Raw genomic sequence first — 53,467 nt, forward strand, 5'->3', positions numbered from 1 at the left:
CCCCCCCCCCCCCCCCCCGCCCCCCCCCCCCCCCCCCCCCCCCCCCCCCCCGACCTCCAGATCGGCCAGTTGCGGGAGCGTTGGCGCCTGCTCCGCATCGATTGGCCGACCGCCTGCATTGCTGTCCGGGCGCGAGACGGCATCGAATGGGGCTTCAAGTTCCTGCTCGACGGCTATCCTGCCCGCCTGCCCAACGGTCGCCCCTGTGACATCGCGAGCGGACAACCGTTGGCGCCCGACAAATGGCCCAAGGGCGTCGGTCGCTTCGCGGCGGTGTTCAATCCCGCCTGGAACCCCGGCGCACTGTACTTGCCCTGCGACCGCCTGGCGCTGCCTGGCCATGACCAGTGGCGCACCGAACTGCCGCACCTGATCTGGCCGCCCGTCCGCGGCATCATCCACTATCTGGAGATCCTCCATGAACTTCTCGGTTCTCACGCTTATCACTCACCTGTTCGGGCGACCGCCTGATCTGGCCATCCCCCGCCCGCTCTGGCGTCACCTGCTCGAGGGGCTTCAGACCCGTGGAGGCGGATATCGCGAAAGCGGCGCCTTTCTTCTCGGGCCGCCGGGCGAACCGCGCCGCGTTTCCACGATCGTCTTCTATGACGAGATCGACCCGGCCGCGTTTGATACCGGCATCATCCAGATCGACGGTGGCCGCATGGCCGATCTCTGGCGTATCTGCCGGGGAACCGGGCTGGTGGTCGTCGCCGACGTGCACACCCATCCGGGTTGTGCCGGGCAGAGCGAGTCCGACCGGATGCATCCCATCATTGCCGAACCCGGTCATGTGGCGATGATCCTGCCGAACTTTGCTGCGGAACCGATGAGGCTCGATGACATCGGCCTCTATCGTTACCTCGGCGCGTTTCGCTGGGATCGGCGGCGGCAAGGATTTCTTCGTCCCACGCTCGCGATTGGAGGATGATCGATGGCTGACGATGTGATCAGCAGCCTGAACCGCTCCGCGAAGCTCTTCATCGATCGCGCCTCGGCGGCGACGGTCGAAGATGCGATGGAGCGCCTGCAGGGCTTTCGGATGCACCTGTTCATCGGCGAAGCCGCGGCATGCAGCCCGACGCACCAGGCCGCGCTCCTCTCGGCGCTCAACTGCGGCCGCCGGACCTTCCTGGGCGGGGTGACCGTTTCCGGGGCGCTCGAGGTCCCGCTTTTGGCGAAGGTCGCTGCTGGAGAGACGCTCGCCGACGCGGTGTCGAGCCTTTGCGGGACGGTCATCGGCGACATCCCGGAAGGGGTGCCTTTGGTGTGCGTTGGAGCGCCCCCGGCAATTGGTGCGGTCGAGTTTGCCGTGCGGACCACCTTTGACGGCTGGCGCGGCGGCGTTATCCCGCTGGCATCCGCACCTTTGCCGGAACAGGTGGAGTTTACTCCCGCTGGCGTGCTTGGTGGCGCACTCGCGGTATCCGAACTGTTCGCCCATTTCGATGGAGACGCTATGGCCGGATATCGGAGCGCCGGAATGTCCTTGTGGGACCAGTCGGCTGCCGATTGGGCGTCTCCCGCTTCCGACGGACCTTCACCTCGGCAGCTTCCGTCCGACTTTTGGGTCATCGGCCTGGGGCATCTGGGGCAGGCGTTTATTTGGACGATCGGTCTGTTGCCATTCGCGTCTTCGAAAGAGGTGCGTCTGTTCCTCCAGGATGTGGATGAAGCAGGGCGTTCGACCGAAAGCACTTCCGTGCTTACGTTCGATCGGGACGAAGGCCGCCAGAAGACACGAATCTGCTCGGACTGGGCCGAGCGCCGGGGTTTCCGCACGCGCCTGATCGAGCGCTGCTTCGACGCAGATCTACGTGTTGCTCATGACGAGCCCGCGCTCGCGCTGTGCGGTGTAGATAATACCCAGACGCGTGCAATTCTCGAAGGCGCGGGTTTCGCCTCGGTTTTCGAAGCCGGGCTTGGTGCCGGCGTCGAAGACTTTCGGCTCATCCGAACCCACAGCTTTCCCGCGCCGGTGGGCGCCGAAGAGGTATGGGCAGACGAGGGTTCCGGCGCGGAACTGGGCGGCGAGGCGGACCGGCCAGTTCCGTTGCCGCCAGCCTATAACGATCTGAGGAATCAGGGTGCGATCGACGATTGCGGGCTGACACGCCTGGCCGAGGTGGCCGTCGGCGCGCCCTTTGTGGGAATGACCGCAGCAGCTGTCCTGATCTCTCAGGTGCTTCGAATGGTGGCTGGCGGACGCCGGCCAACGGTCTCCAACCTGGACCTGCGCGCTCTTCAGCATCGCACCCTGGTTGAGCGTGAAGGCACCGACATCGTGATCTTCGGCACAGCCATGTCGAGATAAGCCCAGCAACTGGGCCCCCAATGCTAGCGTCGATAAATTGATGCTAGCGGCGGATACCACCGCGATGGCGATCGGTCCTAAGACTCACGCGCTCGCATTGAGCTAATCGGGCTTGCCAACCAGCCTGTTGAGGTGGTTTGACGCACCCCTTACCGCCAGATGGATGTTTCCGCCCTTAGGCGACGGCAGCTTGTCGCATCATTCGTTTCGAAGCCGCCATTCAGCAACCGGCCCAAATCCAGCTATCGAGGCCATCGATCTTCAATGTTCGCAATTGGGGCGCAAGCGGTCTCATGGCGGCTGCGAGGCCGACTTAGTTCGGCGCGTTCACTCAGGCATCGGCCGCGAAATCATTGAGGATGAGCGGCGGGGCCTGCAGCATTGCGGTGCGCGACGGGTTCAGTCTTTTTCCGAGCCGCTCCCACAGAAACGATCCTTGGCGACGTGCATTTGGATATGCCGCACCAGTCGCCCCAGTGCGCCGGTTGCCCGTGCTGACATCCATGCCGCGCCAACCGTCCAACTTGCGGCTTCGCCATCAAGTGGAAGAAGTTTGAATTTGCCCGAAAGGAGAGATCCAGAACTCGCGGGCACGATAGCGGCTCCCAGTCCCGCCGATACCAACGCAAGGATGGTCTGAATGTCGTCTGCCTCTTGGACAACACGTGGCAGAAAGCCAGCTCGGCCGCACCAGCGGCGTATTTGGTCCGCAAGGCCAGGCCCTCTTTCTTCGCGTAACGCGATGAAATTGTGACTGGAGAAAGCAAGTGGATCGGGCTCCGAAGTCGCGGTGTCACCCGTGTACGCTATCGCAAGTCTGTCATCCGCGAGGGGCATAAACTCCAGCCCGCCAACCGGCGGCTTGCGCATGAATCCAAGATCGATCTCATCGCGGTAGAGGCGTAGCATCTGCTCCTGCGATGAGTAATCGTCCATGGCGATCGCAACGTCCGGATTGCTCGCACGAAACCCTGCGATCAGCATTGGCGCCACCGTCAGTGTCGACAATCCGAATCCAAGATTAAGAATGCCTGTTTCTCCAGAGACGCTGCGACGCGCATCCTGGAGAAACGTGTCTGCCTCCCGGACCAGACGTCGCGCATGAGGAAGGAGTGACCTGCCGACAGGGGTGAGTCGGGCTGGCTGCCAATCGCGATCAATCAATCTCGCGCCTATCTGATCTTCCAGCGCGCGCAGCCGTTTAGTGAGGCCTGGCTGGGTTATATGCAGCTTTTCGGCCGCTTGTCCGAAATGGCCGATGTCAGCGATTTGTAGGAATGCTCTGAGGCGCTCGACGTCCATTCCAGTTGGTTATCACAAAAGGCCGATAGTTTCATTGGAACAGTCGCGTTGCACGGTGGCAGTTGCTCGTCGCGAGGAGAACGACATGAGCAGAAGCTTTCACGTGGCGACCGTCCAGTTCCAGCATAAGGCATCGGACAAGGCCTATAATCTCTCTCGAGTGGAGTATTTCGCTCGGGCGGCGGCGGCGCGCGGCGCCCAGGTAGTCTGCATGCCCGAGATGTGCATAACCGGTTACTGGCACGTTCCTCGTCTGGAGGAGGCGGAGCTCTTTGCTCTCGCGGAGCCGGTCAGCGGTCCAAGCGTAACGCTCGTGGCTGCGTTGGCGACCGAGCTGAACCTAGGAATCGGCGTGGGTTGGTTGGAGCTCGGCACCGACGGTCGGCTCTACAATGCCTATCGTTTGTGCTTGCCTGACGGCACGGGGCACACCCATCGCAAGCTCCATGCCTTCGAGCACTCTTTGATAGCCTCAGGCGACAGGTATACTGTGTTCGACACCCCTTGGGGGGTTAGGCTGAGCATCCTGATTTGCTGGGACAACAACCTCCTCGAAAACGGGCGTGCTTGCGCGTTGCTCGGAGCAGACGTGCTGCTGGCGCCGCACCAAACCGGCGGCACGAACTCGCTTAGTCCGAGGGGAATGAAGCCGATCCCGCTAGAGCTGTGGGAGGCGCGCAATTCGAATCCGGTAGCTTGCCGGGAAGCTTTCGCTGGTCCCCATGGACGGGGTTGGCTGATGCGCTGGCTCCCGGCCAGGGCGCACGACAACGGGCTTTTCATTGTCTTCAGCAACGGTGTTGGTCGCGATGAAGAAGAGGTCAGGACGGGCCATGCGATGGTGTTGGACCCTTATGGGGATATCGTATCCGAGTCTGATGCGCTCTGTGACGACATCGTCTTCGCGCACCTGGATCTTGACCTGATTGAGACGAGCAGTGGTCGTCGCTGGATGCGGGGCAGGCGCCCAGAATTGTACGGCCCGCTAACGTTGCATACCGGCAGAGAGCTATCTGCGCGGGCGACGCGGTTCGGAAACTCTGTCGATTAGGCTCGACGAACGCGCGGCTGCTTCGGCATCGAGAGCCCTCGCTCGAAATCAGCGATAGTCCCACCTGCGAGCCTGTGGTGGTTTCGAGGCAGCCTGTGGGTCATTGTCGCAACGGGTGAATTGCGCCTCGTTGCGGTTCTCAATGGTCGTTGAACGGCCCCCCCGCAGGTCAGAGCGCAACTTGTCCGCGCCGATTGTAAACGCGGAGCAGAGGGGCCGCGGGACAGGGGCGCCAATACAGCCCGTATGGCGCATCAACGCTTCGGCGCCCTTGCGAGGTTTGTGCTCACCGGCGGCTGCAGACGCCGTAGCATCGGCCGGCATTCACGCGGGCGGCCATCGACGGACACCCAGCGGTCAGCGTCGTTCGATGGCGGCAAAGAGTTGTTCAAGTGGGGCTCTTGGTAGCACAGGCGCGTACGGCACCGAAGATTCACTTCTCAGCGCCTTCCTTAACCAGACTCAGATGCAGAAGCGGGTAGGGCCGGCCGTCCCCGTCGGTCGGCGATCGCCCCGATCGTTTAAATCCGAGGCGGGCGTAAAAGAGCACCGCCTGTTCATTCTGTTCGTTTACGTCGACTTTCAGGCTCGGGCTCATGCGGGTCGCATGCGACACGAGCTCCCGGCCAATTCCGCACCCGTGATGGGATGCGTGAACGAAAAGTGCTCGTATTTCGCCATCGCCGACGTCCATGAAGCCGACAGGCACGTCCCCAGCCGTTGCGGCGACGATCAGTCTGGCCGAGTGCAAATAGGTTCGAACCTGCTCAGCGATTTCGACACGATCTTCCTTGGAGATGAAGTGATGAGTCGCATCAACCGCCGTCGACCAAATCTCAAACAGCTCTTCGTGTTCTTCGGGCCGCGACGGGCGCAAGTCGATCGTCATCGTATTTTCCAGTCTCGAGAATGTTGAGGCTGCATCCGCGCAGTTCGTCCTTGGACTTGCGGGATCCATTCGGTTTGTAGAGAAAGTGCCGTATGACGAGACCGCGATGGGCTCCGCCTTTTGGAGAGTGTCGAGCGGGCGACTCCTGCTTACGTCGGCGCACCGAAGGCGCTGGCTGCGGCTCTGGCGCATGTTTAGCTGCGACCAGGGCAGGCCTGTTCAGTCAGCATGTTTTCTGTCCATGCGATATGTGCTTCGTAAAGGCGCGTGGATTGCTCTCCTGCGAGAAAGCCTTGGGACAAAATGTTGCGCACGGTGTCGCGGTAGGTGTCCGAAGCCTCGAGTGCGTCAATGTCCGATTGCTTGTGCCACAGAGTGAGCACCTCACACCTGACGCCGTCTCGATACATGAACACCCCCGCGCAACCGGTTTGCTGCCGGAACATCGGGAGAGAGATTTCCTCTGCGAACTTGGCATAGGCCTCAAATCGATCGATTGGGACGTCGGTGCTCCAGATGCGCGCGAGCATGACTTAGTTCCTCTGCCGGTGACGCTGCGATTAAGGCGTCGGAGCGAAAACCGACGCCATGCGCCCATCTTCGAGACGAGTGAGGGGATTGGGCGATAGAGCGTCAATGTGACGTGAATTCAGCTTCATCTCTGGGATTGGGGCGTTGCGCTTCCCCTCGATTCTCGGCCCGTGGCCACGGCGACGGCGATCGCGATAATTCGATCTTCGGCGCAAATCGAAGCGTGACCAAAGGGACGGAGAGGGTGCTTTGAACGCAAGACCCGGGAAGCCGGTGGGGGCGGCATCCGTCATCGCCCTGGCCAGTCAATGGAGTGTCTCTGATGTCCTTTCGCGTTCGCGGGCTTGATCCTCTGCAGTTCACCCACCTTTATGGGCTGCCCGACCCTGACTTGGCCCGTTTCGGCGCGCGCCGCCACACGGTGACGGCGAAACCGGGGTTTCCCGATCGTGTGGAGCTTCGAGATCTGGAGATTGGCGAGACAGCCATCTTGTTGAACTTTGAGCATCAACCAGCCGAAACCGCATATCGGTCGCGGCACGCAATTTTCGTGAAAGAGGGGGCCACCGAGCCGGCCGATCTCCTTAATGTCCTGCCAGAGGTAATACGGGTGCGTCCGATTTCACTTCGCGCGTTCAATGACGCCGGCGAGATGCTCGACGCTGACCTCGTCGACGGGGCCGATCTCGTCCCCCTGATCGAGCGCTTTTTCGAGCAGAGAGAAGTTGCTTACCTCCACGCTCATTATGCCAAGCGCGGTTGCTTTGCCGCGCTCATCACCCGCTCGGGATCGGACTAGCAGATTGGTTCGCCAAGAGCCCAGCGAGACCACATAGCGTTTCCGAGAGTCCGGGGGAGGAAGCCCAGATGGCAATTGGCGGACTGTAGGACGGCTGCCGAGGGTAGTTATTCCAGCCCATTCGAGGCATCCGTTGACACGCATTTTACGCTATTTTCACGCGTCCTCACGCCGGACCATCCTCGGAATCAATAGTCGCAACATTTTCGCACGGCGGTCGGACGAACAAAGATGGCCTTAAAACGATGATGCCGTTGTCGATACGTCTCCTTCACGCCGATCTATCGAGAACCGTACGGCAGGAAAGATGCGCCTGCATCAATCGAGAGAGTAGCGAAGAGCCCGCTATTCATCCCGCGGCATACCTTCGACTCACCGGCTATTTTCCCAGCCGGCTCTGCACCGTGGTTTACTCGATCGGCGCGATGTCGGCGTCGCCATCAGCTCGATTCTGAAGCGATGATCAGGCCGACACGCCCAGCTCCGACCGGTATTAACAACACGGCACTCGGCATCCTGTGTGGCATGGGTGCCGGAGCGCTGTGGGGGTTCGTCTTCGTCGCACCTGAGCTGGTGCGGGACTTCTCGCCCCTGCAGATCGCGGTCGGCCGTTACGTTGCCTATGGGCTCATCTCTGCAATACTTATCCGGCCTCGCTGGCTCGAATTGACCTGCACGCTCACCGGGCGTGATTGGCTAATGCTGATGTCGCTCGCGACGGCCGGGAACATCCTTTATTTTGTGTTGCTTTCGGCAGCCGTGCAAAAGGCCGGCATCGCACCCGCATCGCTGGTAATAGGCTTCTTGCCCGTGATTGTGACGATCGCCGGCAGCCGCGCCAAGGGTGCAGTATCGTTGCGGGCGCTAACCCCATCGCTGTTGTTGTGCGGAAGCGGCGCCTTGTGTGTCGGTTGGCGGGCGCTCGAGGATCCCGGCGTGGGATCCGGCGGTGATCACCTGCTCGGACTGCTATATGCGTTCGGAGCGCTAGGTTCCTGGTCTGCCTATGCCGTCTTCAACACCCGATCTCTGGCGCGCCTTCCGCGAATTTCCGCCAGGGACTGGACTCTTCTCACGGGCGTAGTCACCGGCGCACAAGCGCTACTGCTAGCGCCGGTGACACTTTTGAGCGGACCGGTTCAACACACGTTGCCATCCTGGGCGCTTCTCGCGATGGTCTCAATCGGGCTTGCGGTCGCAGCCTCAATCATTGCCAGCGCGCTGTGGAACAGAATGAGCCGCCTTCTCCCCCTTACAATGGTCGGCCAAATGATCCTGTTCGAAACGCTGTTCGCCTTGATTTACGGATTTCTTTGGGAGCGGCGCCTGCCGCTGCCGGTCGAGCTGGCAGCCGCCGCCTTCGTCGTGGCCGGCGTGCTTGCCTGCATACGCGCCCACCGGCCGTCCCGGGCTTCGTCTGCATTCGGCGCGGTGCCCATTGGGGAGTGAGGCGAAGCTGCGGTTGATCGTGGCCTCGCTTACGCCCCGTCTTGGTGCGGAACGCGACGCGCGAGCGACATGCGTTCAGCTTCGCTTTCGCAGCACGAATGGGCCGCGCATGGCACGTGCCACCGGGCTGATCCCGAAGAGTATTTCCAAAAGGCGGAACTGCTTTCGAGGGGGCTACGTCGCCCAAGTCTGACCCTGACGGGATCGCGCCGGTCCGAATGAGCGCAGGCAGCCTGCGAGATGCATGCATCAAGCTCAATCAAGAACTCCCCCAAGAGGCCCTCCAAATTAAAAGCAGCTCCGGTAGAAGGCTACGAGAGATCCGTGTCTGTTTTGGCAAATCTTTCAAGTACGACGATTGTCCCCTCGGCAATCGGGGGCGCGCCTGACGACACGTCGATTACCATCCAGCCGCGTCGAGTCCCCGGTCAGAAACCCTGATGCCGTCCTCTTTTTCAGAGGTTTCCGTCTCGGGCTCTCGCCACTACCGCGCTGCTGAAGCGGCGTCGCTAAACTGAAGTTCGGCATCTGCGCGAGTCTAGCGCTTCGCCTGCCCAGACAAGGGCGAGCATAACCAGAATCAGGAAACTCACAAGAATGCCCAGCGCTTGCCAACCTGAGCGTTCTACGACCAGTGCTCCCAGCGGTGGCCCAAGAAGCGCGCCGGCCGCCCCGAACTGTGTCAGCAACCCCTGAGACGCCGCCATGCGCGGATCTTCCGGTCCCGTCGCCCCGCTGATGGCCGGAAGTCGTGAGAATATGATTGTTCGGGCGACGCCGGCAAACACATGAACCGCGGCACCGACCGCCGCGCAAGTGATGAGACCGGAAACAGAATAAAGCGTTGGAGCGATCAGCGCGGCAATCAGCGAGACGGTGGCGACAATCCATCGGGTGCTGGATGCCGACGTTCCCACCATTCGCACGAGCGCCATCGCCAACGCGGTGCCCGGCAATGCGGATAGAGCGACAAGACCCACCAGCAATCCGGCCAGCGTAACCGTGGCGCCGTGACGTTCCAGCATGAAGGAGGGAAGGAGACCGGTCATCGCACACAGAAACAACGTGTAGAAGCCGAATCCCCCAGTCATCAGCCAGGCGGCTGCGGCTGGCATGCGCCTCCTTGCTTTGGACCTGGGAGGGATGGTGTCTGGTGCGACGGGCAGAATCAGGAGAGCCACACCGACGGCAATGCCAAAGACCGACCACGCCAGGATCGCGCCCTGTGCGCCGGCCAGTGTTTCCAGCAGACCCGTCAAGATGCTTCCCAGGCCAAGCCCGACCGGGATGAATGTGCTCCACAGGACCATCGCATTGTTCCTCGCTGACCCCGCGGAGGTGAGTTTGATCATCATCGTGGGCGCGCCGACGACGATGAGGAGGTATCCGACTGCCTCGGCAGCTCTCGCCGCGAAGATCGTCGCACCGTTCAGGGCTAGCGCCTCTGCGACGGTGAACGCGGTCGTCATGGCGACACCGATAAGCAACGAACGACGCGCACCAAGCGCGCCAAGGGCAATGCCCGAGAGTAGGCCGAGCGTCGCCCCCGCCAGTTCCAGCAGCGAGACGAGCGCTCCCAGCACAGGAAGGGAGAAGCCGAACCGTTCCCTCAGGGCAGGCCCAAGAACGGTGAATTTCGCCAGTTGGGCTGCTGCGAACACGCCGGCAAGCCAGAGAACCGTGATATGAGCGCGCATCCTGCCCCGCTAAAACCGCATGAGGGCCAGCGGCCACGAATGATCCATTCGTGCTCGCCAAAAAACCACGCAATCATCGAAGCCGAAGGTCATTCGCCCGATTGCGCTTGTTTGCATCTGAACGACGCTAAGGAATATGTCTCGGCGTCGCATGCGCTACGCGTAAAAATCATGTGAAAATGGACCGGCTGCCCGGACTCCAATATGGCGCTTCTGCAAAGGTCTGGCTTTGAAAGCGGGTGCGCTACGACATGCGAGCATCGCCACCGGGAGGGGCTTTCAGTTCGCGTTCCGCGGGGTCACGAGCGCGGCTTGGATGACATCGCGGCGACCCATGCACCCCGCCGGGTGGCGCTCGCGGACTGCAAATTGCTCCTGGCCGCTGAATTGAGATCAGGCGCCCGGAGAGTGTTGGCGACCTCGAGTCCAGGTTTCAGGGCGGTTTCACGTCCTACGCCGGTGGCGCTGCCGTTTCAGCGATTAACCGGGACTCGATGAGAGACGAGATTGATTGGTACGCCGCCGGCTGGCGAAGCGCGTCGGCTGGTGCGACCGGAGGGCGCCAGCTCGACGAGACCGTTCCTGGGTCAGCAACCGACTATCAATCTCGAACAGCAGGGCTGAGGCGAACGAGCTACGCTATACTCGCCATAGCAGCAGTAAACTTGGGCAGCGTAATGATCATAGACATTCGAGCAGCAGAATCTCGGGTCTGCGGAGACTGTCGGGCAGGCGCAACGAGGTGGTGTTCGGGCCAAAGTTCAAAGGCGCACCTCATGCCGGGCGGCATAGCGGCTCAATCTCGGCAGGTCCGCGGGATGTCGCAGGGCGGCGGGGGCCATCCTAGTCGCAGCGCCGATTTCAACGACGGTGGATCGGACGATGAGCCTCGAGATTGTCGCTAGGGCCGCCCCGTGTTGTCTAGGCGTGTGCAAAGGCCTTGGCGGCAATGCGTCAGGGCGACGTATGACCACGCTGCAGCCGCCTCACGACCTAGCATGGTTTCCACATTCGAAATTCTGGGGCTTTACGGTGGGAATGGAGCAGCCCGAGTCTTGGAAGCATTCCAGTGAGCCGGGCGCGTGAACCGTGGTGCGAACGTCGCAGCGGCGTAAATGCGACTTCTACGCGGCTTCGGCAAAGACGTTTCAAGCGACGCCGTCTCAGCCGAATGCTGCATTTCGTCGTGCGTTGGTCGCACCCGACGCAGCTCGCGTGCCTATGTCGCGGAAGCTCGGCATCGCAAAACTCCCTTCTGTCATCCGCGAGGCAAGCATGTTTCACGATTCTTCCGCTCACGAGCCAGAGGCCGCAGATCGCGCACGTGTGGCGGTGGTGGACGATGAGGTGGATCTCCGGGGGTCGATCGCGGACTATCTCAGCTCGCAGGGCGTAACGGTCCTCGAGGCTGGTGACGCAGCGGCCCTGGATCGGTTGCTTCAGGAACATGAGGTCGATCTGGTCCTGCTGGACGTCAACATGCCCGGAGAGGATGGCTTCAGCATCGCCCGACGTTTGCGGGCCTCCAGCGACGTCGGCCTGATCATGCTTACGGCACGTACTGATACCGTCGATCGCGTTCTCGGATTGGAAGTGGGGGCCGACGACTACCTCGCCAAGCCATTCGCATTGATGGAGCTGCACGCCCGGGTCCGCGCCGTCCTGCGGCGCAGACGGAGGGAACAGCCGGCAGCATTGCGCGTGGCTGAGAGCGCGCCAAACCACTCGGCCTCGTGGGATCTGCGGCTGCTTGGCCGTTTCCAGCTAATCGGAAGGGATGGAGAGGCTCCTTTACACGCCAGGAAGGCGATCGCGCTACTCACCTATCTGGCGCTTCAGCCCGGGCAATGGGCCAGGCGAGACGCTCTCGCCGGCCTGCTTTGGGAGGACTTTCCGGCTGCGCAGGCGCGTGCGAGCCTGCGGCAAGCGCTGGCAAGCATCCGTAAGCTCGAAAACGACAATGGACCTATTCTGGCCCTGGACGCGGACGTCGTTCGCCTTTCGACGGATGTCACGGTCGACGCGTTGATGCTGGATCGGGTAGAAGTCTCAGGCTGGCCGCAGCAGGACGAGTTGCTGCCGGGTCTCGATTTCCCGAACCTCCCGACGTTCGGTGCCTGGTTGAGTATCGAGCGAGCTCGGGTTCGTCAGAAGGTAACGAAAGCGCTGGCGCACAGGATCGAGCTTGCACTCCGTCCTGGCGGGGATCTGGAGTCGGTTTCGGAAGCGGCATTCCGGTTGCTTGCGCTCGATCCAATGAACGAAGTAGCGCATCGGGCACTGATGATCGTCCATTCCCGCCAAGGCCGAGGGGCATTGGCGCTACGACAGTTCCGCCACCTCTCGAAGCTTTTGGCAGACGAGCTCCAGGTTGCGCCGGAAGCGGAGACCCTCGACTTGTACGACCGGATCAAGGCGGGGCGTTACCGCCCTGTCACGCCAATCGTCGAGCCCAACTCGGCGCCGCAGCATTGCGATTTGAGCGCGTGAGTGACGAACTGGTTGCGGACGCCAGCCTTCACCAGCATCTATTGGCCATGCCAGCGCGGACCTGAACATGATTGATTTGCCCTCAAAACTGGTTCCGGAGCCCACCCGCCACGATGAGTTTCTGCTCGCGCTAAGGGACAGGCTTCGCAACGAGGCGGACACCGAGGTCATCCTCGCTGAGACCGCCGAGCGGCTCGGCAGGCATCTGGGTGTCAATCGAGCTGGCTACGGAGAATTCGACGAGGACTGCAAGCTCTTCATTCCACGTAGTCACTGGATCGATGGCGCCGTTGTGAGCATGGAGGCGCCCGTTCCATTCGCGCTGTTCGGAAGGGGCCTTACCGCGTCGCATATGCGCGGGGAGACTTGGATACACGAGAGCCTCGAAGACGCGCATGTCGATGACGAGGCGCGGGCGATCTTCCATGAACTCGGGATCGTGGCGGCGATCACCATCCCTCTCATAAAAGATGGTCGATTGGTGTCGCTGCTTTCCGTTCAGCAAAATAGCCCCCGGCGCTGGCCCGACGCCGACGTCGCATTGGTAGCTGAGTTGGCTGAACGCACCTGGGCGACGCTCGAACGCGCTCGCGCCGAGGAAGCGCGAAGGCAGACCGAGGAGTTGCTGTCCGCCATTCTGCGCCACGCGCCGATCGGAATTTACGTCAAGGACCGAGCGGGCCGGTATGAGCTTGTGAACGAGGAAATGGCCCGTCTGATGAAGCACCCCGTCGACCAGATTACGGGCCGCACAGCTCAAGACCTGGTCGATCCCGAAGCTGCAGCCAAGATTGCCGAGGCAGACGCCGCGGCTTTCGAAGCCCGAACCCCGACCGTGCTCGAGCAGAACAGGCCTGGCCAGGATCGCTTTGAGTACAGCCTGTCGATGCGCTTACCGCTTGAGGGCAAGACAGGCAGTGGTCCGCAGCTGGCTGGTTTCGAAGTGGATATTTCGGCGCTCAAGCGCACCGAGGCGGAACTCGAACGTTCTCGGGAGGCACTTTACCAATCGGAGAAGATCACCGCACTCGGGTCGTTGCTGGCCGGTGTGAGCCATGAACTCAACAACCCGCTCTCGATCATCGTTGCCCAGTCGGAGCTTCTTCAATTGGAGGCGATGGGTTCGCCTGCGGCCGAGCGGGCTGGCAAGATCCGCCGCGCCGCGGAAAGGTCGGCTCGTATCGTGCAGACTTTCCTCGCGATGGCGAGGCAGAAACGTCCGAACCGTTCGCGCGTTGACCTCAACCAGGTCGTATCGGCGGCCTTGGAGCTTAACAGTTACGGGCTGCGGGCCAACGGCATTACCGTCCGCCAGGACCTAGCCACGGATCTACCGCAGCTGGTGGCTGATCCGGATCAGCTCCATCAGGTCTTCACCAACCTCATCGTCAATGCCCAGCAGGCGATGCAGGAAGTCGCGGGAGGCCGGCAGCTGACGCTGGCGAGTCACAAGGGGGAACGCGGCGAAACGATCTGTGTCGACGTGACCGACACGGGACTGGGTGTGCCTGAGGACATCCGACGGCGCATTTTCGAACCGTTCTTCACGACCAAGGCTCAAGACATTGGAACAGGCGTAGGACTTTCGTTTTCCCAGGGGATTGTTGAAGCCCATCACGGGCGTCTCGAGTTGCTGGAGGGCGTTCCCGGCACGACGTTCCGAGTCACCCTGCCAATTGGGAACGCCGATTCTGTGGGTATTGCGGGCGAAGAAAGCGCCGCCACACTGGTACAGGCGGACCGCCAGAGATCGGCTCTGGTGGTCGACGACGAAGTTGGAATCGCTGAGGCCCTGGCGGACCTCCTTGCACACGACGGCTACGCATGTCGCACCGTCAACAGCGGCGACGCGGCCAAGATGGCTCTTCGAACGGGGCGGTTCGATCTCGTCGTCAGTGATCTGCGCATGCCAGATATCGATGGGCCGGCTTTGTTCAACTGGTTGCTCCGTGCCCGCCCCGAGCTGATCGGGACGGTCGCCTTTTCTACCGGGGACACTTTAAGTCCAACTGCGGCTAAGTTCCTCCGGGAGTCCGGGCGACCGTACATGGAGAAGCCCTTCACGTTGGCGGCCGTTCGCCGGTTGGTGGCTGCCGTCGAGGATCGGCAAGGAAAATCACGTTGAGCGACAACAAGGCGATCGCCGTCGTGGACGACGAGGAGGACCTGCGTGGCGCGGTCGCAGCCTACCTTGGTCTGCACGGTTTCGAAGCGATCGAATGCGCCAGCGGTGCCGCGCTATACAGCGTGTTGAGTGAACGGGCCGTCGATCTTGTTGTCCTTGACGTCAATATGCAGGGTGAGGATGGCTTCACGATCGCGCGGCGTTTGCGAGCGAATGGGGACATCGGCATTGTGATGCTGACCGCGCGCGCGGAGCTTGTCGACCGGGTCGTCGGACTTGAGATCGGCGCGGACGACTATTTGACGAAGCCCTTTGAGCTTCGCGAACTCGTGGCGCGGATCCGGTCAGTGCTGCGCAGGGCCGATCGGCGCTGCGGGGGAGGGGGCGATGCAGTCCCCGAGACCGTGGATGGAATATGGGTACGAGGCCGGGGGGGGAGCCTGCGGGTGTCGGTCGACGACATCGACTGGATCGAAGCCGCTCGCGACTACGTTCTCTTGCACGCAGGGTCACGGATCCATTCCGTGCGCATGACGATGGACGAGTTGGAGAGGCAACTCGACCCAAAGCGGATGCTGCGAGTGCACCGATCGGCGTTCGTCAGGCCATCACTGATCGCTCGATTGCATCCAACTGCTCGCGGAGGCAAACTTCAACTGCGGGACGGCCAGATGATCGCGGTGGGCGCACGGCATCTCGCGAAGGTTGCCGACCTGATTCGAATTACCGACGGCGCTTAGGACCGGTAGCGCGTTCCGACCGATGTAGCTGGGCCTACGCCGGTCGGAATAGAAGCAGAGTCTTGCTTAGGGGGGATCAGCTTGCCGGACACTGCCGATAAGCACTGATCTTTGCCAGCCGCTCGAGCCTGGCTTGTTGTTCGGGAGAGGCCTGCGGGCCCGTCGCTCCTGCGCTGCCGGTATTGCGGCCGGCATCGTAGATCGCGCCATCGATGCTCTGTGTCGCCGCGCGACCGACGGCTCCGCCGACGACTCCGCTCCCCGCGACCCCGCCGACCTTCGGTACGATTGTGGAAGAGGCGAAGTTCTTCGCGAAACCCAGCAGACCGCCGCCGATTTTCTTGCCGGACTGCTTCCGCTTGAACGCCTTATCGATGTCCTTGTTGATCTTGGCCTGCTCCTTGGCAACCGCCTCGCACGACATCTCCTTATCGCCTGGCTTCGCACCGGGAGCCGCTTGTCCGATTGCGGGGTGGAGTGGCGTGACGAGCAGAAGGCCAGCGATGCCCGCAATGATCCGTGAGTGCTTCATGTTGTTCTCCTTTCCGGCACCGGCGGATCCGGCGCGCTCCGGGGTCGGTAGTGTGCGCGGCGAGGGAGCGGGTTGAGACGGGCGTGAAATGAACGTGAATGTGTGGCGGGTGATCAAGAAGTCTGCTCGTCCTAAGTTGAGCCGCCACTCGAAGACCCAGTCAGATGTTTCACTCTCGTTTCACGCTCCGGCGTTGGCTGCGGTCGCTCCCATACGGCAGGGGAACGGCCCTCAAGTTCGACTCAAGGAGAAATCTGGTGAAGAAGTGCATCTTGGCGGCCGCCGCGGCCGCAGCTTTGTTCCCTGTCATCGCGTCCGCCCAAACCGAACAATTCAGTGGCCCGCGGGCGCAGCTCGATCTCGCCTATGATCAGCTTGACGCCAACGGCGACTATTTTGACCTGCCGCAGCATTTCGACACTGCGCAACTTGGAGCCACCTTCGGTTATGATCGTGTGCTTGCACGCGGCCTGATCTTGGGTGCGGAAATCGGATTTGGCGTGCCTCTCGGCGGTCGGGAAAATGCGAAACTTGGTCTCGACACCGTCTCCGTGAAGCCGGGGCGCGAATTAACCGCAAATGTTCGCGTTGGTGCGACCGTCACTAAATCCACCCTGGTATTCGCGACGATCGGCTATTCGAATGCGGGGCTGAAGGCCACGTACACGTCGCCTGCCGGCGCGACGGAGGATCGAACCGACTACGGCGCATCGAAAGGGGGGCTGCTGTGGGGGTTCGGCGTGGAGCAGGCGATCGGGCGACGGGTGTTCGCAACTCTCGCCTTCCGGGAAGCGCGATACGGCGATTTCCCGTATGAGAAGGGTGTGAAGCGCACCCAGATCCGCGCCGGCATCGGCACGCGGTTTTGATTTAACAGGCCACGCCTCGCCGGCGTGGCCCGGTTCGCGGGTTTCACGCCGGTTTGACGCTTCGCCGTCGGGCTCCTGGACACGCGATGCGGCAGAGGCCGCGCATTGCCTCTTCCTTCGAAGGTTCATAATGATCAACTACATCCGCGCAGTGCGCTCTGGCGCGCTTTGCGCCTCGGCAGTCGTCGCTCTTTTGGCAAGTACGGCAGCTGCCCAAACAGACGATGCCGACCTGCTGGCGCCGCTCGTCGATCCCGACGCGGACTTGATCGCGCCGCTGGTAGATCCGGATGCCGACCTGTTGGCGCCGTTGGCCGACCCCGATGCCGACCTGCTCGCGCCGCTGGTCCCCAAGAAGCCGCCCAAGCCGCGGCCGGGCAAGGTCACGCACAAGGATGAAATCGAAGTCGGGCAGGAGCAGAACGGCTTCATCCTCGTCAAGCGGAAGGTGGTTGATCCCTGCGGCGTGTTCGAAATCAGCTGGGGGGGACGCAAGACCTGCCACTCGACGGAGCGCGAGAAGTGGGAGTATGTCGCCGCAGGCGCGAAGCCTCCGCAAGACGAACCGGAGGAGCTCGAAGAGGACGAGGACGACGACCTGCGGGGGCCTCTCCGCGGAGGCTCGCCACGCGGACCGGGGGGCGGGGGGAAGGGCCCAGGGGGAAGTCCCCTCGGGAACGGACCCGGCGCCGGCCCGGGTAATGGTCCCGGGCGTGGGCCGGGTCCAGGCCCGGGCCCTGGCGGACAGCCTGGAAAGGCGCCGGGCGGCAGCAAAGCGCCGGGAAATGGCGGTATTGTCGCCCCGGTCCCGGTCCTAGAGGCGCGACTCCGGGACTTCTCTGTTCGTCCGACCTCATTACGGGCCGACGCGCAGGGTCGGTTCGATATCACGCTATCGGTTCGGAACGTCGCGAAGACGAGCAAGCTGATCGCCAATGGCGACTGGACAGTGACCCTGACGGATGCCGACGGCCTGGGCTTCAGCAGTCGCGACATTTGGATGGCAGGCAGCGGGCCGGCAAAGCCCTTCAACCTGATGCCGAACGTCGCTCCGGGGGGTATCCACCATATCAGGTTTTTGCTCCAGCCGGAGCAGGTACGATCTGGCCTGATACGTCTTTCTGTTCAGCAGGCTGGCGCTGCGCCGGCGACGTTCGACATCTCCAGGCAGGCCGTCGGACGAGTTGCATCAAAGACGGCTCCGCCCATGTCCTCCACGCCCTTCGTGCCGCTGCACAAGTTCGGCGTGCGGCTCGACGGAACGCAGGCGATTGGTGGCAAGGTCGAGCTATTTTTCACGGCCCGCAACCGGACCCGCGAATTGCAATATTTAGGCGGAAGCAATCTTCGCTTCAGCGGCACGGGGCCGGGGGGCACTGTGCAGAGTCGTCCGGAGACCTTCTCGATCCGCGGCGCACGCGGGATCTCCACCGGAATGGCGCCGATTCAGCCAGGCGCCACCGCGCGGCTTCGGGTCGTGTTCGACACCGCAGGCGCGAAGGGTCCCTGGACCGTGACTGACGGCGTGAAGTCGGCACCGCTGCAACCCGCCGGCTCGGCTGTCGCGAAAGAGCCAGTCTGGTGAGCGGCCGCACGGATAGATCGACACTCTCATTTGAAGGCTAATTCGGAATGGAAAACATCATTGCGCTTCTCACATCGCCCGACGGTACCGCGTCGCGGCGCGAATTCTGGATCGGCGGAGCGGTTCTCGTCGGTGTCAACATGGTGTTGAACCTCGTTCCGATTCTGGGAGCGCTCGCGACGCTGGCGCTGCTTTATCCCTGGACCTGCCTGTCGATGGCTCGGCTGAACGACATGGGACAATCGCCGCGCGTGGCGCTGGTGCCGCTTGCCTTCTGTTCCATCGCCGCTCTGTTCGGCCTGGTGATAACGATGGGCACGTCCGATTCAGCGCTGGTCGCATCCACGCTGATGCTCGCGGGGATCACGGTCCTCGTCAGCGCGATGGCGGCGCTGGTCGCAGTCGCCTTTCTGCTCTGGCTCGGGCTCGCACCGGGCCGGCTGGAAGCCCCCGTCACCGACCGGCACGGCTGAACGCGAACACGAGGAGAATGACATGCACAACATCAACAAGGGGCTGCTCGGATTTAGCCTTCTGCTCTCCGCGTGCGGGTCGAAGCCGGATACTGGGATGCACAATCGGCAGAATGCCGCAGCGGACACCGGCGGCGTGGCCGTGAGCGCTCTGCCGAAACTGAGGCCAGGCCTGTGGCGGACCAGAATGATCGAGGGGAATCTCGCGGACGATCCTCCCGAGGACCGGTGCGTTGGCCCAGCGGACACCGATCTCCTGGGAAGTCTCGCTGGTGGAAGGGAATCGCAATGTTCCAAGCGTCAGATCTCGCGGCTGGGCGACGGGTATGCCTTCGATATCGCGTGCTCCAGCAAGTACGTGAATTCGACCGTAAAGGGCAACTTCCGCGGCGACTTCGCCCGTCATGTGACGGGCGAACTGGCGCTGGGACTGGCGGCGCCGGGCCAACGGGCGGAGACCAAGCAGTACCGCTACGAGAGCAGATATGTCGGCACCTGCACGCCCGATGAAGAACGCTGAGCGAGGCGAAAGGAAGCGCATATGTATGGAATGAAATTCCGCCGTCGCGATGCCGTTGCCCGGTCGATGCTTCTTGCGGCCGCAGTTGCTTGCATCGCTCTCGGCTACGTGCCGGTGGCATCGGCGCAGACGAGTGACAGCGATCTGTTAGCGCCGCTGGTCGATCCGGATGCCGACCTGATCGCACCGCTGACCGATCCCGATGCTGACCTGCTCGCGCCGCTGGTCCCGCAGAACGCGTTCGAAGAAGATCTTCTCGCGCCGCTTGTCCCACCCGGCGCGAACTCTGGGGGGAAGGACATGAGCGAGGAAGAGCTGATCGAGAAGGGCGCCGCCACCATCCGCGATCCGAATACCGCGCGGGACGCGCTCGCGCGTTCGCTACAATGGGCCGATCGGGAGATAGCCAAGACGCTGAAGAAGATTCCGAAGGAGGACATGAAAGGCGCTATGGAGGCAATCCGCAAGATGGACGGGATGACCGACATGCGCACGCCGCAGCCGCGCCCTGGAAAGAAGCCGCTGCCGCTCGAGATCGACATGGCGGAGCAGATGGAGTGGCAGCGTAAGCAAGAGGCTAGCAACGGCACGATGGTGCTCGTCGAGAGCCCGATGGAAGTGACCCAGTGCGGCAGCGGGGTGTGTTCGACGAGGCTAAAGATGCACTATGAACTCCAGCCGGTATCCGGAACGGCGCCAAACAACTAGCGCTGCTGCTATGGTGGGGAAGCGGGCAAAGCCCCGCTTCCAGTCTCATCGATCCGGGGTTGGGCATGCCTTGGCTGCTTGGAGCGAATTCAGGTGCTGGAGCCGCATCGCGTCCGGTATTGCCGCATTCGCCTGTTCCTGAAGCGAAACCATCTTTGCGCGCATGTCGCTCGACAGGCTTTGCTGCCGTACCGTGAGCTTTCGGTTGTCCGCCGCAACCGCCGCGCCCGCCGCGGAACCGATCACCCCGGAAACAAACCCGCCGCCTGGGACGAGGTTCGCAACGTCCGACGCCGCTGAAGCAAGGCCCTGTTTGACGGTGGTCTTCTTGTCCGTCTCGCTTACTGCCCGGCTGCCTGCCGCGCCGACCTCCGCAACCTGCGCTGATGCCTCCTCGAGCGCCGCTGCATGATGGCCGAGCTTTTCGAGCAGGACATTTACCTCTGCATCGATTTGGGCGCAGCTCAGCGTTTCATCTGCCGGCGAGCTGGTGCCGGGCGTTCCTGCCCGCGAGACGGGTACAGGGATAGTCTGCGCGGCGGTGGAGGCAGGAAGGGTGCCCAGTGCGCCTGCCGCAATCAGCGTGATCGCGTGCGCCATCGGCTTGGCTATGGATGTCATGTCGGGGCCTTTCTTATCGCAGCGCATCGCTGCCGGGGATCGCGTAGCTTTCCCTTCGGAGGGGTGGGAACGAGCGGGCGTGACTAAGCCGTGAAATGCGTTGGTCCCGGTCTATTGCCCAATTTTCCCGATCCGGGGCGGCTTGCTCGGGCAGTTTTACGGCCGGCTCACGCTGGCCGCGCGCATGCGACACGCTGGATCGCCCAGGGGACGGGCGCATGGATCGGCAGTCACGCGGCGCCGAACTACGAGAGGCCAGGAAACCAACGATGATGATGTCGATGACAAAGAAGGCGGGGTGCCGCAGGCGTTCCGCGGCGGTCACCGCGTTGCTGCTGATGACCACATGGGGCGTCCATGCCCGGGGGCAAGAGGTGCCGGCGGACCCGGATTTCGAAGCGGCGCTGCGCTCAGCCAAGCCGAGTGGAGGTCCCGCCGAAGATGATTTCGAAAAGGGGGTGGCACGCTCGGTACCTGCAGCCTCCGCTGCATCTCGCATTGGAACCAGAGGACCCTCGGGCGATCGAATGAAGATCGCGCCCGCGGGCGCCTTGCCCTCGCATTGGCGCGGCCGGAAGGGTATAGACGCCGCTGCGTGGCGTCAGGCCGAGGATGAGGCCAGGCATGGGCTATTGGACCCGCATGCCTTTGCGGAGATGGTGTTCGGGCGGTTGCCGGTGCCGCCGGGCGCGACCCCGGTGCGGTGCAGGAATTCACTCGGCCGAATCTGGTTCACGCTCGGCAAGGATGTGCCCTCCGCCGAATATGCCCAGCTGCTTGCTCAACACGAGAGGAACGGCGGTACTTTGGTTATAGGCCAGCGCAGCTTCCTGATGGAGCATTCGCGGCTGGCTGAGAAAGCAACAGCACCGATGCGCGCGCAGGTGGGCCGCTATTACGCGTCCATCAACTGGCAGAGACTTCCGGATCGAAATTTTCGCGACGTTTATGTGCCATCCGGCAATCCCGCGCGATCGCTGCGGGTCGGCATTTATCCAGATGCGTACGTCGAACAGCTAATCTGCAATAGTTACGCACCCGGCCTGAAGCTCCCGACCGGTCCGATCATGGAACTATTGTTGCCAGCGCCCCCGAACTGAGCGCCGTCGGATGCCGCAATCTTTGCGCATCATTTTCTCAAATCCGGCGCTTCGAGCCAGGATTCAAGGTGGAAACATGAAGAAATACACTCTCTTGGCCAGCACAATCGCGCTGATTTCATCGGCGGGGTTCGCGATGCAACCCTCAAACATTGCGGGCCAATGGTCGCAGGCAAGTGACGGCACCGAACTGGTACTTGCGCCCAAGTTCAAGCTGCAGCCGAATGTCGGCGTTACCTGGGGCACCAACCTCGGCGGATCGGTCGGCTATGGCTCGATGACGCGCACGACGATCGTCACCGATCCCGTACCGATGCACGTCAACCGCAAGATGCGGCTAAAGATCGAGCCTGACGGCCGGTTCGACTGGGTGATGGTCAAGGCACATCCCGAAACGCCGGGCGGCCAGTGCATCAAGATAACTCGCATCCAACGCGTCGGCCTGGCCACCCGGACGGGAAACCAAATCCGCTTCGCCATCGAAGGCGGCAAGGAGAACTGGGAGAAGACTTGCGGCGGTTCCGGTGAGGCTGCCGTCAGGCCGACGACCGAAACCTATACACTCACATTAAACGCGGCGGAGATGCGACTGACGGGGGGGCCGTCAGCCTGGATTTTCAAACGGGAATAAAAACGTGCGATCCGTGCTGGCATCCGTTATCTTCGGCAGATGCTAGTTGTCGGCGCCATGGCGGTGACCGGGTTCGCGCGAAAGGCATCATGACCAGCGGCGCATGTCAAACCCGCCCCGAAAGGCCGGACACATGCCGCCTCACCAGCGGAATGCAGAGCTTCAAAAACCCATTGCCAACGGAGGGTAGTCCACACACGGTCCAAAAGCTGCCCGACCGATATGCGCCCTCGTAGCCGCCGTTCGGCCTGGCCGCTGCGCGCCCCGAAAGCGGCCATTTGTTAGGTGATCTGGCAACGTCCGGATTTGGATGGTTTTCAGACCGACAGAAACCGGACTTATTCTGGCGATTGTGCGGTGACTGACATGGTCCATAATGAGGAGGCTCCAATGACCGACAACGCTCAAACTCGTCGCGCCGCGATGGCTGGCGCCGCGCTGACCGTGGCGTCGGCCACTTCGCTGGCGGCGCTCGCCGCACCACGTGGTACCGCAGAAGCTGGACTGGAATCCGGAGGGATCCGGGCTATCGGCGTTGAGACGGCGCGGACGAACTATCGGGGCCGCCCCGCCCTGCGCGCCATTGCGTTGGAAAACGTTTCGGGGCTCGACCGACTGGTGTTACTGAACACACCTCCGTTCAGCGACTGCACCATCGAAGGGTGGATCAGCGGCGCCCCAGCCGCCCAGGCGAGCGCCACGGCGCGAGGCTTTGTAGGCATAGCTTTCCGGGTGCGTGACGAGGCCGAATTGGAGGCGATATATCTGCGGCCGACGAACGGCAGGGCCGACGATCAGCTGCGCCGCAACCATTCCGTCCAGTACATCTCGCACCCCGACTGTCCTTGGGAACGGCTACGCGCCGAAGCGCCAGCCAAGTACGAGACCTATGTCGATCTCGAGCCTGGTCGTTGGACGCATGTGCGGATTGTGGTCCACGGCGCCCGGGCACAGCTATATGTCGATGGCGCCCAGCAACCGACTCTGATCGTCAGCGACCTCAAGCACGGCGCCGAGGCCAAGGGCGCCGTGGCGCTATGGGTCGGCCCGGGGACTATCGCCCATTTTAGCGGCGTGCGAATCAGGCCTTAAGACGCCGTGAGGATTGGCGCCTCATCGCAACGGTGACCTGATGTCTGCAACTGGGCTAGCAGAGCGCCCGCGTTAATGTGTAGCCCAAGGCAGCTCTCGATGACGCCGTTGTCATTGGAATCCGCAGCCAGGTGCGAGTACCTATTCGCCGAGACAAGCGAGTCCTGATCATAGAGGTGTAAATGCTGGTCCCAACGGTACTGCTATTGGCTGTCGCGCAAACTGCTGACACTCCTCAAACACCGCCGCGCCCGCCTTCTGAAGCTGTGGTCGCCCGGATCACCCCCGGCGACCTGTTGCAACGCCTCGATGACTTCCGTGCAAGCCTTTCCATTCGAGATCGGCGTGCGCTGGATAGGGAGCTGCCACGTAACGCAGAAGGCGGGATCGCGAAATGCGACACGACGGAGGGGAGCCGCGCATCTTGTGAGAACTCGGCATACATGTCTGCTCTTCGCAGGCTGGGGCTGATGCCAAGGTTTCAGGCAACCTCGCAACCAACCCGCGGGCCTGAATGATCCGGTCGTCTGTCGGGCGCCCCCGCCGAGATTCGGAGACGGGGAAGGGTGCGGGTCGGGCCTGGGTGCGCAACAACCCACACGGCAAGAATGGGCGGCGGCTTCATAGACAATGTTCTTTCGATGCCTACCGATAGGCGGAGACCTCACCGTTGCAGAGGCGCGGGCCAGGGAACGTTACCTCAAAAGCCTGGCGGTCAGGGGCATAATGCAATCCTTTTGAATCGCTGGTCGATCAGTAGGGTGAAATGCTGCAGGGCATGTGCGCCGACCAGCAGCTCGGGATAGCGATCCGAAACCCGCACCTCCACGTCCGAGAGCGAGACCGCTCCGATGCGGAACGGACCCTTGACCATCGCCTTGCCAGTACTGACCACCGTATTGGTCAACTTGCCTTCGACAGCCGACTGGACGGCACCACCGCCAATACGATCGAACAGCGTCCCGGGGAGCACGAAGGATACGTTGGCACCCGTGTCGAGATTGCCTTCCGTCAGGGTGTCGCCGATCCTTACCGGCACGCGGAAAGCCCGCTCGTAATACAGGACGCCGTTAATGGTGTCGGATAGGGCGATGGCGCGGGTGAAGGTCAGTCGGCGGCTGGATAGTCGATCACCAGCAGGCCATCGCCGAAAAACTCGCGCCCGAGGATACCCGAGAACGCCGCTTCGGGAGTGAGCTTGCTGCTATAGTCCCGGGTTGCAACTTCAAGATCGCGCCGAACGAAGCCGCCGAGATCGACGGACCGCAAGCGGACTGTCTTGATCTCCGCCGTCGCCACCCCATCCGACGTGTGACCCGATCCTGTCACGGGTATGCCCAAGGTGGCGACCAAGCCGGCATCGGCACGCCCGATGCCGCTCGCGCCGGTATCGACGGCAAAGACGAACGGCCCTTTATCATCGACCTTCGCGGTGACGTAGATGCAACCGTCCACGACGCGAAACGGCACACTCAGCGCTGCACCGGTTGCGGCCCGTCGCGCCAGTGCACAGGCTTTGGAGTCTTCCGGCTTGATTGCAGAAGCTGGCGTCACGAGACTGGCCGCGACGGCCGCGGCCACAGTCGCCGCCCGGAAAATCGATGGATGAATGTTTTTGCTGGTCTCATGTGTATTAACAGAGCAATACACAGCATTGTTGCATATTCAATACCGGAACGAGGGTGGGCGATGGCAGTGACGAAGCGAAAGCGGGCCTGGCAACGGGCGACGAGCCTAGGCGTGACTTTGGGCGCCATGCCGGCGCTGGTCGCGTGCGCGTCTCCTGCAATGGCGCAGGTGCCAGCGCCGCCATCCGCGACCACCCCGACCGGACAGGCGCTCGATACCGCCCTTGACGCCTATCTCCGCGCCGCGACGCGGAACGAGCAGTTCTCCGGGACGGTACTGCTGGCGCGCGGCGGCAAGCCGGTGTTCGTGCGCAGCTACGGTATGGCGAATTATGAGCTGGGCGTGCCGAATGGCGCGGATACGGTTTATCGCCTCGCATCTGTCACTAAGCAGTTCACCGCACTAGCTGTCATGCAGCTTCAGGAACAGGGAAAGCTCCAGGTCGACGATCCGATTTGCCGCTATCTGACCGATTGCCCGGTCGTGTGGCAACCGATAACGATCCGCCAGTTGCTGAACCACACCTCGGGCATCCCCAACTTTTCCAGCCTGCCCGAGTGGGACGAGATGCTGTCGCGGCGCGACTATAAGCCCATCGGCCTGGTGGCGCTGTTCCGTGATCTGCCGCTCAAGTTCGCGCCGGGCGAGAAATATGACTATTCCAATTCCGGCTACCACCTGCTCGGTCTCATCATCGAGCGCGCCTCGGGGATGGGCTGGGGCGAGTATGTGAAGCAGCGCATTCTCGTGCCGCTCGGCATGACGCATAGCGGCGACGACAATACCCGCGCGCTGATCCCGCATCGCGCGTCGGGCTATTATTCGCTCGGCACCACCTTCATCAACGCGCCAATCATCAGTCGTACGGTTGGCTATGCCGCAGGGGGCCTATATTCGACGGTGGGCGACCTGCTGCTTTGGGATCGCGCGCTGGTGCCCGGCAAACTGGTCGGCCAGGCGTCGCTCGACGCGATGTTCACGCCCGCCAAGAGCAACTACGGCTTCGGGTGGCGGATCGCCGAGCGGTTCGGCCGACGCGAAATGGACCATTCGGGCAGCGACAATGGTTTTTCCACCTACATCATCCGCTTCCCGGTCGATGGCCTCACTGCCATCGTGCTGAGCAACAGCGACCGCGCGTCGGCCGGCAAGGTCGGGAACGCGATGGCCGCGATCGCCTTCGGTCAGCCGGTGACGCTGCCTGTCGCACAGCTCCGTGAGATCCTCTGGGACCGGATCGATCGCGGCGGCGTTGCCGACGCCATTGCCCACTATGGCGAACTCAAGCGATCAGGGGCGAAGCTCGATTTCAGCGACGACGCGCTGGTGGGGCTGGGATACGACCTATATGAGGCGCACCGCTATACGGATGCCAAGGCGATCTTTCGCTTCAACCTGACGGTTTATCCCAAGTCGGCCTACAGCCATGACGGGTTGGCGGACATCGCGGTCGCGGAAGGCGATCCGAAACAGGCGATCATTCTGTTCCGGCAGTCCCTGGCGCTCGATCCGACGAACAACTATGCCAGCGACGCCCTGAAACGGTTGCAAGAGCCGGTTCGCCCATGACCGGTCACCGGCATCGTATCCGCGTCGCCCAAGCGAAGGTATGTGACGATGAATCTGCGAAGACTTGCCGTACCTTGAGCATTTCCGGGCTTGTGTGCGGGCCTGTCCTCGCCGCGTCCACGTCGAAACAGTCCCTATGCCAAGGTCAAGGCAGCGGGCGAGGCCATCGCCGGCTACCGCGCCCGGCGCGCTGCAGGCGCGAAACCTGTCAGTCTGCTCCCGGTCCAAGAGACGACTGGCTGCCTGCTAGCGAAAGCTGCCGGGCAGAAATGCGCTCCAGTTGCGGTCGTACCAGCCTGTGAGGCAGGAACCTGAAAGCGGTCCTTTGTTCAGGCTATCTAATTTCACCTTAGTGGCCTGCGCCAGGGGCGGTCGGTGTTGAAGCGATGCGCGATGTGGAGCAGGATCGGGGTCTTCTGGGCCTCGGTTACGGTCTAGGTGATCGTGCTTCTGTGCAGCCCGGTGGCCGTGGCAACGTCGATCGGCGGGTTGACCGAACAGGTCCGTAGCCGCCGACGCAGGTTGCGGGAGAAACGGCTTTGAACCCCGATACGATGCTGCCGAGCTTTGGAGATCGACCATGACCACGAGCCGTCGAGGGTTTCTGACTGGAACGACCGCGGGGCTCGCGATGACGAGCCTGACTAGCTCGGCGCACGGCCAAGCGGCCAAGGTACCGACCAAGAAGATCGCGACCGAAGAAGCGTTCGCCACCCCAGAGCTCGTCAAGGCCTGGCTGGAGATCGCGCGCACGGATCCCCGGTCGAGCCTTGATATCCCGACCGGAATTCTCTCGATTTTCGATAGTCCGCGCCCCGGCTCCAACCAGGACCGGTTTCGCCGGAGACTGCTCGATCTCGATACCGAGCGCCTGACGGACATGGATGATGCGGGCGTCGATATGCAGATACTCTCGGTCACGATCCCCGGCGTCCAAATCTTTGAGTCCGATGCGGCGAGCGCGCTGGCAATCGCCACCAACGATCACCTCGCCGCGGCGATCGCGCGCCATCCGCGGCGTTTTGCCGGGCTGGCCTGCTTCGCGCCGCAAGACCCGGTGCGGGCCGTCAGGGAAATGGAGCGCGCGGTGAAGGCACTCGGCCTGAACGGCTTCATCATCAATTCCCACACCGGCAATCTCTATCTCGACGATCCGCGCTTCGAACCTGTCCTCGAGGCGGCGCAGGCGCTCGACCGACCAATCTATCTGCACCCGCGCGCGCCATCGAACGGCATGGCGGAGCCGTTCCGCGACTATAGCATGGGCGGGTCAATCTGGGGCTTCGGAGTCGAGGCCGGAACGCACGCCGTCAGGTTGATCCTCAGCGGCGTGTTTGATCGCTATCCGCGCCTGCGGATCGTCCTCGGCCATATGGGCGAAGCGCTGCCGTTCTGGATGTGGCGTCTCGACCATATGGCGGCGCGCCGAGCAAAAGACGGTCGACTTAAACCGCTGGAACTGGCGCCGAGCGAGTATTTTCGCCGCAATTTCGCAGCGACGACCAGCGGTTTCGAATCTCCCGACGTGCTCGACCTAGTGATCAAATCCGCTGGGATCGACAATGTGATGTGGGCGATCGATTTCCCATATGAGAACTCCCGCGATGCGGTCGGATTCATCGAAGGGGCGCGGCTGACGGAATCGGAACGTGCCAGCATCTTTCACCGCAATGCGGAGCGTCTTTTTCATCTGGTAGATTGACGTGCGATCGGCGGATGATGTCCGCTTTCCGGGGCCAGCGCTCAAAAAGCGGATAGGCAGCTAACGGCCCAAATTCCGTCGTTCGCCCCCCCCCGGAGAGGGCAGGCTGAAGGAAGTCACGCCCAGCGATTACAAGGCCACTTTGGCGCTCAGTTCAGAAATCCGCTCCGAACACACCGCCTGGACGATTTGCCCGAGCCGCTCAACGCATTCACCGAGCCACTCCAGCTCATCCGTCGAAATCCGATAGTGCTTGGAGTACCTCGCCTTTACGTAAGCATCCTTGAGCTTCGTGAATTTCGCGCGATCACTCCGAGTTTCCGACGGCCAGACATCAACGAGCCGTCTATCGACCCGCTCCGCATGCATTCGAAGAAACGCAATGTTGTGAGAATGCGGGGTATAGAAATTTACCACAAGAAGGAGGCAGTGGTAAAGCTGCTCGGTCGTTTGATGAAGCATGAACGCTGCCTTCTTGGTCCGCTCCTTCTCCATGTTAAATTTGTAGTCGTCGAAGAATTCGCCCGCGCTTGGGTACCATTCTTCAAAATATTCCTTCGCGAGCTGGGCAGCCTGCTCGGGCGATCTTGGCCTGGGCTGCAGAAGCTCGCTATCATCGGACTGGTACAGCGCAACGCCGTCTCGGGCGATGTCCATGAAGAAGTACCGGCCGTGCGCGAGCCCATCGTTCACTTCCTGCAGGGTGTGAACGATGAAGTTGACCGGCGTCTTGAGCGTCTTCCCGATCAACCCTTCAATGAGCCGGGCCTCCGCGCCCTCCCAATATGCGACGCGGTCCGTGAGGTCCTTCTGGTTCACGATGATCAGCAGATCGAAATCGGATCGATAGCCCTTGGCAGTGTGCGGTTCATCGACCCAATCCCCGCGCGCATATGAGCCGTAGAGGATCACTTTTAGAATGCGACCGAACTTCCGCTCGCCGGTTGGCTCGCCCAACGCCTGCGCGAATTCCTCGAACAGGATTTGCACGACATGGTCGAGCTCGCGCTGTTTGGCAGCCGGAAGATGATCGAGATCGGTACGCATTTCGTTCCGCTTTTGTCAGGGCGGGGAGGGGGATTTGCAAGAGGGAAGTGTCGCAGGAATGGCGGAGAAAGTCGCTGTGCTGCGCCCTTTCCGCTGATAACATCAAGTCGGAGGCCCGCCATGGAAAATGGACAGCAGTCGCGGGAAGATCCGGAAGAGCCGCCGCCTCTTCCTGAGAAGTTAAGCGACTCAATCTGGAAGCCCTGGTACGCGAAGCTCTGGTGGGTCGCGATGCCGATATACTGGCTGCCTGCAAGTGGTCGTACGGGCATCGAGATTGTCGACGCGTTCTACCGCAGCAAGCTTTTCCCATACACGAGCCCGTTCTTCCATCCGCTCACAGCGTTCCTGATCCTGGCCTTCGGCTATCTCTCGCGTCGGTTGGAAAGCGCGCCTTACGAGGCTGGGAGCTGGTCGCCGTCCAAGAAGCCATGGCAACGCCCAGGATATATTGCGCCAACGCATAACGAATATAATCCGCGTTCCGGTCTGCCGTGGATTTATCGTCGCATGCGTCGGCAACGCGACTAGTCCTTCCTGGTTCGAAACTCCGGATCTCCATCTTCCGAGCTACGATTTCGATCCATTGAGAACCGTCCAGTGGATAGAACGGAATTTTGTTCGCCGGAGGTAACGGGCGCCACCCAGTCCCATGTTCCGCGCCCGGAGGCTGAGTTTTCCAGATAGCGATTGCGCAGCCCGTCCGGCGCCATGATCTGGCGTGAGAGCTCGCTCGCGAACGCGGTGCTTGGATCACTTGCCCTTGAAGCGGCCTTCTCGGCAGCCGCGATTGCGGAGCGGACATCGTAATTTGCAATGTCCATCCTAGAAGCGGCGACAGAACTTGTGCTTCCCGTTTCGTTGCTGCTCGCGCCAATGCTACCGCTCGCGTGGCCCCCGGTCGAACGCTGCGGGCCGCGCGATTTGTCTCCACCCTTGCCGGATGCGGCTGCGCCGCGTTCAGACGAGGCGCCTCCGCCGATGTCGAAGCCCCAACTGGTGCCGATCGTCGTCTGCTTCTCGGCGCTACGGCTGAGCGACCGCTCCCAGCCGGTCTGGGACATGATCGCGCCGACGTTTCGCTGCAGGGTGTCGGCGACCTGGGGTTTGAGGCGCCAGTTGCCGTGGCGGTCCATTTCGAAGCCGCCCTTCAGCCAGTTGGCCATGGCGGCCTGGCCTTCCTTGCCGCCGCCGAGGAAGTGCTCGATCGTGTCGGGGCCGGCCTGTTTGCCGGCCTCGAAGCGGGTGCTTGTATCGTTGCGGGCCGATTGCTGGAAACCGGCGGTGCTGGAGACGAGCAGGTCGTTGTCGGCGAAGCTGAAGCGGGCATGGCCGCCCTGGGCGATGGCGCCGAGCTGGCTGTCGTTGATCAGGCCCGCCTGGTGAAGCTGCCTGGCGACCTGTGGGGTCACGTTGAGGGCGAGATCGCCATTCTGGGCCATGGCGAGATCGCGCTTCGACATGGCGATACCATTGGCGCGCAGCAGGCCCTGCATTCTGGAAAGGCGTTCATTCTCGACGATGCGGGTGGTGCGCTCGTTGCGGGCGCGGTCGGCGATGCCGGCGGCGCCGCCCTCGGCCATGTCGACCTGGTTGCCGGCGGTCTGGCTGAGCGTGCGGATGAAGCTGTCGAGCCGCGCGGCCTCGCGCGTCGAGGTGCCGGCGGCGGCGGCGCCTTCGGCGAAGCCGAAATTGTCGGCCTGGCGGCGCTGCTCGCCGATCCGGGCCGCGGCGCGGGTGCCGGACGTGCCCACCTCGCGCTGGGCATCGAGCTTGCCCGAGCGCTCGGCAAAATCATATTGCGCGGCGTCGCGGGTGCGGGCGTAAACGCTGGTGCCTTCGCGGCCGGCCTCCGCGGACGCGCCGTCGGCGGTGCCGAGCGCGGTGGCGGCATTGTAGCTCTCGATCGCCTTGGTGACCTGGGCCTCGTTTCTTCTGGTGGTGCGGGCGAGCTGGGAGATCGCGCTCGAGCGCGCCTCGCCGGACAAGGCATTGATGAAGCCGATGCGGCGGGCCGTCTCCACGGGCTGGAGGCCGAGCATCTGGGCGGCCTGCCGCTGGCCATGGTTGGCGCCGGAGCGCAGTGCCTGTTCGGTAGCGACATTGGCGCGCTCGGTGCTGGCGACCTGGTCGCCGGCAAAGTCCCGGCGGCCCTCCATAGCGCCGGCCTGGACTTGCGCGGAAGTGAGGTCGTTGCGCAGCAGCTGCGCCTGTTCGTAGCTGTTGGCGATGAGTTTGGCGAAGAGCGGGTCGCTTTGTGCTTCCCCGATCACCCCCGACGCCTTGAGCGCGGCATCTTTCGGCGAATAGCCGGCCTTCTCGAAGTGGCGCTGGGCGCCGTGCAGCATCATGTCATAGGCGCGGGTGTCGCCAAAGGCGCGCCACTGGACAAGGTTCTGGCTGAAGGCGGCAAAGGCCTTCTCGCCGCTCTCGCCCGAGCCGAAATAGGTCGTACCGAGGGCGCGGACGGCATCGCGCTCGGCGAACTGGTGGATCGCGCCGGTCGCGGCGCTGGCCTGGACGTCGCGGGCGACCCTCGGGTCGGCGAGGTCGCGGCCGCCCAGCGCCGGTGCGAGGCCGCCGAGCTGCCTGGCACCTTCGATCCCGCCCAGTGCGAATGCGGTGTCGCCCGGTGCGCCCGGGCGCTCGCCGAGGATCCGGCCGGCTTCGCCGAAGCTGCGATTGCTTCCGAAGCTGCTGCGCTCGCCGAAATCGCCGAAGGATGAGGAGGCCGCGGCGCGCGCCCGAGTGCCCAGCGCCGATGCCTGGGCTTCCAGTGCCGAGGCCTGGCCCTCGCTGGTGGCGAGCGGGGCGGCTGCGGCGCTGCCCTGACCCATCAGGTTGAGCGCGCCGCCGGTGAAGGAGGTGAAGACGTTCCCGCTGAAGCGGAAGACGGTGAAGACAAAGGCTCCGGCCAGACCGGCGGCTGCAGTCCGGAAGCTGCCGAACACCGCAAGCGCCTTGCCGGCCGCCGAGGGGGCGAGCAGCCAGGTATTGGCGGCGAGTGCGCCCTGCTGGATCTCGCCCATGGCGGCATGCGCCCGCGCCAGGGTCATCTGGTAGATGCCGGCATCGACCACGCCCCAGAGCGCCACGAAGACGAACAGGCCGAGCGTGAAGCTCGCTACCCGCAGGTTGATCGGGGTCAGGATGAACAACAGGGCGACGGGCACCATGAACAGCATGATCCCGAACACCGTCGCGCGGATCGTCGGCATCCACTCATTGGCGACCGACATGGTCGCGAGGCCGTTCGAGACCACCGCGCGATTGGCCATGGCCCGCGCGGCCGAGGCGGGGCTGTCCTCGAAGAGGACATCGCCGACCGTGCGAGCCATCATGATGTGGGTCATCAATGCATCGAGCGAGAGCGGCGCGCCGACCATGGTCGAGCCGAGCGACCCCAGCTGCTCGCGGCAGCGGGCCAGCTGGGATGCGCTGCGGACGTCGAAGCCGGTTCGCTCGCAGACGCGCCGGGCATAGGCGTCGAACTGGCCGGGCAGGGACAGGCGCCCGGAGAGATAGGTCCAGGCCGCCTCGCAGCTCATCGTCGTGCCGCCCTTGTCGGCGAAGGTGTAGACGGTCGAGAAGGTGGCCGGCCCTGCCATCGCCGCGAAGGAGGAGGGCAGGTCCTGGCTCGATCGGTAGAGCAGGTCGTCATCGACCCGATAGGCCTGCGATACGCGCGCGACCGGATAGCATTGGCGGACATAGTCCTTGATCGTCGCGTCGAGATAATTGTCGGTCATCGAGCCCTGGGGCGACACTGCGTTCAGGAACAGGTCGAAGGCCTGGCCGCCGCTGCCATAGGCGAATTTGGCGTTCGGATCGGCGGTATTGTCGTCGATCGTCTCGACCATCGCCCGCTCGATCATGTTGGTGACGCCTGCCACGAGGACGATGAGGATCGGTACCGCGCCGACCGGCTGATAGGCATTCTTGACCCGGTCATAGACATGGACGGTGCCCGTCTGGGAGATCAGCCCGACAAACAGACCGACCCCGACCAGGATCTGGAAGCCAAACGCGACCAGGCCAATGCCGGAGCCGCGGACGCTGGCGAGCACCGCGCCGATCGCGATCCCGACCGTTGCCATGATCAGCACCAGCGTACCGTAGCGCGGGTCGGCGAAGATCAGCGAGACGGTGCGGAACGCGTCCACGGTCTGCTGGAAGCCATTATAGGTATGATAGCTCGCCTCCACGGCCTGGGCCGGCAGCGGAGCGAGCAGGGCGGGGACGCCGAGCAGCGCGGCGCGGGACGAGCGCATCACGCTACTGGCTGCGCGAGGCCGCGGCGCCGGTCGCATCGCGCGCGTCACGGTCGCGGGCGCGAACCAGGCCGGCATAGGCTGCGGAGAGATTGGCCGAGCCGAGCGCCGCCATATAGGACTGGCGCATCTGTGCGCGCTGGCGCAGCGCCTCGTCGCGCAGGTCGCGAAGCTGTTCGATCCCCTTGCTGAGGATCCGTGTCTGGCAGGCATTGCGGTTCGTGCTGTTGGCAGCCCCTGCCGCGCTCGCGCCGCGTTCCGCATTGCCCAGCGCAAAGTCGATCGTCCGGGTGAGATCGTTGAGCATCTGATAGGCGAGGGTGAGGGCGACCAGCTCGTCGGTGTCGGCGATGACGGAGCCGACCACGCCCTGGCGTACGCCCCATTCGAGCATCCGGTAGATCGGCATGGTGCGGACATTGGCCACGAACTGGCGCTCCTCGGCGCTCAGCGCGTGCCGGCCGCGGATCTTGGTCGCGATCGCTTCCATGCGCTCGCGCGCGAGCACGAGCGCGCCGCGGCCATTGCCGTCCTGGCCGCAATCGGCGGCGGTGGCCGGCAGGTTGAGCTGGCGGCGCTGGACGCGACCGCTGAGGAAGTCCTGGGCACTCTCATTGTCCTGTGCCGCGCACGCTGGGATCGCGGAGAAGAGCGGGACCTTGTCCGCCGGGTCCCAGCGCATATAGACGTCGCCGATCCTGGCTCGCATCACGGCGGCCCAGTCGCCGGCCCCCACCCGCGCGGCGGCATTGGCGAGCAGCGAGCCGGTGCGGAAGATCTCTGTCACCTCCCGCGGGCAATTCTCGAGCGCGTCCTTCAGGTCCTCGGTCGGATTGTTGTTGTTCGCCTCGATCTTCTCGCGGCTCTGCTGGTAGCTCTTGGCGAAGCCCTGCTTGACCGAGCGATAACCCGTCATCTCCTCGATGATCCCCGACATGTTGTCGTCGCCCTTGGCGATCTGGACCATGCGGTTGGCGAGGCGGCAGTCATTGACCTGGATCGAGTTCAGATAATTGGTCGCCGCCTCCATCTTCGAGATGATGTTGCCCATCTTCTCGTCGAGCGTCTCGAGCAGATACTGGAAGGCTACGGCGGGGGCCGCCTGCAGGATGCTCTCGAGCTTCTGGACCAGATAGTCGGGGTCGAGGAACGACATGCCGCCCAGGAACATGTCGATACCGCCGCAGCCGGCCCGGACCTTGGGCAAGGATACCGACATCAGATAGTCGTTGTGAACATCGACCCGGCCCGACATGCCGCCCGCGGTCAAATAGCCGCGGGTCTGGTCCTCGAAGCTGCCGGGATTGGTGTAGGTGACATTGTCGAACCAGCGTTCGGCCCAGCCCTGGGCCTGGACAGGCGACGCCGCGAACAGGATCAGGCCGGAGCCGATCGGGCCGAGCGCGCAGTGGAGTCGTTTGGGGATGGGCATGGCGGGCTCCTGGGAATCTGGATTGGGTGCGCCGGGCCCGCCATCGCTCAGCGCCTGTTCGAGGGAGATGCGGCGACAATGCCGGTGAACTTGGACATGGCCCGGACCGCGACTGCGGGGCGCACGCCGGTCAACATCTTGCCCGCCAGATAGAGATTGCGGGCGAGGTTGGCCGAATGGTCGGTGCCGATCGCAACCGGGATCATCCGCCCCGCATCCGCCCAGGGTCGAACCCAGGCGATCGGGTGGCCGACCCAGGGCAGTCCCAGACGCCCCGAACGCAGCATGGCGTCCTGGCCGGACAGGATGCGGACCTGCCAGCCGTACAGCGCGCGGAGGCGGTTGAGCTGGAGCCAGAGATCGTCGCAGGGAAGACATCCGGGCGCGCTGGTCATCTCGATAACGAACAGCCCGGCCTGGCCCTTGAGCGCATCGGCGAAGTCGGGCGGGAAATCGCGCGTCATTGGCACGCGGCGCAGCCATTGGCGCATCTCGGCGGTGCTGCCGACGGCATGGATTGCGGCCTGGCGCGCGCGATCACGATCGATGGCCTGAGCGCTGACGGGCAGGCCCGCGGTCAGGCCCAACATCGAGAGCAGCGGGAGCACAAAGGGGAGCTTCACGGTCTTGGCTCCAGGGGCGTATCGATCAGGCTGCCGCCAAGCGCGTTCGGATCGGTAGCCGAGACCGGCCCGTTGGCCAGCGCATCGAAAAAGCCATTGTCCTCACCGGGCCCGGTCAGGAATTGCTCGGGGCGAATGTCGCCGCTCAGCAGCCGGACCGCCTGATAGGTTGTCTGGGCGAGGGCAGGATAGGCTTCGATGCCGCTGGCGACGATCATGTGCTGCTGGCTTGAGCGTCGGATCAGCATGGTGGTCGGCGTGATCTCGACGCCGTAGCGTCGCGCCACGTCCGTCCGGCGATCGATGTCGATCAGCGAGACCTGCCAGCCCATCTCCTCCTGGAAGCGCTGGAGGATCGGCCACTGGACCCGGCAATAACCACAGCTTGCGCGTGAGAACATGACCAGGGCGAATTCATTGGCCCTGGCGCGGAGATAGGCACGCCGGGTTGCGTCTTTCTGGGCGGTCAGTTCGGCGCGTGCGTCTCCGACCATAGGGTTGGCGGACTTCGAGTTGAGCTCGGGATGCTGGAGCAGCGCGAGCTGGGTCACGCCTGCGAAGGCGCGGGCCTTGCGCCGGGCGAAGTCCTGCAGGCGCCAGAAGTCGGCGACGGCGTCGACGGTCAGAACCGTCGCGGCATAGTCGCGCTGTTCCTCGATAAGCTTGCGGATCCTGGGGGGCGACCAGCCTGCAAGCTCCGCCATGGGAGGCAGCTTCGGCTTGGCCAGTTGTGGATCCGAGGGTTCCGTGTCGGCTGCAGGAGCAGGGGCTCGGTACCACCAATAGCCCTGGCGCTGGTCGCCGGACCGCGCGGACGCCGGTTGGGCTTCAACGGGAACAGGCACCCAGACCAGCAGCACGGAAAAGCACAGGCGCCGCAGGGGCGAGCATCCTGATGGGGTCTGGCCGGGAGCGGTGAACATGCCGCATGCCTGCTCCGCATGGACGGCGGGGACAAGGATCGGGGTAGTGAGATGCCGTTCGCGACCAAGAGTGCGCCTCGGGGCACTTCAATGCCCCTCGCGCTCACCCCGTCCAGACAGGATGCGAGTTGGCCAGATGCTCTTCGAATGCTGCGATGAAGATCCGCACCTTCGGCGGGACGAAGCGCCGGGTCGGGTAGATTGCCCATACCCCCTGTTCGGGAAAGCGCACATCCGAGAGCACGATCTCGACCAAGCGGCCTGCGGCCAGGTCTTCGGTCACGTTCCATGCCGACAAACGGGCAATACCCATCCCCTCGATGCAGGCGCAGTGCAGTGCTTCGATGCTGTCGGCCGAGAATCTTCCGCTGACACGTTGCTGCACGGTCTGGTCCTCCCGCAGGAAGGTCCAATGCGTCGTCCCGGCAAGCGCGAGGCATTCCTGTTCCGAAAGATCGGCCAGCAGTTCCGGCGTGCTGCGCCTCGCGAGATAGGAAGGTGAGGCGTAGAGGCCGCGTGGATTGGAGGCCAGCTTGCGCGCGATCATGGCGCTATCGCGGGGCTCCGCCAGACGCAGCGCGAGATCGATCCCTTGGGCAGCGATGTCGACGAGACCATCGCTCAAAAGCAGTTCCACGCGGACCTCGGGATTTGCGGTCATGAACCGCGAGATCATCGGGGTGACGATCTTGCGGCCGAAGGGAACCGATGCGGCGACTCGCAATAGCCCGGAAACGCCTGCATTCGCAGGTTTCAGCGCGGCCCGCGCATTTTCCTCCTGCTCGAGCAGCGTCTCGGCATAGGGGAAGAAGGCCTCGCCGTCCGGCGTGAGCGCAAGGGCGCGGGTGGTGCGATGGACAAGCCGGACTCCCAGCTCGCTCTCCAGTGCTGCCAGGCGGCGCGAGGCCGCCATGGGGGTGATGCCGAGCCGGCGACCGGCAGACGCAAGGCTCCCGGCCCGGATCGATTCCACGAATACCGTCAGGTCCGGAAGGTTGATCATATCACTGTATGATACGCCGCCTTATCCCGCGGCGCTACTACTCGCCGAACGCGATGCAATCTAATTGCCTTATCCCGTTCAGGGCCAAAATTGGCCGGGAGAAACCCATGACCGCAATAGTCGACAAACCAGCGGCGGCTGCGCCCGCCATGCTCACCAGGGGCCTTATATTCGCGATGGCGGCGGCAGCCGGCATCGCAGTCGCCAATATCTATTACAACCAGCCGATGCTGGGCGTGATGGAGAAGGAGATCCCCGGATCGCTGACCGGGCTTGTCCCGACCGCGACCCAGCTTGGCTATGCGGCGGGTCTGTTCCTGCTCGTGCCCCTCGGCGATCTGGTCGAGCGTCGGCGCCTGGTGATTGCGCAGTTCGGGTTGCTCGCATTGGCGCTGGCCGCCGCCGCCGTCGCTCCGAACGCCGCCTTCCTGATCATCGCTTCGCTGCTCCTCGGGGTTGCTTCCACCGTCGCACAGCAGATCGTGCCGTTCGCCGCGCACCTGGCCTCGCCGGAGCGCCGGGGCGCGACCGTTGGTACGGTGATGTCGGGCGTCCTGTGCGGCATCCTGCTCAGCCGCACACTCGCGGGCTTCGTTGCAACCCAGGCCGGGTGGCGCGAGATGTTCTGGCTCGGTGTTCCGATGGCCCTTGCCGCCGGTGGATGGATGGCCTTTCGCTTGCCGCACAGCGCGCCTGACAGCACGCTGACCTATCCGCGGCTCCTCCATTCGTTGGGTGGACTCTGGCACGAATTCCCCGAGCTGCGCCTCGCTGCGGTGACCCAGGCCCTGTTGTTCGCTGCCTTCACTGCATTCTGGACGATCCTTGCCTTCCGTCTTCAGGAGCCGCGGTTCGGACTCGGTGCCGACGTGGCCGGCCTGTTCGGCATCGTCGGCGCAGTCGGCATCTTCGCCGCGCCCGTTGCCGGCCGTATCGCCGACCGTAGCGGACCGCATCGGGTAATCGCGCTGGGCGCATTGCTGACTCTCGTTTCCTGGGCTCTTTTCGGCCTGTGGACCTCGATCGCGGGTCTGGTCGTCGGCGTGATCCTGCTCGACTTTGCGGTGCAGAGCGCGCTCGTCTCCAACCAGCACATTGTCTATGCGCTGCGCCCCGAAGCCCGCGCCCGGCTCAACACCATCTTCATGGGCTCGATGTTCCTCGGCGGTGCCGCTGGTTCCGCTGCAGCTACCGCTGCCTGGGGCGCAGGCGGATGGAACGCCGTCACCGTGCTGGGGGGTGCCCTGGCGGCCATCGCTACCGCACTGCAGCTCCGCAGCCTGACCAAGGGACACTGAGAAATGCGCATCGCAATCGCGGGCGGATCGATGGCCGGCTTGTTTGCAGCAGCGCTGCTGCGCCAGGCCGGTCATGAGGTCCAGATCTTCGAACGCTCTGTCCGTGGCCTGGAAGGCCGCGGTGCCGGGCTGGTCGTCCAGCAGGAGGTGCTCACCCTCCTGCATCGGCTCCGCGTTCCCGAGGTAGCGGCTGTGGGCGTCGTCGCCCGGGACCGTATCACCCTCGGCCGCGACGGAAACATCATCGACCTCGACCCGCGATCGCAGATGCAGATGTCCTGGGATCACCTCTATGTGGCGGTCCGCATGCTGCTCGACGACGGAATCTATCAGGGCGGTCGTCCGGTTATCGGCGCCGTCCAGACCGATCGCGCTGCCTGGCTCGAACTGGACGTTGGAACCCTTATCGAGGCGGACCTGGTGGTGGGGGCCGACGGGATCGGTTCGGCGGTTCGAGCTGCGGTGCTCGCCGGCGCAGTGGCGCCCGGTCAGGCCGGCCCCAGCTATGCCGGCTATGTTGCCTGGCGGTCGCTCCTGCCTGAAGACAAGCTTCCGGCGGTGGCCGACGACATGCTGACGGACCGGTTCGCTTTCTATCATATGCCTGGTGGACAGACACTCGGCTACACCGTGGCTGGTCCCAATGGCGAGCTGGAGGCGGGAAAGCGCCGCTACAACTGCGTATGGTACCGCCGCACGCCCGATCTCGCAGGAGCTCTGACGGACCGGAGCGGGCGCGTGCATGCTTTCTCACTGCCGCCGGGAGGTGTTCGGGCCCAGGCACAGGAGCAACTGGTTGCAGATGCCAAGGCGCTGCTGCCGGCGCCCTTTGCAGCGGTGTTCGCGGAGGAGCCGCAGCCGTTCGTGCAGGCAATCTTCGACATGGAGACACCGGTTATAGCCAATCGCCGGCTTGCGCTGATCGGGGATTCCGCCTTCGTTGCGCGGCCGCACACCGCGATGGGCGTTGCTAAGGCCGCCGGCGATGCATTCGCTCTCCTTCGGGCAGTGGAGCGTGGCTGGACCGAGGAGGCACGCGCGACCTTCGATCGGGAAAGGCGCATTACCGGCCGCGCGATCGTGAGCCTGGGGCGGCGTCTGGGTGCTTCGCTGTAAGTGCACACGCCGCCGCTTGATCGGCAGCTCATCTTGAAATTGATCGATCCGCCCCGGCCATGCGCAAAGCCCGTGCTTCACGAGGATCACAGGAGCCTGGTCATACGATGGAGCCGCTCAAGGGACAGAATGCCAAGATACCGGCTGTCGAACCCGCGTGGGTGGCGGGAGCCGACATAGGCAAAGCCTTTCGGTATCACGCCTCGCCACGTCGAATGGGGCAGGGGCTTTCCGTCTGAACTCTGCGAAAGGGTTCGGCCGAGAAAAATGCCGTTGCAGAAGAACAGGCCGACCCGCGGCCCGGGGTTTGCGCTTGCAGGTTCTACAAGGCTGAGGCGGTCGCCCGCGACGCACATCACATATTTGGTGACGCTCACAGGCTTCGGGCCCGCGACCGGGTGGTCGAGGATAAACTGGACCAGGTCGCCCTTTTGAATCGGCCCGGCCGCGGGCGTGACGATCCAGGCGTCGATCGAGGGGCTCATCACCAGCGTCACCTTTGGCAACAGCCAGCTGGCCACCATGCAGAGCGGGATAACTCCCAGAAGGACAATGCCCAGGCGGTGGGGGCGTGCCGGCATGCCCTCCACCTGGCCGCCGATCTCGACGGCGGCACGGGCGGGCAGGCAGGCCAGCCACGCAAGGGCAGGGCGCAGGAGCCTAGCGAGTGCGCAGCAGAGCCTGAGCATCTTTCACCTCCTCGGCACCACCCAGGCGGCGATATTCGTCGAGCAGGCCTGAGAGCGCCGCGTCGCCATAGACGATATGACGGGCGCGCGGACTGCTCTCGTCGCGTTCGCAATAGGCCTGGGTTGGGTCCCCGGGGATCATCGCGAGCGCCGGCACGCGGGTGATGCCATGCTGCCGGAAGAGCAGCGGGTCGACGATCAGCTGCACGTCCCGCATCGCGCAAGCGGACCCCTCGCAACCGGGATCCAGGCGCAGGATCCGGGACGTCAGCGCGGCCATGGGAGCGGCGCGCTTGAGGCCACCCGGGAAGCCGCGAAAGGCGAGCACGCCGCGCACCTTTTGCAGCTGCTCCGCATAGGCCCGCAGCACCGGCAACGGCATGGACGAGGATACGAACAGCACCGGCACCCATCCGGCGGCCGTGGTGGCGGCGTTTGACTTCATGTCGGCGATCGCACGCGCCTCGTCCGGCTCCAGGCCGAGCTCCCGGCGCAGCCGGGCAGCCATCGCCTGACGCTGCGCCGCGAACTGGGCTTCGCCGGCCGCAATGGCCTTCTCGGCCCGCATGCGCATGCCAGGCGTGTCTGCCTGGGCTTTGATCTGCTCCGCCATGCGTTGGCGCTGCGCGTCGGCAAATGGTCGGGGCCGGATTTCCTTGGGGCTGGCCTGGCGGTCCGCTCTCTGTCCGGCGATGGCGCGCTCGACGCGCTGGCTCGCTTCGGTCCCGGTGCTCTCGATTTTCTGGCGGGCGCTGTCCTGGGCGAGCGCGGTGCCCGCGGCCAGCATCAGGACCATGGCTAGGGCCGGCCCCCTAGGGCAGGACATTCTTGAGATAGGCATCTACCCGGTCCTTCATATCGATCTGGATTTCGGCGGGCGCTCGATTTTCGATGTCGGCATAATATTCCGACAGGTCGACCCGGCTGAAGTCGATCGCCTGGAATTCTTCGGCGGTGAAGCCACGACAGGCTGGCTTTTGCGGGGTGCCCCAGCCGGTGGCGTTGAACGATTTGAGCTGGGGCCGACCCTGTTCCTGCAGGATGCGGCCGAGCTTGGTGTTGAAGCAGCAATGGCCCTTGGCCTTTTGCAGGCAGACGCCGAGAAAGCTTGAGCTGCAATAGCTCCCGACTTCGTGGCACATGCCGGAGCTGCGGAGCATGGCCGTCTCCATGTCCTGGCCGTCGCATCCGTTCAGCAGGAACTCGACCATCAGATTGATGGCCAGGCTGACCGCAAGCGAGGTCGGGTCGAAGCCGACAATTAGGGCATTGGCGCCGGCACTTGCTGCCTGGCCCGCGGTCGCACCCGCCTGGAAGGCAGTGAAGGCAGCCTGCATGCCGTTGAACACGCCCTTGGCGATGGCGATCTTGGTGCTGAGGGAGGTCATCGACGAGCCCATGCCGTCCTTGATGATCTTGCCCTTGTCCTGGCAGCAGCTGGCGAAGGTCACGCTCAGGCCGGGCGGGCGGCAGCGCATGGCCCGGCCGCCGAATATCTCGATCCGGCCCAGACAATTGCCGTCGCCGTCGACGGAGCCATTGGCTGCCGGGCCAGGATCGTCGAGCGGCGGCACTTCGGTGACGGGTGTCGTCGCGGTGCTCGCGCACAGGTTGGGCGAGCAGCTGGGCGTCCCGCCGCCTGCAGGTTGCAGGCATGGGTGGTCGCTGCCGAGAGGGCAACGATAGGTGCCGGCATCAAGCGCGCAGGCGGCCCGCTGGAGCGGGCATTGCCAGGCACCGCCTGCCATGGCGCTGCAGGCGGCGATCTCGCCGGGATCGGCAGCGTCGCCATTGCCATTGAGGTCCGCGGCGCAGATCTGGCTGCCTGGTTGCGGCTCTGCCGGCGTGCCCGGGCCGCCGGGCACCTCAGGTTCTCCGGGTTCCGTGCCGGGATCTGGCTCGACGGGCAGGACGAGACCATCGGAATGGAGGGGTTGCCTTGCCGTTATGGGCGATGTGCCAGCCTGCGGTTCGGTTTGCGCGAGCGCGTTTCCTGCCGCCAGGCATGCCCCGAGCAGGATCAGCATGGCGAGCGCCAACGAGCGCGGGATGAGCAGCCAGGCGTTCATCGCGTCGCCGCCGTGCAGACTAGGTCGGCGCCGGCGAGCCGGACCGTTTGCATCATCACTACCGCTTCGGGAAAATCGTCCAGGCAACCACAGGCACTGACCAGTTCCTCACCCTGTCCGACGGGGCAGACATTGTCCGCCGAGCAGCCATGATAGAAAGTGTCGAAGGACGCGGGCTGGTTCTGTTGGGCGGCGATCACGCCCTGTGGCGCGACCGCTCTCTCGGCGCGCGGCGCCCGTGTCTTGCAGACAGGCTCGCAGGCCGCGACCGATCCGCGACCGGGAAGCCGGAATGCCCGGCGGGTCTCGGCCTGGCTGCCATCCGGCAGGCGCGGCCGATCGACCAGCAAGGTCTCGGTCGAGTGGTCGAGGATATAGGCGCCGCGGCTGAGGTCGGGCGGCGTCATGCTGTCATTGTCGATTCTGCAGCGATAGCTGCGCTCCTTGAGAAAGAAGTCCCGGGTCAGCTGGACCGGGCAGACCCCGCTTCCCAGGATACGGGTCTGGGGGAGCGGTCGCAGCCCCGTCTGCACGCCGTTCAGGAAGGTCTGGACCCCATCGACTCTCTCATTCTCGAGCGTGCATTTGGCGTCACTGGCGCTGGGCTGGCACAAATCCACAAGCTGCTCGCTCGATGTGCAGCGCGTGTCGAGCTCGGCATGAATCTGGGCAAAGGCCTCGCCTTCGTTGCCGACCGCCACGCGTAGCCAGATCTCATGGTCGCCGGGTGTGAGATAGGGCTTGAGGTCGAGATTGGGGTAATTGTGCCAGGTACCGTCGCGTTCACATTTCGATGCGGGCAGGCCCGAGGAAGTCCAGCCACCCGGATCGGCAAGGACCAGCTTGCCATCGATCCGGACCTGGGCCCAGTCGTCGAAATAGAGATGGGTCAGCCGGGCGCTGCTGATCCGGTCGTGCTCGCCGACCCGCAGGACAAGCCGATAGTCGAATGCGCGGCAATTGCCGCCTTTAAGCGAGTCATTGCCGGGGGAGCCCATCAGCCAGTCTACCGAGTTGGTGCCGCGAATTTCCGAATAGCCGCCGGTGACTCGCATCAGGATATCGTCCGGTTCGACGTTCCTGGTCGCGACCCGCCGCTCGATCGTGCAGCGCCTGGTGGCCTGCCCGGAGCCGAGCCCGGTGGCCGAGCCGGCGAGCGCCTGGAAAACCCGGTTCCCCGTCGAGGCGCTGAACGCATCGCCGGCAAGGGCAGTGGGCGCGGCGCGGTAGCCGGTCTCGGCGAGTGGCGTGTCGCTCGCGCAGGCGGTCGTCTGGGCACCGACATAGCGGATGAGCGGTCCGTCGACCTTGGCCTCGGCGACGCCGATGCGGGGATCCGCAGTGGTCAGCGCGCCGACAATCCCGCCGCCCAGGTCCTTCAGCACCGAGGCCATGTTGCTCCAGGCGAGGTTCGTGCCGCAGCTGTTGTTTATGCAATAGCACCCGGCGAGTTCCCGCATGGTGACCGCAGTCATCGTCAGGTTGCGGGCGGGATCCGCGTCCCAGCGCAGATACCGGCACTGGTTCCAGCTGCCGGGCTCGCAGGAGACGATTCCATTGGCGCAGATGCCCGAGGCCGAGACCGGCAGGGTCGCGCGGCTGTCGATCCTGCCGTCGAGATCGGTATCTCGCGCCAGCTCGATCCGGGAGAGGTCGCCGGTTGCGCCGGGCTGGACCAGTATCTCCAGCAGGGTCGCCGATTTCCGGCAGGCAAGGGCGGGCGTGAAGGCGGTGCGATTATCCACCGTGCTGATCGCTTCGCCGGAAAGGCCCGGCGTCACATAGTTGCGGCGCAGCGCCTCGCTGTCTCCGGTCTTGGCCCGGGCAGCGCCGGCAGCGGCCCGGGCCCGCGCTTCCATATCCTGTGCGGAGGAAGGCGGAGAGAGGATTAACAGGGTGGCCAGCGCGGTCGTCGTCACGAACCAGGGAGGAAAGAACCTGACTCGCGGGGGGCTGACGGCCGCGCTGGCCGGGGATGGAGCGGCGCCGCAGGGGGGCACCGGCGCCGCTCCTGCCACATGCGCATGCCGGCGGCCGTCCAGGCCTTGGCGGGCAGACCGTACGAAGCCGGACCTGCGCATGGGACATTCGAAGGGAAGGGAAGGAAAGCTGCTCATGGGACCGCGATCCCCGCGCAGCAGATCGTCTTTTCGAAGAGCATGAACTGGGCATTGTCCTGGCCCGGCGCATGTTTGCCGCTTGTCCAGAGCGAACCAGGCCGGCCGATATTGACGCATTTGCCGGCCTTCACCGGCTCCATCAGCTGGAGCTTGTAGCGCGACTTGGTCCAGATCGGGCTGGGCTGGAACGCACAGCCATCCGCGGAGCTGATCGTCAGCGCGCCGAGCCTGCCCATCATGAAGGTGCCGCGTGCGGCGAGCCCCGCCCAGGCCTCGACGGAATCGCTGAAGTGGATGTCGCCGGCGACCGGATAGGTCGCGCCCCAGCTACCCATGCACCAGAAGAGCGGGTCGATGACCTGGCCGGTCGCGGCCGCGGCGCTGTCGCTCATACAGGCGAGACCGGCGGCGGGGTTGCCGAACAATATGGCCTCGGGCTGGATGATCGCGCCGAGCGTCGCGGACTGCCAGGTCGGCAGCACCTCGGTGATCAGCGCGACGTCGAAACCATCATCCTCGAGACAGGGCAGGTCGGTGAACAGGTCGAGCATCGCCCAGACTGGCGAGATGTAATAGTGCATCTGCGCGAACATCTTGGCGGTATTGGTGCCGTCCGAGATCGAGCTCTGGCTGCCCTGCAGCTTGCCGCCGGTCTTCATCAGGTCCGCGCCGAGCGCCATCATGCAGCCGGGCTCGGTCACGACATCGACCATTCGGTTGGGCGACCAGAAGGAGACCTTGACCCCGAACCAGAAGGCGGCGCCCTTCCGGCAGGCGCAAAGCGGCTTGGACGCCGACTGCGCGTCGAGCGCCTTGTCGAGCTTGTCGTAGGTGCCGATCCGGACGCCGCCGATCGTGATCGGGAAGATGCACGTCCATCGAACCTTTGTGATCGGATTGAACATGCTCGACTTGCATTCGGACGCCTGCGCGGAGCTTGGTGCGAACAAAGCGATCGTCAGCAGCAGCGCCGCAAAAAGCGGCAGCCCGGAGAACAGCCCGCGCATCATCGACCTCCCGTGGCGGGCATTGGCATGGGGCCAGGGGCGGAGAGGCCCGAACGGGGATCGCGGCTCTTGGGTCCGAACTCGCGCAGGACCAGCTTCTGGCCGGACTGGGCGACGATCACCGGTGCCACATCGAGACCCAAGCGCGCCTTCAGCCGCTCCTCCAGGATATAGATCGCGCGTCCGCTGCGCTCGGACAGGCTGATCGCGTCGCCTGCCGTGACGAGAATGAAGTCGCTGGGGCGCGCGACTTTCAGTGCCCAGGTCAGGTCCCGCGGATCGACCACCACCAACTGCTGGGGCATCGATACATAGCGAAGCGGATTGAAGCTGTAGCCCTTGGGATAGAGGACCCGCCCGTCCGGCAGCTTGAGATCAAAGTCGAGGGTAAAGAAGGGGACAACGGTGCGGATCCGATCGGCGGCGGCGTTGCGGAGCGACGCCGGCTTCAGGGCGGACCAGCGGGACCGCGGGCCGAATTTCGCACTAAGGTCCCGGGGCAGGGTCGCGACCCTGGCTTCGATCTCGGTAAGCGCATCCGGCTCGGCGATTGCATAGGTGCGCCCGATCGTGGCGCTCGTCTGCGGTGGGAATGCCGCTGCCGCGCCGCGGGCGCCGCTGGCCTCGAGGATCGTGGCGACCAGGGCGGCGGTACCTGCCCACAGGGCGGTCACGAACCCGGCGCGGAGGAGGTGCTGGCGGCAGGACGCCACGGGCAGGGTCTGCTTCTCGCCGTCAGCGGGCACGGCGCCCTCCCAGATCTTGAGGGCTCGGCAGGCCGCACAGCGCGCCGACAAAGGCCATGCCCGAGACCAGCAGCACCAGCCAGACCATGGCGCGCAGCTGGCCGGCCAGCTCCGGTTCGAGCAAAGCCGTGAAGGTCGCTCCGAACAGCAGGATATAGCCGCCCACCGCGAGGCGCGGCGCGGACGCTGAAGGCTCAGCCGAAAGCAGCCCGTTCATTCCCGGCCATCGCTTCAGGCGGGCAAGCAGCCTGGTGCCTGCCGAGGAGAGCCAGAGCAGCAGTATGCCGGACACGAAGCAGCTCAGGCCGACCAGCAGCGTCGCCTGCAGGACCAGGGCGCCCGGTTGCCGGAGCAGCAGCCCGGAGACGCCGACGAGCGTCGCGAACAGCACGGACTCGATCACCAGGAGCCGGAAGCGCCACCGGCCAGCTTCGGCCGCGCAGCGCTCGGCGACGCGTGTTTCGATCAGCCGATCGAGCTCGTCCGCATTGTCGAAGCACAGCGGCAGCTGGTTCGGATGGGGCGGGACGGGCCGGCTCATGCCAGGGCTCCCGGTCGTGCGACAGCGGCGTCACCGAGAATGGTCGCGGGATCGACGCCTGCAAGCCGGCAGACCGCGTCGAGCGGGGAGAGGCCCTGGCGGATGAGCCCCTCAAAGGCAGCCACCTCGTCCGGCGCCGAGGTGTTGATCCAGTAGGAAAAGGGATCGACCGCGAGCCGCGCGATACCGAGCCCGAGCGGGGAGTCGATGAAGACCTCGCTGTAATTGGGCTTGGAGTTGCGGACCGACTTGAGCAGGTCGAGCACGAAGCCGGAATAATCGAGGATCTTGTTCTCGACCGCCTTCTCATAAGTGGATCCCTGAAGGAGAAAGCGGGTCGCGGCATTCTCCAGAATGACTTGGCCGGTGCCGCCGAACAGCTGCAGGTCATTCATCGACTGGAGGACGATCCCGAAGGAGCCGCGATATTTGCGGGCGCGGCGATAGCCCTGGCCAAAGGCCTCTGCGAGGCGGGACAGGTCCTGGCCATCGGTCCGGGTCATGAACTGCGCCGCCTCGTCGCACAGCACGAAGCGCGGTCGGTCGCGGGCGGAGAGGTAGAGCTCCTGGGTGACTGCGTTCACCACCACCATCACGATGACGTTGAACAGGTCAGGCAGGGATTTCAGCCGCTCAAGCTCGAGCACGACGAATTCGTCATTGCGAATGTCGAGCGTCGAGGGGCCGTTGAAATAATGGCCATAGGCGCCGCGCGAGCCGAAGTCGCGCAGGTTGAAGGCGAGCTCCCGCGCGGTCGGCACGAGATGCTCGACGCGGTCGAGATCGCTGTCGGCCTGGGCCGGGTAGGTGCCCAGCCAGTGGCGGACCGCATCGATGCCATAGTCCGACCGTCCCGTGTCGATCGCCCATTGCACCGCCGACTTGAGCAGGTTCCATTCCGAGGTGGTGACGCCCTTGCGGGTCGCGGCATTGGCCATCTCGGCGACGATCGCCACCGCCATGGTGATGGCCGACTGCTTGTCGTCGCCGTCCAGGGCCAGGCCCATGTCGAACGGGTTGAGGACCAGCCGCTCCTCGCCGATGTCGATATAGCGGCCTGAGCAGAGCGTGCAGAGCTTGCGGTAGCTGCCGCCGATATCGATGATCCGGATCAGCGCCGAACAGGCATAATATTGCTGGCACAGATTGTTGAGCAGGAAGCTCTTGCCGGCGCCGCTCTCGGCCGAGACGATGAAGTTGTAGTTGTTGATCCGCGGGTCGAACAGGTCGAGCGTCACCAGCTGGCCCTTGCGCCCGGTGTAGAGCAGCGCCGGCCTGCCGCCGCCGCGAAAGTCGGTCTGGACCGGTGCCATCAGCACAGCGGCGCTCGCCGGCATGCGGAAGTCGCGTTCGAGCATGCGAAGCGTCGTGCGGTCCGGATACAGGCCGAAGGGCAGGCTCATCACGAGCAGGGTCGGATTGAGATAGCTCTCCTCCTGCATCGAGAAGGGAAGCGGCTCGCCTTCCCACAGCCGCTTGGCACGTGCCGCCAACTCGCGGGCATGGTGCCGGTCGCGGCCGAATACCCAGACGATCGGGATGACGCGGACGAACTTGGAATTGCCGGCCTTGTCGAGGATCCATCCGATCTCCTCGATCTGCTTGCCGACCTCGACTGCGAACGAGCCCGCGGCCTTCTGCGCCGACAGGATCTGCGCGCGCTTGTGGATCTCGAACTGCGAATGATCGAACAGGATGTTGAGAGTGTAGAGGAAGGGGCCGCCGATCTGGTCGCTGTCCTCGGCGGCGCCGCGCATCCCGCCGAGCAGGCGATTGGCACGCTCGGCGGTGATCCGCCGCGCCGGCGCCTTGGGGGTCAGGCATCGCGCGACCTGGTTGCCCAGGAACACCTCCGCGCCCTCGAAGCATAGGTCGGGACCGGCATCGATGATCTGCTTGGCGATCGGCGGCGCGCCGGCGATGCTGCCATCGGCGAAGGCCCCTGGAGCGGGGCCGGATACGCCATTGAAGACCCGGCGGTAGAAGGACACCAGCTCTTCCGGGGCAAGCCGGCGGATGCCGAGCTTGGCGAGCTGCTCTTCGACCTGCCGGCGCAGATCCTCGCCGAGCGGTCGCCGGGTCTTGACGGACAGGAGCGTGCGGAAATTGCGCACGGGAATGTCGTGCAGCGCCGCCAGCCCGTGCCGGCCCGCGCCCAGATATTCGCGCGTGCGCCGGGCCGAGGCCTGGATCAGCGGATCGTCGCGCGTCTTCAGGTCAAGAAAGACGTCGAGCGCGTCGTCTATCAGCGGGTCGGCGAAGCAGTGGATCTGGAGGACGCTGCCGTCCGGGAACTGGATGTTGAACAGGCCCTGGATCGCGGCCTGGACATGCGCGAACATATAGGCGCTCGGCACGATCTCCCAGGCATGTCCCCAGCAATCGTCGAGGCAGAGAAAGGCCTCGGTCTCAGGCTCCCAGGCTATCAGCGGCAGGAAGTCGGAGAAGCTGTCGCGGCGCACGCTGCTGCGGAGCCGGGCAAGCGTCGGGGAGGAGGCTGGGCGGCTCATTTGCGCGGCTCCCGCTCGCTCGCGGGTTCGCCCGCGCCGGCATCCTTCACCTGCCCTAGGATCGGTGCCCTGGCCGCCGGAGAAGGCGGCGTTCCCAGTTCGCTACCGATCACCCAGACCGGCCTGTCCACGATCGAATAGACGTAGCGCGGCATGTAGAGCCGGTCCGGGCGCTGGCGATCCGCATAGGGCAGGATCAGCGTGCGCACCGTGCGGGCAGGCTTGAGCATCGGCGTCTCGGGCGCTTCGATCAGGCCCCTGAGCTCGCGATAAACACTGTCCCGGTAGCCGAGATAGCCGGTGACCGGCTGCCCGGCGTCGCGCCTTGTGCCGGACGTGGCATCGGCCTGGTTCAGCAAAGCCTTGTCGCGTGTTACCCTGGGGTCCGAGCGGGAAGCCGCTCCGGCGACGGCATCGGCATAGGCCTGTTCGGGATGAATGCACTGGCCATGATCGCTGTTCTTGCAGCTGAATTTCTCGGAATAGGGCGACATGGCGGCGCCGAGCGTCGCACAGCCCGACAGGCCGAGCGCCAGGGCAGGGAGGGCGGAGACAAGCAACAGGCGCGCGGCAGCGCTCCTTGGGGACGGGCGCATCGAACGGGCTCCTCGGTCAAAGGCGGCTGGGCGCATCAGAACTTCCCTCCGATGCTCGGCTTGATCTCGAGGGCGACGCCCTCCTGGATGACAACCACCACATCCTTGGCGGCGCCGACCTCCACCACCGGGCCGGCCTGGCGGGCGAGATCGAGATAGAATTCGGTCAGCTTGTCGGAGGACTTGGCGAAGCCGCCCGCGATCCCAGCCTTGGCGGCGTCCGCTGGATCGAGCGAGCGCACCGACCCCAGTGCCGAGGTCGACACATCGCCGATACTGCCCTGTACGGTCTGGGCGATCCCGGAGATGGTGCCGGCGATGAAGGTTCGAGCGAGCGTGGCGCCGAAGCGCGTGACGACCTTGCCCGACAGGCCCTTCTTTCCGTCGGTGTCGACGAAGAAGCCCTTGATGGGCTGGTCGACGACGGCATGTTCGTCAAAGTCCACGCAGGAGATGGAGACGAGCTGGACCTCGACGCGCTCCTTGGCGAGGCTGCCGGTCGCGTTGCCGATGACGAAGCAGCCGGCAAGGTTGGCCTTGACGTCATTGGGCAGCACGGCGGGGGCCTGGACACGCGCGATGATAGGTTCGGGATTGCTCGTCGCATCCTTGCTCGCGAGTGCGTCGATCCCGGTCAGCAGCCGCGCCTTCATGAAACCAGGCGGCAAATAGATCGTGCGGAGCTTTTTTTTTGACTCCGGGCCGTTCCCGGCGGGCGCGGCGACGGCAGTCGTGGCAGCGCCGATGGCGCCGACCTGCCGCTCGACCGGTGGCGCGGGCGGGGCGGGTGGTGCTTCGGGAGCGGGCGGCGGCGGCAGGCCGGCACCGGTGGTCGCCCCTGCCGGAGCTGGTGGAAAGGCCGGGATGTCGCCGGGCAGCGCCGGGGGCAGTCCGGTATCGGCGGCCGTCTTCTCGCCGGCGCCGGCGCCCGGCGTAACCTTTCCCTCCTCGATTGCGGTGACGCGTTCGCCAAGCAGCGCCTGGCCGTCGATGATCTTCTTGAGATCGCCGCGCAGCTTGAGCTCGAGGCTGTCGCCGCGAAGACCGGCGCCCATGTCGAGCTTGCTCGCCACGGGAGGCGGCGCAGCCGGTTTGGTGCCCGAGCTCGCCGTATAGAGCGCAATGCCGGCGCCACCCACAAGGGCCACGATGCCGAGCTGCTTGGCGCGCAGCTGTTGGCTCGAACTGAGACGTTCCCATTGCGCCTTGAGGTCCAGCAGGGCCGGCCCTTCGGGATGGGCGCCGCGCGCCTGGTGCCCAGGCGCTCCGGTGGCCGGCCCGGCGTCCTTGTCTTCGCCGCCGCTCATTGCGCCGCACTCCGGCGGACGATGATGAGCCGCGCGGCGGTGCCGGGCGTCAGGTTGAGCGTGTCGAGCGTGACCGCGAAAATGTCGGCGCCGAGCAGCGGCGTCAGGAATATGCGCTCGTCGAGCGCGCGCGGCGTCGGGGAGCGAAGCAGATACTCACTGGCGGAGAGGCCAGAACCTTCGATCGCCAGGCGGCGCCGCTCGCGGATCTCGAGGCCCGGCAGATCGGCAAGGACGACCGGTGCACGCGAAGGCGCCACCTCGCTGAACGAGCCCGGAACCCGGTCCTGCAGCATGGCCAGGGCGACGCTGACGGCGCGTTCTTCCTCGACCAGAGGGCCGAGCAGTGCGTCGTTGGCACGCGCCTTCTGCGCAGCGCCCGGCACCAGGGCCACGGTCTGCGCCGGGATGTCGTCCGGCTCCGCATAGAGGGGATAGATCGCGCCGTTGCACGAGACGAAGAATTCGGCGGGGGTCGTGACATAGGTTCGGCTCCTAGCGCCGCCATCCTCGGTTTCCTTGACCAGGAACTTGACCCAGGCGTCGGAGCCGCCGCGCTCCACGGCGAGGCCCTTCTCTGCCGAGAACTTCACATCCTCGATTTCCCCGCCCACACAAACCAGGTGGTTCACGTCGCGGTTCGAGAGGCGAATCCTGCTCGTCTGCTCGGGGAGCGCCGATACGGATTGGGCGATTGCCGGGCTGGCCGCGCACAAGGCGAGGACGACCCAGGCAAGCCTTGAGCGGCTACCGGGGATCGGCATTGAAATTCTCCTCCTGAAGGGAAGTCAGCCAGAAACGGCCATTGTCGATCGCGTATTGGATGCGCAGCGAACCGCTGAACTTGCGGATGACGCCACCGATGACCCGAACCTTCTCTACCGGCACCCTGATTTCGCTGGCGGTGTAGGTGACCGGCTGATCCGTGCGGATATAGCTCGCGATCGCGAGGGTCGGATTCTGTGCCAGCTCATCGAGCAATGCATTGAAGCTGTCGCGCAGCGCATTGTACGCGGTCGGATGCGCGAGGCTCAGCAGTTCGCGGAATTGCTGGTCGGCCGAATAGGCCGAATAGGTTCCCGCCAGGCTCACGATGTTGCGCGTGATCGACCGCAGATATGCAGCGGAGGGCCGGTCGCCGGTGACATAGAGGTCGCCGCTGGCGCCGAACGGGACGATCACCGTGCGCTGGTTGAGGTTAGAGGTGTAGAGCAGGGTCCCAAGCACCGCGCTCATCCCGAACATGCCGAGGATCGCGAACTTGAGCAGCCTGTTCTCCTCGAACAGATTGGCCGAGCCGAGCAGGTACCGGTGGAGGTGCCAGCTGGGCCGAGTGTCGCCGATCATGTCGGCCTGCGCCTTGCGCCGGAACGGGTGCGCCATCCGATCTACTCGAAGAAGCGGGTCTGGGTCGGACCCGGATAATGGCGGAACCGCAGCAGACCCCAGCGCCAGGCCGCGTGCGGGATGAAGCCGCGCGGCTTGGTGCGCTTCCAGGGAATGAAGAGGAGAAGGGTGCCGACCAGGCACCACCCGACCAGCCCGCCGACGATCACGGCGACGAAGATGATCGACATCACGACGATGAATTCCTGGCTGTCGAACCAGAGGATCTGGACCGGCCTGTGCAGAAATTGCGGAAGACGTTCGTCCAACGCCCTTCTCCCTTGCTTCATCACGCAGCGGCGTGATTTCCAGAAGGCGACCATCGCCTTCCGGCTCGTGCGCGGGGGGGGGCCCCCGGGGCCCCC

Annotated in this window: 49 protein-coding genes; 22 read left to right on the forward strand and 27 right to left on the reverse strand. The window is 64.3% G+C overall.

From position 1 onward, the window contains the following. Positions 1–69: 69 nt before the first annotated feature. From AAHM44_RS13700 to AAHM44_RS13710, 3 genes are read left to right on the forward strand one after another with little or no spacing between them, the layout of a single operon-like run. Positions 70–471, forward strand: coding sequence for a DUF7665 family protein (locus tag AAHM44_RS13700; RefSeq protein WP_342250325.1), 402 nt, complete (start codon positions 70–72; stop codon positions 469–471). Continuing rightward, on the forward strand, positions 419–931 hold the full coding sequence (locus AAHM44_RS13705; protein WP_342250326.1) for a hypothetical protein: 513 nt from the start codon (positions 419–421) through the stop codon (positions 929–931). Before AAHM44_RS13700 ends, AAHM44_RS13705 begins: the two co-directional genes overlap by 53 nt. 3 nt (positions 932–934) lie before the next feature. After that, entirely contained in the window at positions 935–2,314 is a 1,380-nt protein-coding gene (locus tag AAHM44_RS13710; protein WP_342250327.1) for a hypothetical protein, read from the forward strand. A gap of 399 nt (positions 2,315–2,713) precedes the next feature. On the opposite strand, the gene AAHM44_RS13715 is transcribed toward AAHM44_RS13710, so the two are convergent. Continuing rightward, complete coding sequence (locus tag AAHM44_RS13715; RefSeq protein ID WP_342250328.1) at positions 2,714–3,616, reverse strand: LysR family transcriptional regulator; 903 nt, start codon at positions 3,614–3,616, stop codon at positions 2,714–2,716. Between the two features lie 85 nt (positions 3,617–3,701). Here AAHM44_RS13715 and AAHM44_RS13720 point away from each other — a divergent pair, with 85 nt between their 5' ends. After that, a complete protein-coding gene (locus AAHM44_RS13720; protein WP_342250329.1) occupies positions 3,702–4,667 on the forward strand; it encodes a nitrilase-related carbon-nitrogen hydrolase in 966 nt (321 codons plus the stop codon). A gap of 433 nt (positions 4,668–5,100) precedes the next feature. Here AAHM44_RS13720 and AAHM44_RS13725 read toward each other — a convergent pair whose 3' ends face one another. Further along, positions 5,101–5,556, reverse strand: a complete 456-nt coding sequence (locus AAHM44_RS13725; protein ID WP_342250330.1) for an acetyltransferase — start codon at positions 5,554–5,556, stop codon at positions 5,101–5,103. Positions 5,557–5,750: 194 nt separating this feature from the next. After that, complete coding sequence (locus tag AAHM44_RS13730) at positions 5,751–6,086, reverse strand: hypothetical protein (RefSeq protein ID WP_342250331.1); 336 nt, start codon at positions 6,084–6,086, stop codon at positions 5,751–5,753. 323 nt (positions 6,087–6,409) lie between these two features. On the opposite strand from AAHM44_RS13730, the gene AAHM44_RS13735 reads away from it, so the two are divergent. After that, positions 6,410–6,886, forward strand: a complete 477-nt coding sequence (locus AAHM44_RS13735) for a DUF1203 domain-containing protein (protein ID WP_342250332.1) — start codon at positions 6,410–6,412, stop codon at positions 6,884–6,886. Positions 6,887–7,345: 459 nt separating this feature from the next. Continuing rightward, positions 7,346–8,335: a DMT family transporter gene (locus tag AAHM44_RS13740; protein WP_342250333.1), complete on the forward strand. Its 990-nt coding sequence runs from the start codon at positions 7,346–7,348 to the stop codon at positions 8,333–8,335. Between the two features lie 509 nt (positions 8,336–8,844). On the opposite strand, the gene AAHM44_RS13745 is transcribed toward AAHM44_RS13740, so the two are convergent. Further along, on the reverse strand, positions 8,845–10,032 hold the full coding sequence (locus AAHM44_RS13745; protein WP_342250334.1) for an MFS transporter: 1,188 nt from the start codon (positions 10,030–10,032) through the stop codon (positions 8,845–8,847). A gap of 1,221 nt (positions 10,033–11,253) precedes the next feature. On the opposite strand from AAHM44_RS13745, the gene AAHM44_RS13750 reads away from it, so the two are divergent. The 3 genes from AAHM44_RS13750 to AAHM44_RS13760 all read left to right on the forward strand — a co-directional run bounded on the left by AAHM44_RS13750 (position 11,254) and on the right by AAHM44_RS13760 (position 15,387). Then, positions 11,254–12,522 (forward strand): response regulator, encoded by a 1,269-nt coding sequence (locus tag AAHM44_RS13750; protein WP_342250335.1) that lies wholly within the window; start codon positions 11,254–11,256, stop codon positions 12,520–12,522. A gap of 67 nt (positions 12,523–12,589) precedes the next feature. Next, positions 12,590–14,647, forward strand: a complete 2,058-nt coding sequence (locus AAHM44_RS13755; protein ID WP_342250336.1) for an ATP-binding protein — start codon at positions 12,590–12,592, stop codon at positions 14,645–14,647. Continuing rightward, complete coding sequence (locus AAHM44_RS13760; RefSeq protein WP_342250337.1) at positions 14,644–15,387, forward strand: LytR/AlgR family response regulator transcription factor; 744 nt, start codon at positions 14,644–14,646, stop codon at positions 15,385–15,387. Before AAHM44_RS13755 ends, AAHM44_RS13760 begins: the two co-directional genes overlap by 4 nt. Positions 15,388–15,463: 76 nt before the next feature. On the opposite strand, the gene AAHM44_RS13765 is transcribed toward AAHM44_RS13760, so the two are convergent. After that, complete coding sequence (locus AAHM44_RS13765; protein ID WP_342250338.1) at positions 15,464–15,919, reverse strand: hypothetical protein; 456 nt, start codon at positions 15,917–15,919, stop codon at positions 15,464–15,466. 257 nt (positions 15,920–16,176) lie between these two features. Between AAHM44_RS13765 and AAHM44_RS13770 the strand changes: the two genes are divergently transcribed. The 5 genes from AAHM44_RS13770 (at position 16,177) to AAHM44_RS13790 (ending at position 20,074) form a co-directional block, all read left to right on the forward strand. After that, positions 16,177–16,788, forward strand: coding sequence for an outer membrane protein (locus AAHM44_RS13770; RefSeq protein ID WP_342250339.1), 612 nt, complete (start codon positions 16,177–16,179; stop codon positions 16,786–16,788). Between the two features lie 130 nt (positions 16,789–16,918). After that, positions 16,919–18,373, forward strand: a complete 1,455-nt coding sequence (locus tag AAHM44_RS13775; protein ID WP_342250340.1) for a hypothetical protein — start codon at positions 16,919–16,921, stop codon at positions 18,371–18,373. Between the two features lie 47 nt (positions 18,374–18,420). Then, positions 18,421–18,846, forward strand: coding sequence for a hypothetical protein (locus AAHM44_RS13780; protein WP_342250341.1), 426 nt, complete (start codon positions 18,421–18,423; stop codon positions 18,844–18,846). 22 nt (positions 18,847–18,868) lie between these two features. Further along, positions 18,869–19,366 (forward strand): DUF3617 domain-containing protein, encoded by a 498-nt coding sequence (locus AAHM44_RS13785; protein ID WP_342250342.1) that lies wholly within the window; start codon positions 18,869–18,871, stop codon positions 19,364–19,366. A 66-nt stretch (positions 19,367–19,432) separates the two neighbouring features. Then, positions 19,433–20,074 (forward strand): hypothetical protein, encoded by a 642-nt coding sequence (locus AAHM44_RS13790; protein WP_342250343.1) that lies wholly within the window; start codon positions 19,433–19,435, stop codon positions 20,072–20,074. A 45-nt stretch (positions 20,075–20,119) separates the two neighbouring features. Here AAHM44_RS13790 and AAHM44_RS13795 read toward each other — a convergent pair whose 3' ends face one another. Further along, the gene (locus AAHM44_RS13795) at positions 20,120–20,695 is read right to left on the reverse strand and encodes a hypothetical protein (protein WP_342250344.1); all 576 of its coding nucleotides are present in this window, start codon (positions 20,693–20,695) and stop codon (positions 20,120–20,122) included. Positions 20,696–20,964: 269 nt separating this feature from the next. Between AAHM44_RS13795 and AAHM44_RS13800 the strand changes: the two genes are divergently transcribed. From AAHM44_RS13800 to AAHM44_RS13810, 3 genes are all read left to right on the forward strand, one after another. Beyond that, positions 20,965–21,795 (forward strand): hypothetical protein, encoded by an 831-nt coding sequence (locus AAHM44_RS13800; protein ID WP_342250345.1) that lies wholly within the window; start codon positions 20,965–20,967, stop codon positions 21,793–21,795. A gap of 76 nt (positions 21,796–21,871) precedes the next feature. Then, the gene (locus tag AAHM44_RS13805; protein ID WP_342250346.1) at positions 21,872–22,426 is read left to right on the forward strand and encodes a hypothetical protein; all 555 of its coding nucleotides are present in this window, start codon (positions 21,872–21,874) and stop codon (positions 22,424–22,426) included. 390 nt (positions 22,427–22,816) lie between these two features. After that, complete coding sequence (locus AAHM44_RS13810; RefSeq protein WP_342250347.1) at positions 22,817–23,518, forward strand: hypothetical protein; 702 nt, start codon at positions 22,817–22,819, stop codon at positions 23,516–23,518. 715 nt (positions 23,519–24,233) lie between these two features. On the opposite strand, the gene AAHM44_RS13815 is transcribed toward AAHM44_RS13810, so the two are convergent. Next, positions 24,234–24,557: an aspartyl protease family protein gene (locus tag AAHM44_RS13815; protein ID WP_342250348.1), complete on the reverse strand. Its 324-nt coding sequence runs from the start codon at positions 24,555–24,557 to the stop codon at positions 24,234–24,236. Positions 24,558–24,625: 68 nt separating this feature from the next. Continuing rightward, complete coding sequence (locus tag AAHM44_RS13820; RefSeq protein ID WP_342250349.1) at positions 24,626–25,099, reverse strand: aspartyl protease family protein; 474 nt, start codon at positions 25,097–25,099, stop codon at positions 24,626–24,628. 108 nt (positions 25,100–25,207) lie between these two features. Here AAHM44_RS13820 and AAHM44_RS13825 point away from each other — a divergent pair, with 108 nt between their 5' ends. Together AAHM44_RS13825 and AAHM44_RS13830 are read left to right on the forward strand one after the other, a co-directional pair. Continuing rightward, complete coding sequence (locus AAHM44_RS13825) at positions 25,208–26,716, forward strand: serine hydrolase (RefSeq protein ID WP_342250350.1); 1,509 nt, start codon at positions 25,208–25,210, stop codon at positions 26,714–26,716. Positions 26,717–27,296: 580 nt separating this feature from the next. Next, the gene (locus tag AAHM44_RS13830; protein ID WP_342250351.1) at positions 27,297–28,418 is read left to right on the forward strand and encodes an amidohydrolase family protein; all 1,122 of its coding nucleotides are present in this window, start codon (positions 27,297–27,299) and stop codon (positions 28,416–28,418) included. 129 nt (positions 28,419–28,547) lie between these two features. Here AAHM44_RS13830 and AAHM44_RS13835 read toward each other — a convergent pair whose 3' ends face one another. Continuing rightward, entirely contained in the window at positions 28,548–29,465 is a 918-nt protein-coding gene (locus AAHM44_RS13835; protein ID WP_342250352.1) for a HEPN domain-containing protein, read from the reverse strand. A gap of 120 nt (positions 29,466–29,585) precedes the next feature. Here AAHM44_RS13835 and AAHM44_RS13840 point away from each other — a divergent pair, with 120 nt between their 5' ends. After that, the gene (locus AAHM44_RS13840; protein WP_342250353.1) at positions 29,586–29,996 is read left to right on the forward strand and encodes a hypothetical protein; all 411 of its coding nucleotides are present in this window, start codon (positions 29,586–29,588) and stop codon (positions 29,994–29,996) included. Here AAHM44_RS13840 and AAHM44_RS13845 read toward each other — a convergent pair. The 5 genes from AAHM44_RS13845 to AAHM44_RS13865 form a co-directional block, all read right to left on the reverse strand. Beyond that, on the reverse strand, positions 29,993–33,736 hold the full coding sequence (locus AAHM44_RS13845) for a conjugal transfer protein TraG N-terminal domain-containing protein (protein ID WP_342250354.1): 3,744 nt from the start codon (positions 33,734–33,736) through the stop codon (positions 29,993–29,995). The genes AAHM44_RS13840 and AAHM44_RS13845 overlap by 4 nt on opposite strands. A 4-nt stretch (positions 33,737–33,740) precedes the next feature. Further along, entirely contained in the window at positions 33,741–35,168 is a 1,428-nt protein-coding gene (locus AAHM44_RS13850; protein WP_342250355.1) for a conjugal transfer protein TraH, read from the reverse strand. 47 nt (positions 35,169–35,215) lie between these two features. Continuing rightward, entirely contained in the window at positions 35,216–35,758 is a 543-nt protein-coding gene (locus AAHM44_RS13855; RefSeq protein ID WP_342250372.1) for a hypothetical protein, read from the reverse strand. Between the two features lie 29 nt (positions 35,759–35,787). Continuing rightward, positions 35,788–36,714, reverse strand: coding sequence for a conjugal transfer protein TraF (locus tag AAHM44_RS13860; protein ID WP_342250356.1), 927 nt, complete (start codon positions 36,712–36,714; stop codon positions 35,788–35,790). A 103-nt stretch (positions 36,715–36,817) separates the two neighbouring features. Continuing rightward, entirely contained in the window at positions 36,818–37,717 is a 900-nt protein-coding gene (locus AAHM44_RS13865; RefSeq protein ID WP_342250357.1) for a LysR family transcriptional regulator, read from the reverse strand. 107 nt (positions 37,718–37,824) lie between these two features. Here AAHM44_RS13865 and AAHM44_RS13870 point away from each other — a divergent pair, with 107 nt between their 5' ends. Together AAHM44_RS13870 and AAHM44_RS13875 are read left to right on the forward strand one after the other, a co-directional pair. Continuing rightward, a complete protein-coding gene (locus tag AAHM44_RS13870; protein WP_342250358.1) occupies positions 37,825–39,015 on the forward strand; it encodes an MFS transporter in 1,191 nt (396 codons plus the stop codon). 3 nt (positions 39,016–39,018) lie between these two features. Then, positions 39,019–40,131, forward strand: a complete 1,113-nt coding sequence (locus AAHM44_RS13875; protein ID WP_342250359.1) for an FAD binding domain-containing protein — start codon at positions 39,019–39,021, stop codon at positions 40,129–40,131. A gap of 86 nt (positions 40,132–40,217) precedes the next feature. Here the strand turns inward: AAHM44_RS13875 and AAHM44_RS13880 are convergent, their stop codons facing one another. The 13 genes from AAHM44_RS13880 to AAHM44_RS13940 all read right to left on the reverse strand — a co-directional run bounded on the left by AAHM44_RS13880 (position 40,218) and on the right by AAHM44_RS13940 (position 53,371). Next, positions 40,218–40,820 (reverse strand): peptidase, encoded by a 603-nt coding sequence (locus tag AAHM44_RS13880; protein ID WP_342250360.1) that lies wholly within the window; start codon positions 40,818–40,820, stop codon positions 40,218–40,220. Continuing rightward, entirely contained in the window at positions 40,792–41,616 is an 825-nt protein-coding gene (locus tag AAHM44_RS13885; protein WP_342250361.1) for a type-F conjugative transfer system pilin assembly protein TrbC, read from the reverse strand. The genes AAHM44_RS13880 and AAHM44_RS13885 overlap by 29 nt, the downstream gene beginning before the upstream one ends. A gap of 16 nt (positions 41,617–41,632) precedes the next feature. Next, entirely contained in the window at positions 41,633–42,685 is a 1,053-nt protein-coding gene (gene traN / locus AAHM44_RS13890) for a conjugal transfer protein TraN (RefSeq protein ID WP_342250362.1), read from the reverse strand. A 200-nt stretch (positions 42,686–42,885) separates the two neighbouring features. After that, positions 42,886–44,748 (reverse strand): hypothetical protein, encoded by a 1,863-nt coding sequence (locus AAHM44_RS13895; protein WP_342250363.1) that lies wholly within the window; start codon positions 44,746–44,748, stop codon positions 42,886–42,888. A gap of 254 nt (positions 44,749–45,002) precedes the next feature. Next, on the reverse strand, positions 45,003–46,016 hold the full coding sequence (locus AAHM44_RS13900) for a TraU family protein (protein WP_342250364.1): 1,014 nt from the start codon (positions 46,014–46,016) through the stop codon (positions 45,003–45,005). Beyond that, entirely contained in the window at positions 46,016–46,648 is a 633-nt protein-coding gene (locus AAHM44_RS13905) for a conjugal transfer protein TraW (RefSeq protein ID WP_342250373.1), read from the reverse strand. The genes AAHM44_RS13900 and AAHM44_RS13905 overlap by 1 nt, the downstream gene beginning before the upstream one ends. Before the next feature lie 103 nt (positions 46,649–46,751). Next, positions 46,752–47,303, reverse strand: coding sequence for a hypothetical protein (locus tag AAHM44_RS13910; protein WP_342250365.1), 552 nt, complete (start codon positions 47,301–47,303; stop codon positions 46,752–46,754). Next, positions 47,300–49,813, reverse strand: a complete 2,514-nt coding sequence (locus tag AAHM44_RS13915) for a TraC family protein (RefSeq protein WP_342250366.1) — start codon at positions 49,811–49,813, stop codon at positions 47,300–47,302. Before AAHM44_RS13915 ends, AAHM44_RS13910 begins: the two co-directional genes overlap by 4 nt. Next, positions 49,810–50,409 (reverse strand): TraV family lipoprotein, encoded by a 600-nt coding sequence (locus AAHM44_RS13920; protein ID WP_342250367.1) that lies wholly within the window; start codon positions 50,407–50,409, stop codon positions 49,810–49,812. Before AAHM44_RS13920 ends, AAHM44_RS13915 begins: the two co-directional genes overlap by 4 nt. Before the next feature lie 35 nt (positions 50,410–50,444). Beyond that, complete coding sequence (locus AAHM44_RS13925) at positions 50,445–51,716, reverse strand: TraB/VirB10 family protein (protein WP_342250368.1); 1,272 nt, start codon at positions 51,714–51,716, stop codon at positions 50,445–50,447. After that, positions 51,713–52,480, reverse strand: a complete 768-nt coding sequence (locus AAHM44_RS13930; RefSeq protein ID WP_342250369.1) for a type-F conjugative transfer system secretin TraK — start codon at positions 52,478–52,480, stop codon at positions 51,713–51,715. Before AAHM44_RS13930 ends, AAHM44_RS13925 begins: the two co-directional genes overlap by 4 nt. After that, positions 52,464–53,063, reverse strand: coding sequence for a TraE/TraK family type IV conjugative transfer system protein (locus AAHM44_RS13935; protein ID WP_446745990.1), 600 nt, complete (start codon positions 53,061–53,063; stop codon positions 52,464–52,466). Before AAHM44_RS13935 ends, AAHM44_RS13930 begins: the two co-directional genes overlap by 17 nt. 41 nt (positions 53,064–53,104) lie before the next feature. Then, on the reverse strand, positions 53,105–53,371 hold the full coding sequence (locus AAHM44_RS13940; protein ID WP_342250371.1) for a type IV conjugative transfer system protein TraL: 267 nt from the start codon (positions 53,369–53,371) through the stop codon (positions 53,105–53,107). Between the last annotated feature and the right edge of the window lie 96 nt (positions 53,372–53,467).

The organism is Sphingomonas sp. OTU376 (assembly GCF_038440415.1).
GTDB classification, from domain to species: domain Bacteria; phylum Pseudomonadota; class Alphaproteobacteria; order Sphingomonadales; family Sphingomonadaceae; genus Sphingomonas; species Sphingomonas kyeonggiensis_A.

Bases quoted from the DNA above. Each gene is read 5' to 3' on its own strand.
- AAHM44_RS13725 (WP_342250330.1), bottom strand. From the start codon at position 5,556: ATGACGATCGACTTGCGCCCGTCGCGGCCCGAAGAACACGAAGAGCTG.
- AAHM44_RS13755 (WP_342250336.1), top strand. From the start codon at position 12,590: ATGATTGATTTGCCCTCAAAACTGGTTCCGGAGCCCACCCGCCACGAT.
- AAHM44_RS13705 (WP_342250326.1), top strand. From the start codon at position 419: ATGAACTTCTCGGTTCTCACGCTTATCACTCACCTGTTCGGGCGACCG.
- AAHM44_RS13790 (WP_342250343.1), top strand. From the start codon at position 19,433: ATGCTTCTTGCGGCCGCAGTTGCTTGCATCGCTCTCGGCTACGTGCCG.
- AAHM44_RS13735 (WP_342250332.1), top strand. From the start codon at position 6,410: ATGTCCTTTCGCGTTCGCGGGCTTGATCCTCTGCAGTTCACCCACCTT.
- AAHM44_RS13850 (WP_342250355.1), bottom strand. From the start codon at position 35,168: ATGCCCATCCCCAAACGACTCCACTGCGCGCTCGGCCCGATCGGCTCC.
- AAHM44_RS13935 (WP_446745990.1), bottom strand. From the start codon at position 53,063: ATGATCGGCGACACTCGGCCCAGCTGGCACCTCCACCGGTACCTGCTC.
- AAHM44_RS13885 (WP_342250361.1), bottom strand. From the start codon at position 41,616: ATGGTCCTGATGCTGGCCGCGGGCACCGCGCTCGCCCAGGACAGCGCC.
- AAHM44_RS13855 (WP_342250372.1), bottom strand. From the start codon at position 35,758: ATGTTGGGCCTGACCGCGGGCCTGCCCGTCAGCGCTCAGGCCATCGAT.
- AAHM44_RS13925 (WP_342250368.1), bottom strand. From the start codon at position 51,716: ATGAGCGGCGGCGAAGACAAGGACGCCGGGCCGGCCACCGGAGCGCCT.
- AAHM44_RS13730 (WP_342250331.1), bottom strand. From the start codon at position 6,086: ATGCTCGCGCGCATCTGGAGCACCGACGTCCCAATCGATCGATTTGAG.
- AAHM44_RS13825 (WP_342250350.1), top strand. From the start codon at position 25,208: ATGGCAGTGACGAAGCGAAAGCGGGCCTGGCAACGGGCGACGAGCCTA.
- AAHM44_RS13780 (WP_342250341.1), top strand. From the start codon at position 18,421: ATGGAAAACATCATTGCGCTTCTCACATCGCCCGACGGTACCGCGTCG.
- AAHM44_RS13875 (WP_342250359.1), top strand. From the start codon at position 39,019: ATGCGCATCGCAATCGCGGGCGGATCGATGGCCGGCTTGTTTGCAGCA.
- AAHM44_RS13795 (WP_342250344.1), bottom strand. From the start codon at position 20,695: ATGACATCCATAGCCAAGCCGATGGCGCACGCGATCACGCTGATTGCG.
- AAHM44_RS13840 (WP_342250353.1), top strand. From the start codon at position 29,586: ATGGAAAATGGACAGCAGTCGCGGGAAGATCCGGAAGAGCCGCCGCCT.
- AAHM44_RS13900 (WP_342250364.1), bottom strand. From the start codon at position 46,016: ATGCGCGGGCTGTTCTCCGGGCTGCCGCTTTTTGCGGCGCTGCTGCTG.
- AAHM44_RS13800 (WP_342250345.1), top strand. From the start codon at position 20,965: ATGATGATGTCGATGACAAAGAAGGCGGGGTGCCGCAGGCGTTCCGCG.
- AAHM44_RS13715 (WP_342250328.1), bottom strand. From the start codon at position 3,616: ATGGACGTCGAGCGCCTCAGAGCATTCCTACAAATCGCTGACATCGGC.
- AAHM44_RS13835 (WP_342250352.1), bottom strand. From the start codon at position 29,465: ATGCGTACCGATCTCGATCATCTTCCGGCTGCCAAACAGCGCGAGCTC.
- AAHM44_RS13920 (WP_342250367.1), bottom strand. From the start codon at position 50,409: ATGCGCCCGTCCCCAAGGAGCGCTGCCGCGCGCCTGTTGCTTGTCTCC.
- AAHM44_RS13750 (WP_342250335.1), top strand. From the start codon at position 11,254: ATGTCGCGGAAGCTCGGCATCGCAAAACTCCCTTCTGTCATCCGCGAG.
- AAHM44_RS13865 (WP_342250357.1), bottom strand. From the start codon at position 37,717: ATGATCAACCTTCCGGACCTGACGGTATTCGTGGAATCGATCCGGGCC.
- AAHM44_RS13830 (WP_342250351.1), top strand. From the start codon at position 27,297: ATGACCACGAGCCGTCGAGGGTTTCTGACTGGAACGACCGCGGGGCTC.
- AAHM44_RS13860 (WP_342250356.1), bottom strand. From the start codon at position 36,714: ATGTTCACCGCTCCCGGCCAGACCCCATCAGGATGCTCGCCCCTGCGG.
- AAHM44_RS13740 (WP_342250333.1), top strand. From the start codon at position 7,346: ATGATCAGGCCGACACGCCCAGCTCCGACCGGTATTAACAACACGGCA.
- AAHM44_RS13845 (WP_342250354.1), bottom strand. From the start codon at position 33,736: ATGCGCTCGTCCCGCGCCGCGCTGCTCGGCGTCCCCGCCCTGCTCGCT.
- AAHM44_RS13805 (WP_342250346.1), top strand. From the start codon at position 21,872: ATGAAGAAATACACTCTCTTGGCCAGCACAATCGCGCTGATTTCATCG.
- AAHM44_RS13810 (WP_342250347.1), top strand. From the start codon at position 22,817: ATGACCGACAACGCTCAAACTCGTCGCGCCGCGATGGCTGGCGCCGCG.
- AAHM44_RS13775 (WP_342250340.1), top strand. From the start codon at position 16,919: ATGATCAACTACATCCGCGCAGTGCGCTCTGGCGCGCTTTGCGCCTCG.
- AAHM44_RS13710 (WP_342250327.1), top strand. From the start codon at position 935: ATGGCTGACGATGTGATCAGCAGCCTGAACCGCTCCGCGAAGCTCTTC.
- AAHM44_RS13870 (WP_342250358.1), top strand. From the start codon at position 37,825: ATGACCGCAATAGTCGACAAACCAGCGGCGGCTGCGCCCGCCATGCTC.
- AAHM44_RS13720 (WP_342250329.1), top strand. From the start codon at position 3,702: ATGAGCAGAAGCTTTCACGTGGCGACCGTCCAGTTCCAGCATAAGGCA.
- AAHM44_RS13895 (WP_342250363.1), bottom strand. From the start codon at position 44,748: ATGGAAGCGCGGGCCCGGGCCGCTGCCGGCGCTGCCCGGGCCAAGACC.
- AAHM44_RS13910 (WP_342250365.1), bottom strand. From the start codon at position 47,303: ATGAGCCGGCCCGTCCCGCCCCATCCGAACCAGCTGCCGCTGTGCTTC.
- AAHM44_RS13785 (WP_342250342.1), top strand. From the start codon at position 18,869: ATGCACAACATCAACAAGGGGCTGCTCGGATTTAGCCTTCTGCTCTCC.
- AAHM44_RS13930 (WP_342250369.1), bottom strand. From the start codon at position 52,480: ATGCCGATCCCCGGTAGCCGCTCAAGGCTTGCCTGGGTCGTCCTCGCC.
- AAHM44_RS13745 (WP_342250334.1), bottom strand. From the start codon at position 10,032: ATGCGCGCTCATATCACGGTTCTCTGGCTTGCCGGCGTGTTCGCAGCA.
- AAHM44_RS13880 (WP_342250360.1), bottom strand. From the start codon at position 40,820: ATGCTCAGGCTCTGCTGCGCACTCGCTAGGCTCCTGCGCCCTGCCCTT.
- AAHM44_RS13915 (WP_342250366.1), bottom strand. From the start codon at position 49,813: ATGAGCCGCCCAGCCTCCTCCCCGACGCTTGCCCGGCTCCGCAGCAGC.
- AAHM44_RS13765 (WP_342250338.1), bottom strand. From the start codon at position 15,919: ATGAAGCACTCACGGATCATTGCGGGCATCGCTGGCCTTCTGCTCGTC.